The sequence below is a fragment of the Moritella sp. genome, assembly GCF_013215705.1.
GTDB lineage: Bacteria > Pseudomonadota > Gammaproteobacteria > Enterobacterales > Moritellaceae > Moritella.
The window spans coordinates 115,344-173,014 of the sequence record NZ_JABSQR010000010.1 but is presented as its reverse complement, the minus strand read 5'-3'; the positions used below and the strand labels follow the sequence as shown (position 1 = coordinate 173,014).

The 57,671-nt window shown below is 42.0% G+C and carries 52 protein-coding genes and 2 pseudogenes (2 of these 54 cut by a window edge); 19 read left to right on the top strand and 35 right to left on the bottom strand.

The features are described from left to right. Positions 1–171 carry the 3' portion of a nuclease-related domain-containing protein gene (locus HRT96_RS08655; protein ID WP_293154998.1) on the top strand. It extends 834 nt beyond the left edge of the window, so the window shows 171 of its 1,005 coding nt (coding positions 835–1,005); the start codon falls outside the window, past its left edge; it ends in the stop codon at positions 169–171. 37 nt (positions 172–208) lie between these two features. On the opposite strand, the gene HRT96_RS08650 is transcribed toward HRT96_RS08655, so the two are convergent. Beyond that, on the bottom strand, positions 209–1,933 hold the full coding sequence (locus HRT96_RS08650) for a class I SAM-dependent methyltransferase (RefSeq protein ID WP_293154995.1): 1,725 nt from the start codon (positions 1,931–1,933) through the stop codon (positions 209–211). Between the two features lie 94 nt (positions 1,934–2,027). Then, positions 2,028–2,198, bottom strand: a complete 171-nt coding sequence (locus HRT96_RS08645; protein ID WP_293155067.1) for a YwbE family protein — start codon at positions 2,196–2,198, stop codon at positions 2,028–2,030. A gap of 95 nt (positions 2,199–2,293) precedes the next feature. Here HRT96_RS08645 and HRT96_RS08640 point away from each other — a divergent pair, with 95 nt between their 5' ends. Further along, complete coding sequence (locus HRT96_RS08640; RefSeq protein ID WP_293154992.1) at positions 2,294–2,968, top strand: L,D-transpeptidase; 675 nt, start codon at positions 2,294–2,296, stop codon at positions 2,966–2,968. Beyond that, entirely contained in the window at positions 2,965–3,870 is a 906-nt protein-coding gene (locus HRT96_RS08635) for a hypothetical protein (RefSeq protein WP_293154989.1), read from the top strand. Before HRT96_RS08640 ends, HRT96_RS08635 begins: the two co-directional genes overlap by 4 nt. 13 nt (positions 3,871–3,883) lie before the next feature. On the opposite strand, the gene HRT96_RS08630 is transcribed toward HRT96_RS08635, so the two are convergent. Together HRT96_RS08630 and HRT96_RS08625 are read right to left on the bottom strand one after the other, a co-directional pair. Beyond that, positions 3,884–4,078, bottom strand: a complete 195-nt coding sequence (locus tag HRT96_RS08630; RefSeq protein WP_067044314.1) for a YwbE family protein — start codon at positions 4,076–4,078, stop codon at positions 3,884–3,886. Between the two features lie 68 nt (positions 4,079–4,146). Next, on the bottom strand, positions 4,147–4,947 hold the full coding sequence (locus tag HRT96_RS08625) for a nuclease-related domain-containing protein (protein ID WP_293154984.1): 801 nt from the start codon (positions 4,945–4,947) through the stop codon (positions 4,147–4,149). A gap of 146 nt (positions 4,948–5,093) precedes the next feature. Between HRT96_RS08625 and HRT96_RS08620 the strand changes: the two are divergent. From HRT96_RS08620 to HRT96_RS08590, 7 genes and pseudogenes are all read left to right on the top strand, one after another. Beyond that, positions 5,094–8,281: pseudogene (locus HRT96_RS08620) on the top strand (DUF3427 domain-containing protein). A gap of 167 nt (positions 8,282–8,448) precedes the next feature. Continuing rightward, positions 8,449–9,411, top strand: a complete 963-nt coding sequence (locus HRT96_RS08615; RefSeq protein WP_293154981.1) for a hypothetical protein — start codon at positions 8,449–8,451, stop codon at positions 9,409–9,411. 2 nt (positions 9,412–9,413) lie between these two features. Beyond that, positions 9,414–9,806, top strand: coding sequence for a hypothetical protein (locus HRT96_RS08610; RefSeq protein WP_293154978.1), 393 nt, complete (start codon positions 9,414–9,416; stop codon positions 9,804–9,806). 53 nt (positions 9,807–9,859) lie between these two features. Then, on the top strand, positions 9,860–10,180 hold the full coding sequence (locus HRT96_RS08605) for a hypothetical protein (protein WP_293154975.1): 321 nt from the start codon (positions 9,860–9,862) through the stop codon (positions 10,178–10,180). A gap of 508 nt (positions 10,181–10,688) precedes the next feature. Then, entirely contained in the window at positions 10,689–11,198 is a 510-nt protein-coding gene (locus HRT96_RS08600; protein WP_293154972.1) for a hypothetical protein, read from the top strand. A 17-nt stretch (positions 11,199–11,215) separates the two neighbouring features. Beyond that, on the top strand, positions 11,216–12,949 hold the full coding sequence (locus HRT96_RS08595) for an LruC domain-containing protein (RefSeq protein ID WP_293154968.1): 1,734 nt from the start codon (positions 11,216–11,218) through the stop codon (positions 12,947–12,949). Between the two features lie 162 nt (positions 12,950–13,111). After that, the gene (locus HRT96_RS08590) at positions 13,112–14,623 is read left to right on the top strand and encodes a methyl-accepting chemotaxis protein (RefSeq protein WP_293154965.1); all 1,512 of its coding nucleotides are present in this window, start codon (positions 13,112–13,114) and stop codon (positions 14,621–14,623) included. Positions 14,624–14,737: 114 nt separating this feature from the next. Here the strand turns inward: HRT96_RS08590 and HRT96_RS08585 are convergent, their stop codons facing one another. Continuing rightward, positions 14,738–17,209, bottom strand: coding sequence for a cache domain-containing protein (locus HRT96_RS08585; protein WP_293154962.1), 2,472 nt, complete (start codon positions 17,207–17,209; stop codon positions 14,738–14,740). Between the two features lie 222 nt (positions 17,210–17,431). Here HRT96_RS08585 and HRT96_RS08580 point away from each other — a divergent pair, with 222 nt between their 5' ends. Continuing rightward, positions 17,432–17,956, top strand: coding sequence for a methylated-DNA--[protein]-cysteine S-methyltransferase (locus HRT96_RS08580; protein ID WP_366051660.1), 525 nt, complete (start codon positions 17,432–17,434; stop codon positions 17,954–17,956). 126 nt (positions 17,957–18,082) lie between these two features. On the opposite strand, the gene HRT96_RS08575 is transcribed toward HRT96_RS08580, so the two are convergent. Next, entirely contained in the window at positions 18,083–18,229 is a 147-nt protein-coding gene (locus tag HRT96_RS08575; protein WP_293154959.1) for a sigma factor-like helix-turn-helix DNA-binding protein, read from the bottom strand. Between the two features lie 558 nt (positions 18,230–18,787). Here HRT96_RS08575 and HRT96_RS08570 point away from each other — a divergent pair. Continuing rightward, positions 18,788–20,242, top strand: coding sequence for an HD domain-containing phosphohydrolase (locus HRT96_RS08570; RefSeq protein ID WP_293154956.1), 1,455 nt, complete (start codon positions 18,788–18,790; stop codon positions 20,240–20,242). An 8-nt stretch (positions 20,243–20,250) separates the two neighbouring features. Next, positions 20,251–21,303 (top strand): aldo/keto reductase, encoded by a 1,053-nt coding sequence (locus HRT96_RS08565; RefSeq protein WP_293154953.1) that lies wholly within the window; start codon positions 20,251–20,253, stop codon positions 21,301–21,303. Between the two features lie 59 nt (positions 21,304–21,362). Here the strand turns inward: HRT96_RS08565 and HRT96_RS08560 are convergent, their stop codons facing one another. The 7 genes and pseudogenes from HRT96_RS08560 to HRT96_RS08530 form a co-directional block, all read right to left on the bottom strand. Beyond that, complete coding sequence (locus HRT96_RS08560; RefSeq protein ID WP_293154950.1) at positions 21,363–21,836, bottom strand: hypothetical protein; 474 nt, start codon at positions 21,834–21,836, stop codon at positions 21,363–21,365. Beyond that, positions 21,814–22,194 carry a hypothetical protein gene (locus HRT96_RS08555; RefSeq protein WP_293154947.1) on the bottom strand — a complete coding sequence of 127 codons (381 nt, stop codon included), beginning with the start codon at positions 22,192–22,194 and terminating at the stop codon, positions 21,814–21,816. Before HRT96_RS08555 ends, HRT96_RS08560 begins: the two co-directional genes overlap by 23 nt. 36 nt (positions 22,195–22,230) lie before the next feature. Next, positions 22,231–23,514 carry a HAMP domain-containing sensor histidine kinase gene (locus HRT96_RS08550; protein WP_293154943.1) on the bottom strand — a complete coding sequence of 428 codons (1,284 nt, stop codon included), beginning with the start codon at positions 23,512–23,514 and terminating at the stop codon, positions 22,231–22,233. A 6-nt stretch (positions 23,515–23,520) separates the two neighbouring features. After that, positions 23,521–24,195 (bottom strand): response regulator transcription factor, encoded by a 675-nt coding sequence (locus HRT96_RS08545; RefSeq protein WP_293154940.1) that lies wholly within the window; start codon positions 24,193–24,195, stop codon positions 23,521–23,523. A 189-nt stretch (positions 24,196–24,384) separates the two neighbouring features. Continuing rightward, a pseudogene (locus HRT96_RS08540) lies at positions 24,385–27,525 on the bottom strand (efflux RND transporter permease subunit). A gap of 56 nt (positions 27,526–27,581) precedes the next feature. After that, positions 27,582–28,874, bottom strand: coding sequence for an efflux RND transporter periplasmic adaptor subunit (locus tag HRT96_RS08535; protein ID WP_293154937.1), 1,293 nt, complete (start codon positions 28,872–28,874; stop codon positions 27,582–27,584). Then, positions 28,871–30,265, bottom strand: a complete 1,395-nt coding sequence (locus tag HRT96_RS08530; protein ID WP_293154934.1) for a TolC family protein — start codon at positions 30,263–30,265, stop codon at positions 28,871–28,873. Before HRT96_RS08530 ends, HRT96_RS08535 begins: the two co-directional genes overlap by 4 nt. Before the next feature lie 190 nt (positions 30,266–30,455). On the opposite strand from HRT96_RS08530, the gene HRT96_RS08525 reads away from it, so the two are divergent. The 3 genes from HRT96_RS08525 to btsR all read left to right on the top strand — a co-directional run bounded on the left by HRT96_RS08525 (position 30,456) and on the right by btsR (position 33,705). Further along, positions 30,456–30,911 (top strand): GAF domain-containing protein, encoded by a 456-nt coding sequence (locus HRT96_RS08525; protein ID WP_293154931.1) that lies wholly within the window; start codon positions 30,456–30,458, stop codon positions 30,909–30,911. 385 nt (positions 30,912–31,296) lie between these two features. Next, entirely contained in the window at positions 31,297–32,988 is a 1,692-nt protein-coding gene (locus tag HRT96_RS08520; RefSeq protein ID WP_293155061.1) for a sensor histidine kinase, read from the top strand. Positions 32,989–32,991: 3 nt separating this feature from the next. After that, positions 32,992–33,705 (top strand): two-component system response regulator BtsR, encoded by a 714-nt coding sequence (btsR, locus tag HRT96_RS08515; protein WP_293154929.1) that lies wholly within the window; start codon positions 32,992–32,994, stop codon positions 33,703–33,705. Positions 33,706–34,161: 456 nt separating this feature from the next. Here the strand turns inward: btsR and HRT96_RS08510 are convergent, their stop codons facing one another. Beyond that, positions 34,162–34,494, bottom strand: coding sequence for a PBPRA1643 family SWIM/SEC-C metal-binding motif protein (locus HRT96_RS08510; protein WP_293154926.1), 333 nt, complete (start codon positions 34,492–34,494; stop codon positions 34,162–34,164). A gap of 278 nt (positions 34,495–34,772) precedes the next feature. Here HRT96_RS08510 and HRT96_RS08505 point away from each other — a divergent pair, with 278 nt between their 5' ends. Then, positions 34,773–36,689, top strand: coding sequence for a methyl-accepting chemotaxis protein (locus tag HRT96_RS08505; protein ID WP_293154923.1), 1,917 nt, complete (start codon positions 34,773–34,775; stop codon positions 36,687–36,689). A gap of 82 nt (positions 36,690–36,771) precedes the next feature. Here the strand turns inward: HRT96_RS08505 and HRT96_RS08500 are convergent, their stop codons facing one another. The 3 genes from HRT96_RS08500 to HRT96_RS08490 all read right to left on the bottom strand — a co-directional run bounded on the left by HRT96_RS08500 (position 36,772) and on the right by HRT96_RS08490 (position 38,626). After that, entirely contained in the window at positions 36,772–37,170 is a 399-nt protein-coding gene (locus HRT96_RS08500) for a hypothetical protein (RefSeq protein WP_293154920.1), read from the bottom strand. 143 nt (positions 37,171–37,313) lie between these two features. Then, entirely contained in the window at positions 37,314–37,841 is a 528-nt protein-coding gene (locus HRT96_RS08495; RefSeq protein ID WP_293154917.1) for a DUF1439 domain-containing protein, read from the bottom strand. A 50-nt stretch (positions 37,842–37,891) separates the two neighbouring features. Continuing rightward, positions 37,892–38,626, bottom strand: coding sequence for a DNA-3-methyladenine glycosylase I (locus HRT96_RS08490; RefSeq protein WP_293154914.1), 735 nt, complete (start codon positions 38,624–38,626; stop codon positions 37,892–37,894). Positions 38,627–38,942: 316 nt separating this feature from the next. Here HRT96_RS08490 and HRT96_RS08485 point away from each other — a divergent pair, with 316 nt between their 5' ends. Beyond that, positions 38,943–39,146 carry a hypothetical protein gene (locus tag HRT96_RS08485; RefSeq protein ID WP_293154912.1) on the top strand — a complete coding sequence of 68 codons (204 nt, stop codon included), beginning with the start codon at positions 38,943–38,945 and terminating at the stop codon, positions 39,144–39,146. 240 nt (positions 39,147–39,386) lie between these two features. On the opposite strand, the gene HRT96_RS08480 is transcribed toward HRT96_RS08485, so the two are convergent. Genes HRT96_RS08480 through HRT96_RS08460 form a run of 5 tightly spaced genes read right to left on the bottom strand, consistent with a single transcriptional unit; the run spans position 39,387 to position 44,058 of the window. Next, positions 39,387–40,001 (bottom strand): ATP-binding cassette domain-containing protein, encoded by a 615-nt coding sequence (locus HRT96_RS08480; protein WP_293154910.1) that lies wholly within the window; start codon positions 39,999–40,001, stop codon positions 39,387–39,389. Next, the gene (locus HRT96_RS08475) at positions 39,985–40,740 is read right to left on the bottom strand and encodes an ATP-binding cassette domain-containing protein (protein WP_293154907.1); all 756 of its coding nucleotides are present in this window, start codon (positions 40,738–40,740) and stop codon (positions 39,985–39,987) included. Before HRT96_RS08475 ends, HRT96_RS08480 begins: the two co-directional genes overlap by 17 nt. Next, entirely contained in the window at positions 40,734–41,528 is a 795-nt protein-coding gene (locus HRT96_RS08470) for an ABC transporter permease (protein WP_293154904.1), read from the bottom strand. Before HRT96_RS08470 ends, HRT96_RS08475 begins: the two co-directional genes overlap by 7 nt. Then, on the bottom strand, positions 41,528–42,499 hold the full coding sequence (locus HRT96_RS08465; RefSeq protein ID WP_293154902.1) for an ABC transporter permease: 972 nt from the start codon (positions 42,497–42,499) through the stop codon (positions 41,528–41,530). Before HRT96_RS08465 ends, HRT96_RS08470 begins: the two co-directional genes overlap by 1 nt. Then, complete coding sequence (locus tag HRT96_RS08460; protein WP_293154899.1) at positions 42,490–44,058, bottom strand: ABC transporter substrate-binding protein; 1,569 nt, start codon at positions 44,056–44,058, stop codon at positions 42,490–42,492. Before HRT96_RS08460 ends, HRT96_RS08465 begins: the two co-directional genes overlap by 10 nt. 114 nt (positions 44,059–44,172) lie before the next feature. Between HRT96_RS08460 and nikR the strand changes: the two genes are divergently transcribed. Then, positions 44,173–44,583: a nickel-responsive transcriptional regulator NikR gene (nikR, locus tag HRT96_RS08455; RefSeq protein WP_293154896.1), complete on the top strand. Its 411-nt coding sequence runs from the start codon at positions 44,173–44,175 to the stop codon at positions 44,581–44,583. A gap of 355 nt (positions 44,584–44,938) precedes the next feature. On the opposite strand, the gene HRT96_RS08450 is transcribed toward nikR, so the two are convergent. The 13 genes in view from HRT96_RS08450 to HRT96_RS08390 are tightly spaced (at most 56 nt apart) and all read right to left on the bottom strand, a layout consistent with a single transcriptional unit that may run on beyond the window. Beyond that, a complete protein-coding gene (locus HRT96_RS08450; RefSeq protein ID WP_293154893.1) occupies positions 44,939–46,165 on the bottom strand; it encodes a beta-ketoacyl-ACP synthase in 1,227 nt (408 codons plus the stop codon). Further along, on the bottom strand, positions 46,165–46,890 hold the full coding sequence (fabG, locus tag HRT96_RS08445; RefSeq protein WP_293154890.1) for a 3-oxoacyl-ACP reductase FabG: 726 nt from the start codon (positions 46,888–46,890) through the stop codon (positions 46,165–46,167). The genes HRT96_RS08450 and fabG overlap by 1 nt, the downstream gene beginning before the upstream one ends. Then, positions 46,883–47,299: a hotdog family protein gene (locus tag HRT96_RS08440; RefSeq protein ID WP_366051671.1), complete on the bottom strand. Its 417-nt coding sequence runs from the start codon at positions 47,297–47,299 to the stop codon at positions 46,883–46,885. Before HRT96_RS08440 ends, fabG begins: the two co-directional genes overlap by 8 nt. Positions 47,300–47,355: 56 nt before the next feature. Beyond that, on the bottom strand, positions 47,356–48,573 hold the full coding sequence (locus tag HRT96_RS08435; protein ID WP_293154885.1) for a beta-ketoacyl-ACP synthase: 1,218 nt from the start codon (positions 48,571–48,573) through the stop codon (positions 47,356–47,358). After that, positions 48,570–49,208, bottom strand: a complete 639-nt coding sequence (locus tag HRT96_RS08430) for a DUF3261 domain-containing protein (protein ID WP_293154883.1) — start codon at positions 49,206–49,208, stop codon at positions 48,570–48,572. The genes HRT96_RS08435 and HRT96_RS08430 overlap by 4 nt, the downstream gene beginning before the upstream one ends. Continuing rightward, the gene (locus HRT96_RS08425) at positions 49,205–51,688 is read right to left on the bottom strand and encodes a hypothetical protein (protein WP_293154880.1); all 2,484 of its coding nucleotides are present in this window, start codon (positions 51,686–51,688) and stop codon (positions 49,205–49,207) included. The genes HRT96_RS08430 and HRT96_RS08425 overlap by 4 nt, the downstream gene beginning before the upstream one ends. Continuing rightward, positions 51,675–52,328, bottom strand: coding sequence for an outer membrane lipoprotein carrier protein LolA (locus HRT96_RS08420; RefSeq protein ID WP_293154877.1), 654 nt, complete (start codon positions 52,326–52,328; stop codon positions 51,675–51,677). Before HRT96_RS08420 ends, HRT96_RS08425 begins: the two co-directional genes overlap by 14 nt. Continuing rightward, on the bottom strand, positions 52,321–52,749 hold the full coding sequence (locus tag HRT96_RS08415) for a thioesterase family protein (RefSeq protein WP_293154874.1): 429 nt from the start codon (positions 52,747–52,749) through the stop codon (positions 52,321–52,323). Before HRT96_RS08415 ends, HRT96_RS08420 begins: the two co-directional genes overlap by 8 nt. Positions 52,750–52,789: 40 nt before the next feature. Continuing rightward, positions 52,790–54,337 (bottom strand): histidine ammonia-lyase, encoded by a 1,548-nt coding sequence (locus tag HRT96_RS08410; protein WP_293154871.1) that lies wholly within the window; start codon positions 54,335–54,337, stop codon positions 52,790–52,792. A gap of 13 nt (positions 54,338–54,350) precedes the next feature. Beyond that, entirely contained in the window at positions 54,351–55,295 is a 945-nt protein-coding gene (locus HRT96_RS08405) for an acyltransferase (RefSeq protein ID WP_293154868.1), read from the bottom strand. 6 nt (positions 55,296–55,301) lie between these two features. Beyond that, on the bottom strand, positions 55,302–56,039 hold the full coding sequence (locus HRT96_RS08400; protein ID WP_293154865.1) for a glycosyltransferase family 2 protein: 738 nt from the start codon (positions 56,037–56,039) through the stop codon (positions 55,302–55,304). Continuing rightward, positions 56,036–56,476 (bottom strand): hypothetical protein, encoded by a 441-nt coding sequence (locus tag HRT96_RS08395; protein ID WP_293154862.1) that lies wholly within the window; start codon positions 56,474–56,476, stop codon positions 56,036–56,038. Before HRT96_RS08395 ends, HRT96_RS08400 begins: the two co-directional genes overlap by 4 nt. Continuing rightward, positions 56,469–57,671, bottom strand: the 3' portion of a protein-coding gene (locus tag HRT96_RS08390) for an AMP-binding protein (protein WP_293154859.1). The gene runs 249 nt beyond the window's last position; only the last 1,203 of its 1,452 coding nucleotides appear in the window; its start codon lies off the right edge, out of view — the gene reads right to left on this strand; the stop codon is at positions 56,469–56,471. Before HRT96_RS08390 ends, HRT96_RS08395 begins: the two co-directional genes overlap by 8 nt.

Genomic DNA, 57,671 nt, shown 5'->3' with positions numbered 1-57,671 from the left:
TACATTAAATGTGGTGCTTGTGGCGGTAATACGCCCATGAAGCAAGCATGCCCGTCTTGCAAGAGTAAAAATACCAAAGTAAGTAAAAAACTCCAGTTATACACCTTGAATTGCCAAGACTGTCAGGTACAAATCCCCCTAACAATAATGGCCACCGTGGTTCAGGCTTAAACATAGAGGCTATACACACCTGTAGCCTTTAACGTTACTACCCCCACTCCCTCAATTGCTGCATTTCTTTTAATCGCCCACGCTGTAGCTCCAACGCTTCAAAAAGATCATCAATAGACGTGTTGTTGGTAGTCAGTCCCGGCAGAGCAATATTAGCTTCGGCAAAGAAGCGAGTCGACTGCGTATTATCATCTGTCCAGGCTTGTTGCCACCAGTCTGTAATACGTAATTTAGCGTCTTTCAACTTTTTGGCTGTGGGGAGACTATCACTCTTCTGACCATTTACTTTGCTATCACTCGGCAGTAGATTCCACAGATCGTTATTCGGCCAGCGTGCAAATGGCATACAGTGATCTATTGCGAACTCTTGTTTTAAAATCTTACCGGACCAGACACATTGCTGACTTTGTATCTGCTGTAACTGCTCGAAACGTTTACGACTCTCAATAGTCGAACGTTTGGCTTCTAACCAATCCAGTGAATTAATGATGGCTAACTGCTGTTCAGGACTTTGATTACCCTGATAGCTCTTCATCGTTTTCATCCATTCACTAACAAGCACAGGTTCAATCCAACAAGCAAAACGATTAAACGCTTGCCATACTGTTTCTGGCAACGAAAATTCACCCCATTGCGATAATGACTCCATATCTAAAAATAAGCTGTCTGTTGCACGTACAGGTTTGCTTTCCACTTCAAATACAGTTTTATCACTGTTAGGCAAGGTTATATATTTGCAGGGCATATTTTTGATATTACTTACAGCCGCCGTTAATGTACGGTGCAATGCTTTAGCATCATCGCCAATAAATAGATGGCCAATACGGTAGTCGGTTGCAGAACGATGGGTTAACTTATGCCAACCATCGTCTTTCATAAAACCCATATTCGGTTTTTTATTTGGGGTTTGGTATAAACCATGATCGTCGATAAGCACTTTGTATTGATGACACCAATATAAAGCCACCAGCCCAACCGGCAATATGACTCGGTTTCCCTGCGGAGTATGTTCTCGGCGAATAACCGCACCAAGATGACCATCGGCAATACGTAACAATACGCGCATTAATGCCAGTTTGTGCGTTGCAGCCTTACCGTCATGTAAAGCAACATGACGAATGAAAGGAAATGCCCCCGAGCCATCATCAGGAAGCTGTAATACCACGGTTTGCCAATGAACAGTATCACGGCCAAGTTTGTCGCTATCATGCTCTGTTTTAAGCACGACAGATAAACCGACTGACTTCGCTAATAATTCTAGCTCTTCGGTACTGACATCATGCATTTTACGTTCGTCACCACTTGGGCCATGACGAAGAGATATAACTAATTTAGCACCAGGCTTGAGTAGATTGGCTAGTTTTCGAATTGCACGCGGTCGCTCGCTTTTTGGGATATGCATCCACACAGCACTAAGCAGGATAAGATCAAAACTGATTTCTTGACGACAGACAACATCCAGTGCAGGTAATGAATCTTCCACCCATTTTACATTCAACCCCAGTGTTTGTTGCTGGCCTATTTCGGCCAATAATTTAGCCGGCTCGACAGCAACAATACTAATGTCGTTTACTTGTCCTTGCTCAGCAAAATATCGACTATCACGCCCTGCCCCAGCACCTAAATCAAGAATACGCGCGTTGGGTTTGTTTAAAATTGACGGTAAGAATTCAGACCATGCGGCATGCACTTCTTCGAAGGTTTTTGATAGGTATTGCTCGGCAAGTTGTTGAGCATGATCGTCATAAAAGTTGGTGTGCATAGCTAATCTTAACCTCAGATTTGAATGCGTGGAAACTGAGGTAGATTAGCATAATCGGCATTCTAAATATATATAGGTAGATCAGTACGTTTGATTAGTCGTTAATCACTTTAACACGTCCTACATCGCCACTTTCTAAACGCACTTTAATACCGTGGGGATAATTCGGTGAATTAGTAAGAATGTCTTTCACGATCCCGTCGGTCAAGTTACCACTGCGTTGATCTTGTTTCAGTACAATCGATACCGCTAACGCCACCTCTATTTATTCATCATAAAATCATACTTTTACATTCTGATTATTCGGTATTATAAATCCACACTTTCTATTATATAAAAATAACTTGTGGGTATTTAAAAATGGAATTGCACTTTTTCCCTGGTCAAAATTTAATCGTAGTGAAGAATAAGCTTAAATCGATAACTCATAGATTTGAAGCTATGGGAGGTCCCCCATCCATGGGTCAAGACCCTGTGATGCCAGAACGTCCAACAACAGCTGGAAGTTATTTAATTGATATGGCACACGCATATAGAACTCCTACATGGGCTTTATCAGCTATTGCATGGGGAACCAGATTACGGGACCAACCATCAGCAGATCCTGCTAAATCAGATGTTTGGTATCAGTTAAGAAGTGGACAATGGGGCTCAATACTTAAAGATAAAGACATTGATAGAAAGAGCATAATTGAATTTAATGAAGCTCTATATGGAGAAGATGTCACCCCCAAAGTACCTAAAACATGGATTTTTAATGATTTCGGCCCTATTGCTATTCGTTATTTTAAGGATCTGAATAAGAACGGTATATTAGATGGAAACGAAGTCCTTTCTGGAGAGATGCTTCATACCACACCAGATAATGAAGCTCAGCATAAACGAGGTAGATCTGTTCGATTACATCCCTCACATGGCTGTATTCACTTAAAACCAGCAGACCGAGATACTTTATTTGCAATAGGAGCTTTCAGACGAGGAAGTCCATTTATTGTGCATAAATATACTGACAGATTTACAGGAGCTATCTTATGAAATATTTACTAATTTTAACGACATTGATGCTATTTGGGTGTAGCAAAAATTCATCCCCACAGTTGCCTCTTGTAAGCTCTGTGTTTACCTTACCTCAAGCTGCTTCAGCACAATATCTAGCATGGCATACCTCAGGTGATCTACTCTGGTTAGATCAAGACCTTCAGTTAATTAAGCACAAGAAATTAGATTTATATTCACTACAGCGCGTTGAAAAATTAAATGATGGCTTACTATTATTGGTCGAAGCTAATAAAAATAACGAGATCGTAGATGAGTTTATTAAGCTTTCTTTTTCGGGTGAACAACTCACACATTGGACAGCATTACCTGACTCTGTTAACTCAATAACAACAGAAGGAAATAAGGTATCATTTCTTGGTTTTATGGGCGATAAATACCAATTAAGTGAAGATAGCATAGACGCAACTGGCAACAATTATGGCAAACAGGCATCTATAATTACGCTTAATTCTAATGAACAAATAATCTGTCACGGTAGTGACTCAACTCATGCACCCAAGTGTTCAAAAAGCGGAACCCAGAGCTGGACTAAAGAAGGCCTATGGGGAGCATCACCTAAACTATGTGCCAATTATTTAGTAGAAGATAGTTTTCACAAAGCAGGAAGCAATGTTGATAATTGGCAGGTCGCAATTCGAGATACAAAGACAGGTAACATCATAGGAGAAATCGATCTCCCAGAACTAACGAATACCCAATGCATTGATGATCAGCTAATCACCATAGGTCAAACTATCAATGTCTATCAGTTGCCACAACTACAGCCCATTTCAGTAACAACTTGCGCAGGTGAAAAAGCACAAGATGCTACTGTATCTGCAACTGATATTATATGTATCAACACAGCTGGCAAGTTAATCTCACAACGCTTACAGTAACGAATAAACTAGATTAGTCGTTAATCACTTTAACACGTCCAACATCACCACTTTCCAGCCGAACTTTAATACCGTGCGGGTGGTTCGGTGAGTTAGTTAAAATGTCTTTCACGATCCCGTCGGTCAAGTTACCACTGCGTTGATCTTGTTTCAGTACAATTGATACTGATAAGCCTTTTTTGATATCAGATCTGTTCGTTCCGCTCATGTTTATTTTCCTATTAAATCAGTGTTGAATCATATTGGCTGTGAGTTTGCCTTATGGTTGGGTTTCGGTCAATGACCAATATACCGGCATTGAGGATAACTACTACAGCCTACAAAATCGTCACCAGTTTTACGGTTTTTTCTTGGTATTAATGTACTTTTACAACGGGGACAAAGTGACTTTATAGTCGGAACTTTGATACTTTTATTGTGCAACGGTTTATCTTTAACTATCTCTTTCACATGTTTTATGTGTGCAACATGAGTCTTAATACTAGGTTGTAACTTTTTAGTCGCTAGCTTATACGCAAGTTCAATACGTTGCAGCTCAGTAAAATATACCTGATCATGATTTTTAATAAACTTGATTGCTTGATTAATGTATCCGACATTAGCGGGCATTGTCGTTTTAAACTCTGCTCGCGCAGTGAAAATTACAACAGAGTGTACCGCCTCTTTCGGGAGAGACAGTAGCTCTCGTAATGTTTCGGTATGTTTGTAATTCTGTCGTAATGGATTTTGAAAAGATGTTTTATGCTTGTATATCTGCTGAGTCCATTTAGCCTGTCGTTCTGAACCAAAGATCCACCCTTGCATATTTTTTGTTTCGATAACAAACAGTCCAAAGGGAGAAAGCAAAATATGATCTATCTGGGTTGTACCATCTCCTGTAGGTAAAGTTACATTTTTAAATAACTTGTATTGCTGATTATCAAGTGCACTTACTAATTTCTTATTCACATACCACTCTCCAATCAATCCTTTAATCGTAGGAGAGCGCAGTAAACTCGTCAACAATACAAGAGGAATAACAAACCAGAATTGGGATAATGCATTAATAAATAAATTAACGAAAAAATAAAAGTCCATGTATCCACCGTATAAAAAGATTAGTTCAATTGATTAAGATAAAATTGCTAACAACCACAATATCATAAGCTATATGTTTTCTATTGTTAGTATCTGATATTATAGCGAAATATATGTCAGACACGATTTTCACACATGGGCTTATCATGAATCAAACCGGTATCTACGAGCAACTCATTACCCAGTTAATAGAGCAAAGTCTCAATCGAAATTCATTCTACGTGGGCGAACGTCAACTTGAGGCAGGAGAAGCCACCACTTGGTTATCACGCTTCCTCACGCGATTGATCGAAACAGTGATGGAGTCTGTACCACAAAGTAATGTTCGCATCTCTAAACAGATTGAATTAGCCAATACCATTATTCATTGGTTAAGCGACCATATTAAAGATCCAGAACTGATCTCTGATAACCTCCTTGATAGTCAAGGCAGGATCCTGACTGCTCTATTTGATAAAGCTAATCCTATTTCCGCTGATTTACCTAAATATGTTGAATCAATAATGCCATTAACTGGACTTAGCCAAAGTGAGCTCTTCAGCGGTAGCAATGCAGAACCTTCTATTGATAATGAATTACAGCGTGAAATTAAATCTTCTGACAAAATTTATTGGCTAGTTTCTTTTATCAAATGGAGTGGTATTCGTATATTTAAAAAAGAACTTGAAGAATTTGCTCGTAGTGGCAAGCAACTAAAGGTAATCACAACGTCTTATATGGGTGCCACAGATGCGAAAGCAATTGAGTTTTTAGCAGCACTGCCAAATACCGAAGTAAAACTCAGTTATAATATAAACCGTGAACGGTTACACGCTAAGTCTTATTTATTCCTACGCGATACAGGATTCCATACTGGTTATATCGGTTCGTCCAACTTATCGCATTCAGCGTTAACCAGTGGTTTAGAATGGAACCTTAAAATAACGTCTCAAGAAATACCCCATATTATTGATAAATCGGTAAGTACCTTTGAAACCTACTGGGAATCGCCCGACTTTGAATCATTTGACGGTAAAGCAGAAAGCCGAGAAAAGCTAACGAAAGCATTACAAGAAGCTAAAGGTAACTTTAACTCTAGTAGCACACAATATTATTTCGATATTAAGCCCTACTCCCACCAGCAAGCTATTTTAGCTAAATTACAAGCTGAGCGAGAATTACACCAACGCTATCGAAATTTGGTTGTTGCAGCGACAGGGACAGGTAAAACCATTATTTCAGCCTTTGATTTTGCGCGTTTCTATCAAGCTAATCCCAGTGCCAAATTTATGTTCATTGCGCACCGAGAAGAGATCTTAAAACAAGCACAAGGTGCATATCGTGGCGTACTTAAAAACAGTACTTTTGGTGAGCTCTGGGTTGGTAAAAACAAACCCAGTAAATACCAACACTTGTTTGTCTCGATTCAAAGCCTAAATAATCAAATCGACACACTGCAACTCAGTCAAGATTACTTCGATTATATTGTCATTGATGAAGTTCATCACATCACTGCCGCTAGCTATAGACGCGTATTAACGCATTTTACCCCTCAGATTTTACTCGGCCTAACAGCAACACCTGAACGCCATGATGGCGAAGATATCTTAACCGATTTTTGCAATGTCATCGCGGCGGAAATTCGCTTACCAGAAGCAATAAATCAACGCCACCTTTCCCCATTTCAGTACTTTGCTATCGATGATGACACTGACTTAACCTCGATTCCGTGGTCACGAGGCCGTTACGATGTAGCAGAGTTAACGCATTTATATACGTATAACGACCACCGAGTAATGCGGATCTTGCAAAGTCTGACCGAGATAGTTACGGATATTAATCAAATGCGGGCATTGGCATTTTGCGTCAGTAAAGAACATGCCGCATTTATGGCGCAAAAATTCACCCTGAAAGGTATTGCTTGCGACATATTAACCAGTGACAACAGCGCTGAACGAGAAATACAACAACAACGTCTTAAATCAAAACAAATTAATGTGTTATTTGTCGTCGATATGTTTAATGAAGGCGTCGACATCCCCGAATTAGATACCTTATTATTCTTACGCCCAACAGAAAGTCTAACTATTTTCTTGCAACAACTAGGACGAGGTTTACGACTTACTGAAGGTAAAGAATGTTGCACCATACTCGATTTTGTTGGGAATTCACGCCCTGAATATGATTTTTCACAGAAATTTAGAGCATTAGTAGGTAAAACAAATCAGTCTATCGATAAGGAAATTAAGCAAGGATTCCCACATTTACCTATCGGTTGCCGTATTGAGTTACAAGAAAAACTCAAGTAATGATTTTGAAAAATATTAACAAGGCAACGCTCAATAAAAGCAGACTAATAAACTTAATTAATAATTATCCACATATAACTGGTCTGCCATTAACTCTGACTAATTTTTTATATATTAATCCAAATTTCACCGTCGAAGATATCTATAAAATCAAACTAGGCAAATGTGGTGGTTGGTCTCGATTAGTCGCACAATGTCAATCCACAGTAGTACCCGATTTAACTGATGACTTAGCCAGTGCTTATTATCGTGCGGTCAATAATCGACTACTAATATGTACTTCAATCTCTTACTTACGTTTTTTACTTAAATTATGCCAGAACAATTTTACCATTAGCAAAGATGAGATAAATAATAAGCAAACACAATTGTTTGCCCTTATGTGTCACTATGATTTTTGGGATCAAGCGGGTCCCAAATTAGGCTTTAAATCAATATCACAAAGTCTACAAGCATTACGACATCCCCATTTACAAAATGAACTAAGCGAGGTTATTTCGCTATTGATTGAGCGCTTAGATATCACTGAATTTACGATGCCGAACATGCACAATTTAAACATTCAATCGTCTCCAATTAAGATGCATGTACGTTATCCAAAAGAACATATTCTCGTTGCATTTGGCGATAGCCGTTTTAATAAAAAATCATCGAGTCGTGAGGGTGTATTAAATATTGCAGATATGAATACCGAGCTATTGTTCGTGACCTTGAACAAATGTGAAACGCAGTTTTCTCCGACTACCATGTATCATGATTATGCGATCAGCCCAAGTTTGTTCCATTGGCAAACACAAAACAGCGCTAAGCCTACATCAGGTAAAGGGCTTAGTTATATTCAACAAAAACAAACCAATAAAACCGTCTTACTGTTTGTAAGAGAACAAGCCAAAGATGAAAATGGCCGAACTATGGGATTTGTTAACTTTGGTCCGGTGGACTTTGTAAAATACGAAGGCAGCCAGCCAATGAGTATTACTTGGAAGTTAGCTCATGAAATGCCAGCTTATTTATGGCATGAGACTGCGAAATTGGCTATTGGGTAAGAACTGCAAATTGACTTATAAAATAATAGTGTCAATGAATAATATACACTCTAGACTGATTTTATTCTTATATCGTAGCCCTTCACTTCCATATTAACTCCCATCTAAGCTACACTAATCCCAGCTAATCAAAGGACTTGATTAGACAAGATAAAAAAGGAATTGAAATGAGTACGATCTTATTGTGCAACAAGCCAATTAAAGCCGATGCGTTGGCTAGTCAGTGTGGCATCGACAGCAGCATGATTTTTGGCGCGCAATGCCGCCAACCATCAATGCTTACAGCTTATACCCCTTACCTTATTGGTTCAGATCCATCTAATGCCGCAAAAAGCATGGTTAACCAACTGACCAATACCGCAAAGAATCGAGAACTCACTAATATTGCGCTTTCCTTCGGGGGTGATAATACCCTTGCTATCGCAGACATATCAGCAAAACTACAGGCGTTAGGTGTCGGTACTATGGGGGCATCCACCAGCTTTTACGGTAACAGAGTTGGCGGTTTTACCGATGCAGTGAAAAACTATCAAGCAGCCTTGATGGAATATCGCCATGTTATCGAAACTAAGGTAACCAGTTCTACAATCAAAACAGCGGCGAAGCAGAAAGCAATGGCCGCTTTTCAAAAGATGCAGCAAGGCTTTCACCATGAATTAAAAGCGGTAACAGGTGCGAATAAATCTGCTCGCGGCACTCGCGCGACAAACATCGCCAGAAGTAGCCGTAACGTGGCAAAATTAAACATTACTTCACAGATTCAAACCAGTAACTTAGTTAAGTTTAGTCAACATGCGAAGCTCCTTGGTGGTGGCCTTGCTGTAATCGACTTTACTAGCCGTGTTGGTAATATTCACAATAGTTACAAAGCAGGCCAAAACTGGGAACGCGAGATGTTTATTGAATCAAGTAGTTTTGCTTTAAGTGCGAGTACAGGGATTGCAGCAGTAAACGCGGGCACTGCTGCACTGGGCTTTTTAATGGTTGCGACACCTATCGGTTGGGTGGGTCTGATAATCGGAGGTATAGCAGTTGTAGGCGTTTCGGCAGGTGCATCTATGTGGGTAAATGACTTTGCTAAAGAAGATGCTGGCGATTGGTACGATAATATAATGGACTGGATTAATTAATCATGAGTATACTTTCGACACTTTTTGCATTGAATGCAGCGGCCCTTTTTGTGGCTTTAATTCTATACGTCATCTTTGGTCAAGTCACCGTTCGAAAACTCAGAAAAAACCCTGCCACCAAAGACAAGCTTGGCATTGAGTTGGCCAGTGGTTGGAGTATTCTCAATGTTGCACAGGCAATTGCACTGCCTCGGTTTATCACTGACAAACTAAAACAGAGCCCGATATCATCTATGTATGCTCATACCGATGAATTGTTAGAACATACCACCCTATTTGACCGAGTTCTGGCACGAGTGTTTTATTGGTTATTTACGGGGGCCGGGTTAGCTTTTGTGCTAATGGCCTTATTAGATACGTTAGGGTTATTTGATTATATAGAGTCGTTAACGTAATCCAAACAATCACATTACTTGTTGGGATCATGATATTACTGGTTCTGGTGTCAATGTTTATGTATCTCATTTTTAGTCAGGTAACAATGCGTAAACTAAGAAAACATCCAGAGACAAAAGATGTACTTGGCGTTGAATTTGTCAGTGGCTGGGATAGTTTTAACGTTGCTCAGGCTCTCGCCCTGCCACAATTCATAATAAATAAATTAAAACAAAACCCTATATCATCACTATATGCCAATACCGATATACTCAATACACATACGAGTAAAATAGATAAAGCATTTGCCTATACTTTCTACTGGTTCTTTATGGGATCAAACTTATTTGGCATTTGCGTATTGTTACTCAATGCATTTGGCGTTTTCGATTAGCTACAGTGAGGGCTACGACGGTAGGTACGATTCAATTATGGATTTACTGGGGGTAAAATGAGTATATTCTCACAGCTATTAGCTATTGTTTTTCTTTTTATATTTCTGGCTTGCATATTGTATGTCGCTTTTGGCCAAGTAACAGTTCGCAAATTAAGAAAATAACCCTGCCATACAAATGGGGTGCAGCTAGAGCCTTATTAGAATAATGAGTTAACCTCGCTTTCATTTCAAAATATGTCGACAGCTAAAACAGTTAACATAGTTTAAACAACTTTAACAAGTGACCTACACACTATATTATGCGCCACATATTGCATTGCAAAATGCAAATACCCGCCCCCCATAATCCTGTAAAAATCATAATCCATTGTTAATTAAAAAATATCAATATGGCACTTCATTTGCAATACCCCTTACAAGATTCGAGGTAATCGTAATATTAGTTTGTTGCTTATAAATTCTTGGATTTTAATTTACGAAACTTAATAACATTAAGGTGTAAGCTATGAAGAAAACTCCTCTGATATTTTTTATAACATCCATATTACTTTCCGGTTGTGGCGCTGGTGACTCAAGTCCAAGAGGCAACCCGAGTCCAGGAGGTGACGCAAGTAACTCGGGAAACGACAGTAGTACAACTACACCCACGGTTTTTTTAGACACAATAGTACCAGCAGATTTCAATTGGGAGATGCAACATTCTGAATTAATTTACTTTAAACACGTCAGTAACATTAGCCAAGTTGATAACTTACCTATTTCTATCCCTGGCGAACATTATATCGAAATCTACAGCATCGATGAAAACAACGTGACGAGTAGCACCCCATTCTTAAAAGCCCTGACCAACAGACACGGCGAAGCAGAAGTATTGCTAACGCTTTTAAATTCATGGAAAGGCATCACAGTGAAAACTCATTTAAAAGATTCTGTTTGTATCAATACACTAAACAAAGAACAAATAACAACAACACAATCGCTTGGTTGTGACGTTATTATTGGTTCAGACTTTTAATAAGGATAGATATCGATATGCATACATTTAAACTAAATAAACTCTGTTGTCTTGGTCTATTTGCATTATCAAGCTCAGTATTATCAACATCTGTATTAGCAGCCGCGACAGCAGAAGGCACTGTTGATCATGGTGATGGTACATTTACCTATACACAAAAAATTGATGTATCCAGTACAGCACCACATTATACCCCTCCAGCATCTGGTGGTTTTAATATTTACAGTGGCTATGACGAGGATTACGGTTGGCAACATAGTTTCCTTGACATTACAACCAACCCCTTAATTCAGATTCAAAGTGCAACATTATTGATACGTGGCTACGATATTGATTCTGAATCATTTTGGGGAACCGCGGGTGAATATGATGGTATCAGTGTTGATGGCGTTGACTTAAACCCTGGTCTATTACAAGGTGCAAATAATACTTGGTCTGAAACCACATTCGATGTTCCCATCTCATCGATCTCGGATGATGGTTTAGTCAATACCTTCCTTGATATTAATATGAATTACGGCCCAGGCGTTAGTGGTTGGATGACAACGCTTGATTACAGTTTACTAACAATTACTTATATGGAGATCAATAATAGTCCACCATACAAACCTGAATTATCAATGTCACCATCGAGTTGCGACGCTACAACGGATAGTGATCTGGTTGTTTCTGTAACAGGTCCAACACCGGCGGATCCTGATGGCGATACCGTAAGCTACTTATATCGTTGGTTTGTGGATATCGGCCAAGGTAGTGTAGTTGATGATGAGGTCGCAGGTAAGACAGATCATCAAGGTGACACTGTATTATCAAGTCAGACTGTAGACGGCGAAACATGGCGTGCTCAAGTGACGGCTGTTGATTCAAACGGTCTAATGAGTGACCCTGAATTCTCGACATGGACCTCGATTAGTACCGATTGTGACGGCGATGGTGTCGATGATGTCTATGATGATTACCCTACCGATCCAGAACGTGCCTTTAATAACTATGACCCTGAAGGAACGTTAGCGTATGAGGATCTATGGCCTGATAAAGGTGATTATGACTTCAATGATTTTGTGCTTTATCATACATTCAACAAAATCACGAATGGTGCTGGTAATATAAAAGAAATCGAGATGGTAGGCTCAGCAGTTGCTCGTGGTGCGAGTTATCCTAATGCATTCGCGATCAGTTTACCTGGTACTGAAGCGGCTAATATTGAAAGTTCGACAGTTACCATTGATGGTAGCGCAAGCGCTCTAGTCCCTGAAACTGGCCATACTGGCGAAGCTGTGATGGTACTGATCGGCAATGTGTTCGATGTATTACCGGCTGGTGGGTTCCCTTACTACAATACCCAAGATGGCGATGAGAGACCGTTCATATCACTCGCGTTCAATGCTGTATTTGAGACTCCAGTTACTGTCGCAGCACTTGGCGATGCACCATATAACGCATTCATCTATCGTGTTGGTGAACGTGGTAAAGAAATTCATCTTATGGATAAAATGCCGTCAGATTTAGCGGATCTCTCGTTACTTGGTACAGCAGATGATGCCTCCGATGCTGGGTCGAGTACTTACTATCAAACAGCAACAGGTCACCCTTGGGCACTTCTTCTCCCTTCAACATGGAGCCATCCATTTGAGTATGTAGATATATTAATTGCTTATCCACAACTACAAGTATGGGCAGAAAGTGGCGGTGTAACGAACCCAACTTGGTATAACTTCCCAGACAATACCTTCTGTTGGAAATGTTTATAACTTATAATTAATGAATACACGCCAAGCCTAGGTTAACTCTTAGGCTTTTTTGTTTTTTTATCACGCATAACCACATAAAAAGTAAGTATCAGATGACTAACTGTAAGTTCAGTGTTACTTTGGATTTTTTAACTAATTGTTTACATATTAATAGGTATTTTGATGGCTAATAACTCCTCGCAATTAATTTCGTTAGTAAACCGCAACGGTGAATTTACTTATGTTAACAGTCAGTATTGTGACGCATTAGGTTATTCACAAGCGGCATTATTAGGGAAAAATAGCCGAGATCTTGACTCCTCAACCATGCCTGCGGCCGTGATTAAAGAAGTAACAGAAACCTTAGCACAAGGGTTTTCTTGGCAGGGTGTTATTTGTAAAACGACACAAAATGGCGATAGTTTCTGGCTTGATACCTTTATTACTCCGCAATTTGAAAACGGTACAATAGTCGGACATCAAGAAGTCAGTACACCTGCAACACCGCACATGGTCAGCCGTGCCAATGCCGTGTATAAAAAGCTACAAGGTAACAACCTGTTATTTGAATTTACCCGTAGCCAACGCTTTGCCTTTTTAATACTACTTAGCCTCGTTTCACAAGGCTTCATCTATAGTTACCTTGGCCTTGCTGCTTCAGTAATTGCCTTTATTGCTGCCGTTACCCCGATACTGGTTTTCTGGCAGGATATCATTCCTATGGCGCAAAAAGCCCAACATATGCAATCCACGTTTGACAGTGTTAGTCGCCAGGTATATTTCGGTAAAGGGACCGCCAGCGTATTTGACTTTAATATGGGATTACTAAAAACCAAAATTAAAGCTATTTTAGAACGTACTCTCGATTCAACGAAGCCAGTAAAAAACGTAATTCAAACCGTATTGGTTGGAGCCGAAAAAATTAAAACCAACTTAATTCATCAGCAGAAAGAGCTAACCGAAGTCAGCTCGGCGATGTCACAGATGCTAACCTCTACAGATGAAATTGTACGTAACAGCGTAGAAACATCCGATGAAATTAACGCGACATTTAATCTGTGTGAAATAGCTCAAAAAGGTATTAACACCACCACTATTGAAATTAGACAACTTGCCGATGAAGTAGAACAAGCATCAACCGCCGCGGATAAACTCAATACCGAAGCACAAAATGTGGGAAGCCTGATGACCGACATTCAATCGATTGCCGATCAAACAAATCTATTGGCATTGAACGCCGCCATTGAAGCCGCGCGCGCTGGTGAACAGGGTCGTGGTTTTGCGGTTGTCGCCGATGAGGTACGCACCTTATCATCACGTACACAGGATACCGCAGAACACATTCATACAAGCTTATCGACCATGCTAGAAACAATTAATGATTGGCTGATTATGATGAAGAAAAACAAAGTAAATGCCGACCTTTGTGTAGAAAAAGCCGAGCAGTCAGACCAGGCAATTGCCATCATTCATGAAAAAATGCAGCAGTTATCAAGCCTATCAATGCAGATTGCAACTGCCGCAGAAGAGCAAAGTACGGTATCAAACGAGATCAACAACCACGTTATCGATATTAAGCAAGGTGCAGAGCTTAACTGGCAACATACCGAAACTGTGGTCACGCAAATGGATGAATTGAAAACTGACATCGATAACATTAGTAATCTTGCCAAGACCTTTATTCCTGCCGGTTAACACCAATAACTCGTCATCAATGTTTGCAGCTCAACCGCAATGGGTTTGAGCTGCGTACTCGATTGACTGGTTTTATTAAATTACTTAGCGGTAGCCGCTGGTATTGTTCAGCGGTTATAGCGCTATTTGACTAATGCTAATACGTTCTAAAAGCGCATTCAGGCGCAGCGGCTTACCAAAGAAGTACCCCTGTAATAAATCACAATTATAATGCGTTAGCTTCTCATATTGCGCTTGGGTTTCGACCCCTTCAGCAACCACTGTCATGTTAAATGAGTTGCCGATAGCAATGATGGTTTTTACCAAGGAGTCACTCTGGTCACTGTCTAAGAATTTATCGATAAATGACCGATCAATTTTAATCTCGCTAAAAGGCAAATCACTCAAATAACTGAGAGAAGAAAAACCGGTACCAAAATCATCAAGAGATAAACCAAAACCACTCTGTTTTAATTCATGAAACAGCGGCGACAGACTCAATATGCTGTCAATTGCGGCGCTTTCCGTTAGCTCAAAAGTCACTCTTGAATTGTCTATACCGGTCGCTTTAACGACACGTTTTATATTAGTAAAGAAATCAGGTTCAATAATCTGTATCGGCGAGATATTAATAGATAGCTCTAAAGCCCCATGACCATTAGGCGATATGGACAAGATCTCATCACAGGCGATCTTAATGACCGATAAACCCAGTGCATGGATAGCGCCACATTTTTCGGCGATAGTAATGAATTCCACGGGATTAACCTGGCCAAAAACAGGACTGTTCCAGCGACAGAGTGCTTCCACACTGATCACCTGTTTATTCTTTGCATTCACCTGAGGTTGGTAGTGGATCTCAAATTCATCCCGCTCCAACGCCTTATAAAGCTCTTCTTTCATGGCACGCTGGCGTTTAAGCTGAGCATCAAACTCAGCTTCAAATAAACAAATTCTACCTTTACCCTGCCCCTTCGCTTTATACAGGGCAACATCCGCTTTACCTATCAAGACCTCTAGGGTTTGACCATCATCAGGAAATACCGATACACCAACGCTACAGTTTGATTTTATTTCTCGTTCGCCACATCGCATTTTCGTGTTAAATATAGCATTAATTTTTGTAACCTTAGTCGCGATCTCCGCTTGCGTATTTACCCCAGAAAAGCAGAACAAAAACTCATCACCGCCAAAACGACAGACCATATCGCCAGTACTTAATATTTTTTCAAAACGCCTACTCACGGCACAAATCAGTTCATCACCGACTGTGTGCCCATATAGATCATTCACATATTTAAAATTGTCGATATCGACAAAGGCGATAGCCATATACTTTTCATTGTCATCGGTCAGTATCTGCTGGGCAAATTTATCCAGCGATGCACGATTGGGAAGCCCGGTAAGTGGATCATGCAACGCCATATGGCGCATCGTATTGTTCGCATTTTTGAGTTTAATAAAATTGCTTTCTATTTTCATTTCAAATTGGGCGAAGCGTCGCGCCAATAACTTTCTCAGATAATGGGTCAACAAACCCACTACGAGAATAAGTACGAAACTAAAACCGATTAATGCACGCAGCTTCTTGCGGTTCTGTTTCACAATAATTTGTTCTTTTTGTTGCAAATATTCTTCCATCGCGGTGACATATACTCCAGAACCCATCATCCATTCCCAGTCTGGGTACCACTTAACGTAGCTAAGTTTATCCGGGCCCTGCACATTATCAGGCTGGTACACGCTGGAGTATTTTACGTATCCACCATTATCTTTTGCCGTATCAAACATTTCCATAATTTGCGCTTCGGTCTGATAACGACCATAATCCTGAGCAATTAACTCATTACTTTGATGCGCCAATATCACGCCTTGGCCGTCAAGCACAAACATATAACCATTGTTCCCAAATCGAATCGTCGATATCCAATGCAATAAGTCTTTCTTTACCGTAGCCTCAAAGTCCTCGACATATTCGCCGCTGCCGATGATCCAGTCGTAAGGTTCAAAGTGTTTCAAAAAACCAATTTTTTCCCGTTCATCAACATTGTTATTAGGTTTATAAAACCACCACTTCGCAAAGCCCTCATGCTTATTTTTCATCAGCGCAATAAATTCCCTGATAACATAATTACCGCGACTGTCTTGCATATCCCGCAGATAAGTTTTCTCTTTGTCCGGGTGATTAGGCAACATGATATTATTGCCCTCCAGATCATAGATAAAATAATAACCTCGACCGTTATTAAAACGGATGTTTTTTAGTGCAGTGACGATCAACGCATGCACATCCTCAGCCGATTTATCTGTATTATCACTGTAAATAGCGTTGACAATATCGTGTGCCTGATACACTTTTTCTTTAATATCGGCCTTTAATACGTTTTCCATGCGGTCACGTTCGTAACTGACCTGCTGGTAAATAGTATCAACTCGGTTTTTAATTTGCTGTTTTTGACGCTCATTGAACTCGGCACGCAAATCGCTGATATTTTCTTTGAGTTCGGTTCTATTATGGAGTAGCAGCTGCGCAATGATAATCAGCGTAAATACCGTACTTAACATAATCGGTATTAGCTGAATAAGTCTCAACAAATTTTTGTTCAAATTATTGTCCATAAAAAATCAACTTATTACGATATGTTATATAGGCAAGAGGAAATACTGCATTCGGAATATAAACAAAAATAACATACTGTATAAAACGGTTCAATAACCTATCGATGGTAGCTCTGATTTCCGAGAGTTCACTACAAAGTTATTTAAGTATAATTAATCAGACCTAGATAACAACAAATGTTGTAAATTTCAATTAAAATGTAGGTATCTATGATCCTACCATTTAAGTTGTCAGCCTTTATGTATTACGATAAATTCATCGCCTCCTACACCTCTGCCACTGGTGAACAAGAATCTCATCTTATTTTAGTCGGTAATGAAGAAGGTATCACCCAACTAATGATTGATAACGGCAGTAAAGAGATCAATATTCTTGCCGAATGGATGCATTCCAGTACATTTTTCAATGATGCCAAGCAGCAACTACGTGAATACTTTAATAATAAGCGACAAACATTTGATCTGAAACTGAACCCGATAGGCACAGTATTTCAGCGCCATGCTTGGCAACAATTAATCAAAATACCGTATGGGGAAACGCGTCGTTATAAAGACATTGCAGCAGGTCTAGGCAATCCTAACGCGTCAAGGGCGGTTGGCATGGCCAATAACAAAAATCCAATCCCGATTATAATTCCTTGTCATCGCGTGATTGGTGCCAATAACAAGCTAGTTGGTTATGCATACGGATTAGAGTTAAAGCAACAATTGCTGTCGCTTGAACAACGCTGTTAACACGGCCGAATAAAACCGTTAGCTATCTCAAATATAATGCCGCTTGCTATTACCACACGTCAGATATAGACAAGCGGATCATGAATTAGACTCTACGCTGTTCCGTTAGATCTTATTCTGCTCACGTTAAACGTTACGATATATAGTCGTGCGAATGATAATACGTACTTTTTCACGCGACATGGATAACCGTTCGCCAATACGTAACAAACTTAATTCACTGAAATAATAAGACAATACATCCATCACGTCATCAACATCCGTGTCTAACACTTTGGCAATGACAACTAGGTCATTATCGCTGCCAACATCTAACCCGAGTCACCATTAGCAACAGCCTCTGCAATTTCGTACCTTCTTTCGTCAATAACTTACTCTTTTATTGACCTGTTGCAGGTAAGCATCCAGCGCGTTTGATCCGTAAGATATGTCCATTTATCTGTCCTCTAAAGCGCTAACAGCTTAACCTCAGTTAAATATTCAAATTCAATACTGTAATGATGAGTACTAGACAAACATCAGAACACTCACAAGTACCACAACTAGGTATTGATTAGATTGAGAACAAATAAAGCGACACAGTTTCACGTTTGGGTGCAGAAAATCAAAAAATGGACATCAATAATATCAGGTCGTAGTTGTGAAGGTTGCAAAAAAGACCATTTCACACATACAAAAAACACGTAAGGTAGTGATTTTTAAGACTATTGTATATTTCACAACATTACCGCTAACTTTTTTAAAAAAGAACAGCACAATAGTCCACAAGAAGCATAGTATCTCGATATAAAGTCCGTATACTGGCTGTAATTTAAGCCTAGGAATGCACCTATGACGATGTTAACACTAACAAAACAACGCGCTGCGCTACACTATTTCTTCGCTGCTGTAATTTTCAGTATTTATGGTGGCCGCGTATGTCCATTTATTGAGTCCATTTCAATCTGGCAGACCAGCGCTTATTCTGTTGTCGTCTTTATCATCATGTTTGCAGTGCGAAATAAGGTGATCCAAGATCGCGCGGGTTTTACAAATGTACTGCGCGAACTGAGTATATTTATCCTAGGTGCAGTCGCGCTTGCCAGTTGGTATATCGCTTACTATGACTTTCCAATCGAAAGTAGTTTAAAAATTATTTTTGGTATTGGTTGTTTAGGGGCGCTCATTAGTCTCGATTTAGCCCTACAAGCACAAGTAAAACATTACCCACACACCGAATACCAACAGTTGCCAGAGCAGATGACACACATGCGTCATTCTATTGCCAGCCAACTCGCCACATTAGTGGTGTTTATCGTGATTATGCTCACCACGGTTCTCACGATGATCATGGTAAAAGATGTACGCTGGTTAACCGAAAATATCGGTAAAATCGAAGAACAGGCTGCGCTGGTTAGTATCGTCAAAGAGTTTGTGTTTGTTGCTGTGGTACTGATTATTTATACCTGCACTATCATGTACCACTGGTTGCAGCTATTCCGGCTATTATTAGATAACCAGCAACGGGTATTGATTGCGGCGGCAAACGGCGATCTGACTGCCCGAGTCCCGGTTTCACACCAAGGTGAGTTGGGCATTATTGCTTATTACACCAATGAGATGCTCAATAAGCTAGCTGAAAGTACAGACGAGGTCATACAAACTCGTGATGTCGCGATTGTGGGTTTGTCTGCGTTAGCAGAAGCCCGTGATAACGAAACCGGCGGCCATATTTTACGCACCCGAGAATACGTGCGCGCATTAGCCATTCAACTGCAGAACCACGTTAAATACCGCGATTATTTAACCAATGAGACCGTTGAGTTATTCTATAAATCTGCACCTTTGCACGACATAGGTAAAGTCGGGATCCCCGATGCCATTTTACTTAAACCGGGTAAATTGACGGATGACGAATTTGAAATAATGAAAACCCACGCCATGATAGGGGCAGAATCGTTGGCAGTGGCAGAAAAACAAATGGGTTCCAACAGCTTCCTGGCTATCGCCCGAGAAATAGCCTTAAGCCACCATGAAAAATGGGACGGTAGTGGTTATCCTTATCAATTAAGTGGTGATGATATTCCGCTATCCGGTCGCTTGATGGCGCTGGCCGATGTTTATGATGCGCTCATATCAAAACGCGTTTATAAACCAGCATTTAGCCACGATAAGGCCAAAGAGATCATACTCGCAGGCAATGGCAGTCATTTCGACCCCGCGGTGGTAGAAGCATTTATTAATTGTGAACAAATGTTTGTTAGTATTGCCTTAACGTATAATGATGAAAAAGAACAAGTAGCATAAGGATGACAATGCAATTTTCAATACTCGGTAGTAGCGGGTTGTCTGTATCACGGGTCTGCTTAGGCAGCATGACGTGGGGATTTCAGAACAACCAACAAGACGCCAATCAACAAATTGACTACGCGCTGTCACAGGGCGTGAACTTTATCGATACGGCAGAGATGTATGCCGTACCGCCATCAGCTGATACCTACGGTAAAACCGAAACCATTATCGGCAATTGGCTAGCGGCAAACCCCCAGCGCCGTAAAGACATAATATTAGCGACTAAAATTGCAGGCCCGGGGTTACCTTGGGTGCGCAATGGCGATCCCATTACCGGAGATGCTATCGTACAAGCTGTCGACGCCTCGTTAAAGCGGTTGCAGACCAGTTATATCGATTTGTTTCAATTGCACTGGCCGAACCGCCCTAACCCGCATTTTTGTCAACATCAACCGAATAAGTTACGCTTTAGTGATATCAATGCGGCTGATCATACCGCGCAAATGCTCGATATATTACAAGGGTTAAAACGTTGTGTAGACGCAGGCAAGATCCGCTTTTGTGGCTTGTCTGATGATACGACTTGGGGAATCAATACCTACCTTAAACTCAGCGCACAATATGACCTGCCACGCATGGTATCGATTCAAAATGAATTCAGTTTGTTGCACGCCAAAGACTGGCCGTATTTAATCGAAAACTGTGTGCATGAAGATATTGCCTACTTACCTTGGTCGCCCCTGGCAACAGGCATGTTATCAGGAAAGTACCTAAACGATGCGCGACCAGAAGGCAGCCGCTGGACTTTCTCGCCACCCAATAAATTATATAGAAATACTGAACATGCCCATCTTGCTACCGCAGAGTATGTTGACATTGCCCACCAGCATGGCATCACACCTGCGCAATTAGCCCTAGCCTGGTGCAATCAAGTTGATGGCGTCACGTCGACGATTATTGGCGCAACAACACTGCCGCAACTCGAAGAAAACATTAACGCCTTTTCAACGCTGCTAACACCACAAGCATTAGCGGATATAGAATCTGTGTTTAAGCGTTATCCAGCACCGTTTTAATAAAAAAGGCTATTTAGTTCACTAAATAGCCTTTAATCTAATAAGTCCGATATTCAATATTAATCAACTAACCCAAAGAATTGTGAAACTTTATAAGGCGATTTAAAATATTGATTTTCAAATACATCATAGTGAGGTAATTGATTAACTTCATCTTTCAATTCTACATATAATTTAGAAATTGATACTGCACCTTGTAAACCGACCTCTATATTAAATAAAGTAGCTCTTTCTCGTGTCACTAAATATCCAGCTTCTTCGGGCTGTAAACATTGATGAAATGCCGTAAATGAATAATAAGGTAATAATTTCGAGAGATGCTGTTTAGGAATACTCTTTAATTGGTTTAATAATTTTTTAGAAATCTTATTTTCTACTTCTAAGCCCGCACATAAATCTATTTTACTTTCATATGCTTTGTAGGCGAGTCTATAATCATTTTCAGCGACTTTATCCGGTGTAGCAATCGCATTAGCAGAAATCAACAATAGCGCCGTCAGGTATATTTTTTTACTTTTTAAGAATGCAGCCATTATACATAGCCCTCCAAAATAATAACTGTTTAGTATTCACATCACTTCGTATAGCTTGAGTCGTAATGATATCTTCAACTATCCTCTGAGTAATACGATTTGTAGCAGATATTGCTTTAGTCATCATGTCAAAATCCGTACTATGGACACTGTATAATGTCTCAACAGCGCCATTACCCAAAAACGTATTAATCCAATGACCACCACTTATAGCAAACTGTAATTTCAGCTTTAAATCATCATGACCAAAAATTTCAGTCAATGCTAATGAGCTCTCCTCATCCATCTCTAAATGATGAATGCTTGGGCAATATGCCATATTAATCTCTGTAAATTGATAAAGAATAAATTCTAGCATTGCTGAAATTTACAAAATGCTGATTAAAGTACTAAATTAATCAAAATTAACAGTCACTCTATGCCCAGAAGATTCAATTTCACGCTTATGTTGCCAGTTAAAACGCGCAGTGAGTTTGTCGGTCAATTTAACCCCCAAGCCAAACCCCAAATCATTGATGTTACTGCTCCCCAGCACCGCTGTATCAACATCGTCATTCACATTACGTATAACCACTTGCCCTTGCTGCTGGCTGATAGTCACCACACCAGAATCTGTATGCTGAAATGCATTACGTACCAAATTAGCTAGCACAATACGACACGCAGTGGCCGCTAGTTCAACTTGCAACTCACTGGTCTCAAGCTCAACGGTAACTGATTTACCACGTAACAAATAACTTAAATCCTCGACGGTTTGCTTAAGCAATTCATCTAATCGAACCCGCTCAAGGGTTAATGATAAAGACTCATCTCGGCTTAACCACAATAAGGTTTCAGTCAAATGAGTCATGGTGAAACCAGCCCGTTCAATACGCTCAATAACTTGCTGTTGCTTGGCTGTCATCGGTGATTTGCTATTTATTTTATTCAGCAATTCAACATTGGTACGGATAACAGCAATAGGCGTACGTAACTCATGGCTGGCATTCCGTAAAAACTCATGTTCACGATCAAGACTCTCTTGCACAGAATTAAGACTGTTATGGACAATCCTCGCTAAGGTGTTTAATTCTTTATATTTAAACTCGGGCGGTGGTTGCTGCAAACTCTCTGCATTTAATGATTTAGCCCAATCTCGCAGTGCTTCGACTGGCGACGCCACACGACGCATCACCATGATCAACAGCAAGGCAAAAACCACAATACCACTTAAACCAAAAACAGGGATCCAGACAAATTGCGAACCCGGCCCATCAGATAATCGCGCATGTAAATCACCTTTAAAGGACTTATAGATATACAGTAATTTATCTTCTTTCGTCTTCATCACCATGACAAAGTGCACTTCATTAGGCGGTGAGAATATATCTTCTTTAATAATATGCTTGTTAAATTCAAACATCTCTGTCGGCGGCACTGAAAAGCTTTCACTGGCTTCTGCGGGTAGATCTTGCCAGCGACTCGCAACATGAAAACCAAGTAACATCACTGGTTTTCCGTCTTGAACCTCTAAACCTTCGGTATCAGCAACTTCAACCATGGTGCCACGTAATACCGAGTCCATGCCCTCAACAAAATAATTAACCGTGAGCGCAGAAAAGGTGATCGCCATACTAACGCCGAGAAACAGCATAGCACCAAGAAAATATAATCGTAAACTGGGTCTTAACTTCATCATATAGCCCTATGCAGATGGGTTGCATAACGCAAAGCCAACACCCGGTACAGTATGTAATAATGCGGGCACATCACCCGCATCTAACTGCTTACGTAAATTAAAAATATGCACCTTTAAACTATTACTATCAGGCTGATCATCTCCCCACACTGCTTGCATCAACTTTTCTCGAGAGACTGGATTCGGTGTTGCGCGCATTAATGTTTCTAAGATCTTCCACGCGGTTGGTGATAGCTTTAATAACTGCTGAGCACGGTATGCCTGTTTCTGCTGTAGATCTAATTCAAGATCCGCCAAGGTTAGACGCTTAACCTGACCACTACGGCGACGAGCCAATACCTGCATGCGCACAATCAGCTCTTGCATCGCAAACGGTTTCACTAAGTAATCATCCGCTCCAGAATCAAAACCCACCAGCTTATCATCCAAGCTATCACGAGCCGTCAGCATCAATACCGGAGTATCAATACCCTGCTCACGCATATGCTTACAGACTGTTAACCCGTCCATTTTTGGCAAATTTAAATCGAGAATGATCGCTTGGTAATCATTCTTGATGATCATATTTAAACCCGCTAACCCATTCGCAGCATGATCGCACTGAATGTCTTCTAACTCTAAATAATCAACCACAGCGGTCGCTAAATCTAAATCATCTTCCACTAATAACAGGTTTAACATTTTGACTTACCTTTTCACGTTCAATTTAACTAATACGCCCTGCTTTACATCGCAAGTATGACCACAAATATATACTCATGAGAGTCCGTCAACGTAGATAACTGTTGTTGGCAGGGATGCCAACGCAAGCCTCCATGGATGGATCCACGGCGAGTTGTAGACGTTAACGCACTCACCGTTTTAGTCGACTTAAGTTACGTCACCTTTCCCCATCATATTAACGAAAAACTGTTTAATTTCATATTGAATGAACAGCAACGCCGGTATCAATATCAAAGTAATCAGCGTCGCAAACAAAATACCATAGCCCAACGACGCAGCAGCAGGGATCAAAAACTGCGATTGCGTCGACGTTTCACCCAGTAAAGGTGCCAATCCCGCAAACGTAGTCACCGACGTCAGTAACACCGCCCGTAAGCGCCCGCTACACGCTTTAACAATAGCATCATGTAATGACAGTTTCGCCTCTTTCATCAGTTCATTAAAACGCGAAACCAATAACAAGCTATCATTCACCACCACACCACTTAACGCCAAAATACCATTTAACGATAAAATACTAATCGTCAGATCATTTAACCAATGCCCCAAGATCGCCCCAACAATACCAAACGGGATCGCAAACATAATCAGCACAGGCTGCACATAGGATTTAAGCGGAATAGCCAGCAACACATAAATCGCCAATAATGCCCCCACAAATACCGAAATCATCGAACTTGTCGTCTCACCTTGTTCTTCGGCTTCACCCGCAAAGTGGATATTTAACACAGGGAATTGACGCGCTAACGCTGGCACTAAATCACGTTGTAAATTCGCCACCAGCTCATTTGATGCCAATATCGATTTATCCACCGACGCTGTTAAATACACGGTCCGTAAACCATCAATACGAGTGATTTCATCTTCTTGATATTCACGGCTAATACTCGCCACACTGCTCAACGGCACAACCGACCCGTTAGGTGTGCGCACACGCGCTTGCATAATATCAGCGACCGTTTGACGTTGCGCTTCAGGATAGCGTACGCGCACTTTCACTTCGTCTTTATCACGTTGGAAACGCTGTACGATCTCACCACCAAATGCTTGTAACACCTGTTGCGACAACGTCGCCGTATCCATGCCTAAACTACGGCCTTGCTCTGTTAATACAAAGCGTATCTGCGGCTGACCAGGGTTAAGGTTATCATCAATACCGCTGATACCCTGAATTGACGCTAACGCAGTTTTGAACTGTTCGCCAGCGGCTTTAACGGTGGCATCGTCCCACGATTTCAACTCCACTTTAAAGTTATCAACCATGTGCATACTCGACATGAATTTAAGTTTTTTAACCCCTTCTGGTGAACCTGATAGTGCCTGCCATTCTGCGGTGAACTCATTCGATGGATAAACAGAGTCTGCATCCAGCTCAATCGTTAATTTACCCGAGCTGTCATCTTCGGCAATAACCTGCAAACTCATGATCTCGGTATTATCTGCCGTCGCCAGCACATCGTATTTAGCCAACAGATTCTTATCTGCCTGTAATGCAGTCTACTCTAACCACAGTAAGTTAGTATTGGTTTGGCCAAAGCTAGCATCATTTTGCATCACCATATCCGCACTGACTACTTCGCCTGGAATATCAGGGAAGAATGTCACGCGAACACTGCCCGTTAATGGCAAACCAATCACCAGAATAAACAACGCAATGAAGGCTAAGATAACCGCATAACGAAATTTTAATGACCATTCAATAAGGTTACGGTAAATACGTACATTGAACCATTGTAACCCGGCATCCGCCGCATTTTGGATCCGCACCCACAGTCCTTTGATGCCAGCTGTCGATTGACGCGCAGTATTTAAGTGCGCTAAATGTGACGGTAGGATTAATTTAGATTCCACCATCGACAGTAATAAACAAATCGTCACTACCCCCGCAAACTGCGCATAGATCTTACCCAGATTACCGTCGACATTGGCAATCGCCACAAACGCAGCAACGGTCGTCAATACACCAAACAAGGTCGGGATAGCGACTTTCATCGTACCTTTGACTGTGTTTGCAACAGTATCGCCCTCTTCCTTACGGGTAGTATAAATACTTTCACCAATCACCACCGCATCATCAACGACAATACCCAGCGCCATGATAAAACCAAAGGTCGTCATTTCGTTAATCGTCAGACCAACAAAAGCATCTTGCATAAAAAATAAGGTGCCGAACAACACAAACGGTAAACCCGCCGCCACCCAAAATGCCACACGAAAGTTCAAAAACAGGGCTAACACAATAAATACCAGTGCAATACCGGTTAACGCATTTTTGCTTAAGAGAGATAAACGGTCTGTAATGGTGTCGCTTTGATCGTACCAAGTCACCAATTCAACATCAGCAGGTAATAACCCGCGTGCATGCCAATCATCAACCACTTCCTGCGCTTGTTTTACAATCTGAGTGATATCACCATAATCGTCCATGACTATCTCGATGGCCATGCCGTTTTGTTGATCATAACGCGATAAACTGTAACTATCATCGGCAAACGTGTCGGTAACAGTCGCTACATCAGCTAACATAACCACACTACCGTTACTGCCGGTAATCACCGGGATATGAGCAAACTCACGTTGCTGATAAGCCTGTGAAGACGCTTTTAAACGCATCATTTTTTCACCATTACGTAAACTGGTAGTCAGTGGCGTTGCGGACTCGGCATTGATCACCGCAGCAATATCAGCAATGGTTAGCCCATACGCCTGTAACTTAGCTTCGTCGACTTCGACAGAGATCATCGGCTCAACTTTGGCTTTAATCTCTAGATCGCGAATACCTGATTTCGCTAACAGATCTGATTTTAATTTTTCAGCTAAAGTCTGTAACGTCCCGCGATCCGCATCGCCGTATAACTGCACCCATAAAGCATGATCCTGACGTCGCGCTTTATCAATCACCGGGTTTTCGGCATCACTGGGAAAGTTATTGATCGCATCAACATTGGTTTTCACATCGGTGAGCAAGGTATCGAGTGAATAACCACTGGTTTTTTCAATACTGACTGAGCTGCCACTGGCATTAGACGTCGAGGTTATACGCTTAATACCAGCAACCGTTTCCAGTGCATCTTCAATCTTGATTGCGATGCCCTCTTCCGCTTGTTTAGCATCACCACTGTCGTAATTAACCGATACACGAATAGTATCCGGTTCAATACTCGGAAATGCTTCTTTGCGTAAGTTGCCTAACGCCATTACCCCAAGCAGGATGACACTAATCAGCAATAAATTGGCGGCAACTGAATTGCTCGCAAACCAGCTGATGAGACCTTGTAATGGGTTCATAGGGGATAACTCGCGAGGTGGTGACGAACCCGTTGTTAAATCACGATGTTGTTCACTCATAATTTCACACTCACGTTATTTATCGTCATACTTGCACTATTTCTCACATTATTATTTGCACTATTACGCTCACTATTCATCTTACTCGCACTGACATCAGCCAATTGCATATCACTTGGGTTGGCTAACTTCGCGATCACCTGCATGCCTTGCACATAACTGTGCAATGGACGAATGATAATATTGGCACTGTCTATTCCCGTCATTGGTTTGATGTAACTTAATTCACCTTGCGCAAACTGCTGCTGAGCAGTGAACGTCGCCAAGTTACCACCAGCACCGATATACCAAACTTCGCCATTTTGCGATATTGCCGAAGCGGGTAATTGCCATAAATTGTCCAGCGCTTTACCTTGTACTGTTGCCGTCACAAACGTACCGGGAAATAACGGTATTTGTTGTGCTAACGGCAGTTCAACAACAACCACTAACGCACGTTGGCGGCTGCTATTATCAAGATGCTGCTCGACACGTTCAACGTAACCTAACCACTGGCTATCACCCGTGGTATTGGTCAAGGTAACTGGCCATTTCCCCTCTACCGCACCACTGAGATTCGGTAAACTGGTCCATTGATGCGCTGATAACGGGATCTCAATCTCCATACGGTCGGTGCTGTATAAGGTGGCAATGGTATTACCCACTTGCAGATAACTGCCCAATTGCACATCCCGGCTTACCACTAACGCTGAAAACGGGGCGGTGATGGCAGTTTTGTCTAAATCACGTTGCGCTTTAGTTAACTGGCTTTGAGCATTTTTAAACGTTGCTTGCGCGGCAATCAGCTGTGGTTCACGCAATACCAGCGGGGAATCGGGGCCACCACTAATACCGGAATTCTGCCATTCCAGACGGGCTTGTAGGCCTTGGCGCTGCTCTTCTAACAAGGCTAATTTAGCGTCTGCGACTGCGACTTGGGCACTGCTAAAGGTTTGCAGATAATCAGTATCATCAATTTTAATTATCACTTCACCTTGCTTTAACAGCTTACCCGTTGCAAAATTTTGCCCTAACGATTCGACCTGCCCACTGACTTCGCTGGTGAGGGTGAGTTGATAGCGCGATCTTGCCTCGCCATAACCAATCACTTCAGCTTGGTAACTGCCTTTCGTCACTGCCATTACCGCGACCTCTGGGTATTGCACCACAGCTTTAACAACAGAACCGTGCATAGCACTATTCTCAGAGCTGTTCGCAGCAGCCATTTTCGCGCCGTTGTAACTCAGAACAGCAAAAATACTGGCGGCGGCCGCGAATGTGACCGCGATAGTAATAACATGCTTGTTCATGATGCTTCTCCAGCATTGTCGGTGGTGATGCCAAGCCCTAAAGCCAGTCCTAAATCAATACGATTAACCAGTCGGTTGTAGGTTGCTTGCGTCAGTTGCGATTGCAGATCGAACGTTTGTTGCTGCACGGTGAGTAAATCTAATATATCTACCAGCCCTTGACGGTATTTAGTTTGATAGTTGCTCTCGCTGCGCTGCGCACTGTTCAACGCGTCATTGAGGTGCTGCTGCTGACGTTTTAACGACTGCTCTTGGCCGAGGCTATTTTCGACCTCATTCACTGCCGTTAATAACGTTTCTTGATAAGCCCAGTACATTTGCTCGGTAGTCAGTTCCGCTATTTCAATTTGGCTGCGTAACTTACCACCTTGGAAAATAGGTGCAGTCAATTGGCCCAATAAACTCCATGCGGGACTGATTAATAGCGCTTCGCTGGGTGAATTGGCGATATCGGTTAATGAGGCGGAGAGACTGATTGACGGTAACAAGGCTTTATAAGCCACATCCGTGCGGTATTGTGCGGCACTAATCTTCGCATAAGCGGCTTGTAAGTCTGGGCGGCGACCTAAATCTTGTGCCGGTAAACCCGCTAATGGTTGTAATACGTTGGGGAAGTCATGAGCCACTGCAATCGCTGTTGTTTGCCCTAATAATAACCCTAGGTTACGTTGGTTCTGAGCCAATGTTTCTTGCTGCTCGGCTAACGTTGCACGAGTCTGCGCACTGCTGGTTCGCGCATTATCCAGTTCTTCAAGCGCCCCAAGACCGCTGCGATAGCGACTTAACACAAAGTTCTCATTATTATCTAATACCGCTAAGCGTGACGTTTCAATAGTGATAAGTTGTTGCTGTAAATTGATTTGTAACCAACTGCGCATGATGTTTGCGGCTAGTGCATCGCGCGCACCTTGGTAAGTAGCCTCCGAACTGGCTATATCCATGTCGGCAGCAGCGACTTCATCACTGATTTTCTGCCAGAGATCAAGCTCCCAGCTAACGCTAACATCGGTTTTATAACTCGCATCACCCTCATCACTCTCGGCATTAAATCCGGCATTCACTTGCGGAATTCGGCCACTTGTGGTCACACCACGTTGTGCATAAGCCATTTGCAGCGCAATCGCGGTTTGTTGTAAACTTGGGTTTTGCAATATGGCTTGTTCGACTAAACTAGTTAGTTCAGGCATCGCAATCAATGCAGTTAATTGCGTAACGTCAACCGCATCTTGCTGTTGGTATTGCCACTGTGTTGTTGCTGTTCGTGCTGCATCTGCATGTTGTTGGTAATCAACCGCAGTATTGCTACAACCAACAACTGCTGCTAATGTAAGTGTTAACACTGAGTATCGTAGTGCTATCACTGAATATCGTAATGGACTTGAAATAGCCATTTTATTCTCCTCAGTTTTACTGAGGTAAGTATAAAAAATGGCGGGTTAAGGCAGGGTTAAGATGTTATTATATGTCTATTTATTGACATTAATTTATCACGTTTTTAAAAGTGCGATCTAATCTACTAAAATCTCACACTTAAAACGTATAATTAGCGATAACTCCAAATAAGGATATAAGGAATTAAATATGCCATTTATTAACATCAAACAGTCATTTTCTGAGTGGCAAGAGCGCCTTAATATGCTCGCGGATCATTCAGGCTTACACTCCATCCTGATTATGGAGTCAAAACCCGATACGATGGAAGTTGTCGTGGCGAATGAACAGCCTATTTACCATGTCGGTGATTGTGGCCCCAAAAGTAGACAGCCAGGTTGTCACGAACTGTATTGCGAACGTGTGGTTGATACGGCGCAGCCAGTGTTTATTCCAGATGCCAGTATTGATGATGAATGGAAAGGTAACGAAGATTACGTAAAGTTTAACTTAGGTGTTTACCTGGGTTTTCCGTTAGTCAGTCAAGGCGTAGTTGTCGGTACGATCTGCGCGTTAAACGATAAGACCTTTGATTTTAATGAAGGCTCACCATCGGTATGCAGTGAGTTAGTACAATTAAAGACAGATATCGAATTAGCATTCTAATCATGTAAGTGTGCAGCATATTGATGTGCTGCTCACCATACCCACCAGACTTCCTTCCCGAATAAAGTACATCAAGCTATGCTAACCATATAGTTATTGTCCCCTATAAAAAATCCAGATATATTATTGAAAAGGTTAGAATTACTCTTTTTGTTATATATAAAAGCATACAAAACTGTGTCTGATTTAAGCGAACCGTTATTTTTCAGTCAAATTAGCACTGAAAACAATCTAAACGCTTATATTTAATAGGTTTTTTTGGTTAGTGTGTGTATGCTGATTAATTCATAAATAAACAGCGCATTTAGCCCATTAATGTTAGACAAGTAACGTTATACAAATGGCGTTACTATTTGTTATACATAAATAAAATTGAGATGTCATGATGGATTTGCTCCCCTCTCTATTACAACAAATGAGTGTCTACCTTGTTTTGGCTTATCTGCTCAGCAAAACACCCATTTTCATGCCGTTATTAAATATCTCCTCACGTTGGGAGCATAAGCTTAGCTGTTATTTAATATTCTCAATGTTTTGTATTATGGGCAGTTATTTTGGTCTGCAATATGGTGATGCGATAGCCAATACGCGCGCAATCGGCGCGGTGATGGGCGGTCTATTTGGTGGTCCTGTTGTCGGGTTAGCAGTCGGTATGACTGGTGGCATACATCGCTACTTTATGGGTGGGTTTACCGACTTTGCCTGCGCAATTTCGACATCGCTTGAAGGGTTAATTGGTGGTTTGCTGCATGTCTACTTGCTTCGCAAGAACAAAATGCATTACTTATTTAAACCACACGTTATTTTTCTCATCACGCTATTTTCCGAACTGACTCAAATGGCGATAGTGTTGGTTATTGCCAAACCCTATGCGCAAGCGTATGCACTGGTGAGCGAAGTCGCACTGCCTATGATCACGGCAAATACCTTAGGTGCGGTATTATTTATGAGTATCATCGAAGATAAAAAATCTATTTTTGAAAAATACTCAACCGCCTTTTCACAACGCGCGCTGAGAATTGCAGATCGTAGTGTCGGTATTCTCAGTCAAGGGCTAAATACGGAAAGTGCGCAGACCATTGCGCGCATTATTTATGAAGAAACGAATGTCGGCGCCATCGCCATCACGGATACCAACAATATTTTGGCCTTTATTGGCATCGGCGAACAACATCATCATATCAATATCCCTATTTCTAACTATATTCAGCAAGCTATCGATGAGAACCGCATCATAGATTTAAACAGTACAACCAATACTTATCAATGCTCAATTGATGACAAATGTCGACTCGGCTCAGCGTTTATCTTACCGTTACGTAATGGTGATAATAAAGTTGTAGGTACAATTAAGTTATACGAACCACGCCGAAAACTCCTGTCTAACATCAATATATCAATGGCAGAAGGTATCGCCCAACTCCTTTCTAGTCAGATATTACTGGGCCATTACCAACAGCAGCAAACCTTGTTAACACAAGCTGAACTCAAATTATTACACGCGCAAGTTAACCCGCACTTTCTGTTTAATGCATTAACTACTATCAGTGCCGTTACGCGCCGCGAGCCCGAGAAAGCGCGGATGTTGATCCAACATCTTTCACAATTTTTCCGCAACAATCTAAAGCAGAACATTGAATCGGTTAGCTTGCGCGAAGAGTTGTCTCATGTGAATGCTTATCTGACCATAGAACAAGCACGACTCACTAGTCGTCTTAGCGTTAGCGTTAATATTGCCCCTGAATTGATGGATATCAAACTACCTAGTTTTACCCTGCAACCCCTCATTGAAAATGCGATTAAGCACGGTATTTCAACCATGCTGAGTGCGGGTAAATTAGAAATATACAGTCAAAACACGCCCGAGGGTCCACGTATTTTTGTCACCGATAATGCCGGTACATTTGTCACTAGCAAAGAAGAAAACACGGGTTTAGGACTTAAAATAGTAGATAAGAGACTGATTAATCACTTTAATGAGCACTCAAGTTTACAGATTTCGACGACCAAAAATAAGCTGACCCAAGTATCTTTTTTGCTGCCAACCAGCACGATAACAACGGATAAGGAACACTAACTCATGCTTAATGCCATCGTCATTGACGACGAACAATATGCGCGTGAAGAGTTAATCGAATTATTACATGAAACCAAGCAAGTTCAGGTAATTCAACAAGCAGAAAATGCAATCGAAGGTTTACAATTAATCAATAAATTTAAACCTGACATTATATTTTTAGATATTCAGATGCCACAAATAACCGGCATCGAAATGCTGTCGATGTTGAATACAGATACCATGCCGAAAGTGGTATTTTCAACGGCTTATGATCAGTATGCGGTACAGGCGTTCGAAGAAAATGCTTTTGACTATCTGCTTAAACCTATTGATCCAGCCCGCTTACAAAAAACCGTTGAGCGCTTGGTCAAATCCACACAACAGCCAAATTATGAAGCCATAACACTCGAATACTTAGAGCGTGTGCCTTGTATTGGTCATAATCGTATTTTGATTATCGCCACACAAGATATTGAGTTTGCACACAGTGGATTGACTGGTGTATATATAAATACCGGCCAGCAAGAAGCGACAAGTCAGTTAACATTGAAAGTATTAGAAGAAAAAACGCCGCTGATCCGCTGCCATCGTCAGTATCTGGTGAATCTAAAAGCCATTAAAGAAATCCAGTTATTGGATAATGGTTTAGCCGAGATCATGACTAACAGTGGCCAAACGCTACCCGTTAGCCGCCGTTATTTAAAACTTTTAAAACAAAGCTTAGGCATTATCTAAACTGACACAAAAAAATAGCCTTACCACGAGAGTGAATAAGGCTATTTTTATGCTAAAGACTGAATATAAAGAAACATTACTTAAGTGTAGAAGCACTTCTTTTCATCCCTGCCAGGCTGATTTATATCCAATCTTCTTTGCATCCTTGTCAGCAACCTGCTGTTCGAGTTTAATCGATAGCCGCAAGCCACCAAAAAAAATACAACAAACTCATATAGATCTCCTTATTTATATGCACGTGATTTTAGTAACATAAAATCAGATTAATAGTATTGATTAAGTCAGCGGCGATATGGCAAGTTAAGCGGTTTACGTTACCGGTAACATTTGGCAACAATTAATACCAGCGGTTACTACGTAGATTAAGTGCGATAGATAAAAAAAAGCCCTTAATCAAATAATTAAGGGCTTAATAATAAACAGTTTAAATACTAAAATATTTATGGTTAAAATCAATTAAGCACAACATTTTTTGTACTTTTTACCACTACCACATGAGCAAGGATCGTTACGATTCGGTGTTTTTTCGAATACCGTTGTTTTTGGCTTATTTAACATACCGTCTAAATCACGGATGTTTTCTTCTTTGTCTGCATTCACTTCAATGTTCGCAACTAATTTTGTATCCGCTAAAATAGCCTCAACTTCAGTTTGACGCTCTGCCGTTTGCACAACCAAGTTTAAAGGTAACTCGTCAGTCCCAAGCTTAATATCGCGTTTAGTATTATAGCCAGCTTTAACGAAATTTTGTCTCGCGTCGATACGACCTTTGAAAAACATTTTAGACATCTGTAGTTCCTAATTTTGGGATATTCTTAATTCAACCCGCTCTTATACTATAAAAATGACAATTTTAAAACACTACACCACTTAATTAATTAAAACTGCGCACAAACTCAGTATATATAACTAAAGGTTTCGTTAATTTAGCCGCTAACCAACTTAGTTAACGTATCATGTTGAAAAATAATTATAATAATCATTATTATTAAGGTGCTAGTTATTATTTAGATCCAGCAGCACTTTTTCATTTTAATTACCTTATCGATAGGCTAGGACACACCCGAATGAATTTCAGTCAATTTAGTATCAAACAAAAACTGATCATCACCATGATTAGTGCCGTCATTACCGCGACCTTACTCGTCGGGTTCGTGAGTCAAAACTTAGCCAGAGAAGTTATCGAAACACGCTTAACCACATCTGAACTGCCTGCCAAGTTAATGCAGATCCGCAATCAGGTTGATAAAGAGATATCAACCTTACAGCAGGCCGCCCAGCAACTTGCGAGCAACCGGTTTATGCTTGAATTATTGAAAACTGAACGTACCACTGAGCAAGAAGCTCAGCTTGTGCAAGTGCTTAACGATGTAAAAAGCCAATATCAGCTTATTGATGCTTCCTTTGCTAACCGTATAAGCGGTGACTACTGGAATCAAAACGGTTTTTTACGTCAGTTGAACCATCAACAAGATAGCTGGTTTTTCGACTTTACCAACAGTAATCAACAACAGTCGGTGAGTGTATTTAGAGAAAGTAACGGTGAGATGAAACTCTTTATTAACTACCAGCAACGTAATGGGCAAGGCATGTCTGGCCTGTCAAAATCCCTCGATGATATGGTCGACTTTATCAATCAATTTAAGCTAGAGCAGAGTGGTTTTGTTTATCTGGTGGACGCGGCTGGCATGATCCGTTTACATAATGACAATACGCTTATGGGAAATACCAGCTTAAGCCAGCTATATGATAATCAACTGGCCACAGTCCTACTTAAAAAAACGGCATTCAATCTGACGGAAACGACCGTTTCGGATCATGCAACATTAATTGCCAGTAGTTATATTCCATCTATGGATTGGTATGTGGTTGCTGAATTACCAACCGAGGAAGCATTTGCCAGCTTATCGCAAGCCAATAACAAGATCATGCTATGGACATTGGCTATTGCCCTGATCTTTACGTTTATCGCAATTTGGTTAGGTAACAACATTACTCGCCCAATTGAACGTATCGCGACCGTGTTTTCGGAACTTGGTAATGGTGACGGCGACCTACGTCAGCGTATTGAAATACAAGGCCAAGATGAAATTGCGCAACTATCATTAGGTTTTAACAGTTTTATTACTAAGATCCACAATGCCATGCAAGAAGTATCACGCACTGGTGAAGCACTCCAAGAGGCCGCTGCAGAGGTTGCCAGCCAAGCACAAATCACCTTAGATAATAGCCATGAACAACGCGACCGCACCTTCTTGGTGGTCACTGCGATCAATGAAATGGGCGCCACCGTGAATGAAATCGCCAATAACGCATCCGCAGCTGCTGTTGAAGCCCAAAATGCTCAAGCTGAAACCAAAGATGGTCAGCAGGTTGTCACGCAAGCCAGTAATGTTATCAACCAACTTGCTGGTGATGTAGGTGAGGTGACCCAAGTCATCGATTCATTGGCTAATAATACCCAAGCTATTGGCAGTATTTTAGACGTGATTAGCAGCATTTCAGCGCAAACCAACCTACTTGCTTTAAACGCAGCAATTGAAGCCGCACGTGCGGGTGAACAAGGGCGTGGTTTCGCCGTAGTTGCCGATGAGGTGCGTAATTTGGCCAGTCGTACTGCGCAATCGACAAACGAAATTCAAACCATGATTGATAACTTACAAGATGAAGCGAGCAGAGCCGTCATGGCGATGCAGAAAAGCAGTGAGTTAACCACACAGGGGACTATTGCGACAACAGATACCTCGGCAGCCTTGGTCTCTATTGGCGAGCGTATTTTCCTGATCTCAGACATGAACACTCAAGTTGCAACTGCAACGGAAGAACAATCTACAGTGGTTAATGAGATAAACCAGAATATTGTCGAGATTAATGAGATAACACAATGTACTGCGGATACTGCTGAAGGTTTAGCTAAATCAAGTCACGAGCTGCGTGATTTATCAGTCCGTCTTGGTGACATGGTTGGGGTGTTTAAATTATAACAACGACCAGGTTGTCTGAACTCAATAAGCCCGGTAATACGGGCTTATTATTCAGATAACAAACGGCAACGATGGCATACTTCTAGTGTAAGGTCATCACCACCACCAATACACTGGCGAAAAGACTACTTAAAATAAGTTTACTCTCGACTTTCAGCTTGATGTCGCTGGGCCATTTAGTCTGAAACAAGTTCCGCTCAGGGCATTGATGTGCGGTTAACAGGTGCTCGTTCAGGGTATTATCATTTAACTGCTTAGCGCTATTCAGGTTGTCTGACTGACTTTGTTTTTCTAAACAAGCGTGGCGGATTTTAACATCACAATCGTCACACTTGTTCTTTATATTATCCATGCCTAAATGCATTAACAGTTGGCCAATATTTTCTATCTTGTCACCCTTACAGTTAACCTGTTGAATATTGCCATCGTTCAGTTCAGAAAGATGGCGATTACGATCCTGTGTGGACTGTTGAATTGTCAATATAAAATATCCTTACTTTAGAAATCAGATTCTCGATAACAGCTGGTACTTTGCTAATCAGTAAACCTAAAATACCTCTATAGGGATAATACTTAAATGTGACCTAGATCTCAATATTATTATGTGATTATAATCAATAAATATTAAATTATTTTTAGTGTCGCGAACAATGTTTTGTTACGCACCTCAATAGACTCTAATACCGCTTTAACCATGCTTTGGGTTAAATCATCTTTAAGCTTGTAGATTGGCATCTGGTTAAGCACCGGGTTTACCACCTGCTCTGCCATTCGGATCACCTGAGGGGTAAATAAATCAGGCATACCGTCAATGCTAACCTCATGGACCTGCATATTGGTGACATAAAATGCGGCGTCTTCAGCTCGATAACTCAGTGATCCCGTCAAACGAGCATAACCACGGCTTTCTAATCCACCAGTTAACAATTTAACCTTTAATTGCAGCTCAATTTCATTTTTGTCTTGCGCTAACTTCAGCACCGGATCTGTTAGTTCGACCGTCAAAAATGAGGTTTTTTTCACTAACGGCATCACTTTTGAAACTTTATCTTGCAGCTCTGCTTCCGTAAACTTAACCGTTAATGCCTGCACTGGTAATGGTAATGCTAACGCACACATAAACAGCCACACCGTTAACATTGACTTACTCATACACTTACTCATCTTTATAATTCTCTTTCTCGTTGACTCTATAGCCGTTGTTACGCTTCAATAGTACCATCTGTTACGCTACGAAGCTCATTTACAGCACTGAATCCAACCCGGTTATCACCCACAGAATAAGCAATAATTTGACTCAATTCTTGTAAACTATAACCTGATTCCTTCTGCCACTTATTAAAGGCATTTTGGATCGTAGTTAAACTACGTTTTGTCATTAAACCACCATCGATAAGCTGATGACCACGGAAATAAGCTTCAACATCCGAGCTTAAAATAAACGTATCTTTACCTAATCGGCGTAGTGCATAGGGACCGGTATTACCACCTAAACGACTGCCATGTTTCTTCATGTATTGCCACAAGCCGACAACATCATCAGCCGGCCACTGTGCTAACCATTTCGCCACCGATCCATATTCATCACAGATCTCTTTTAACCACTGCGCATTATCACGCACTGTTTTTACCTTGGTATAATTGCGAATAATTTTAGTATCTGCCGCTTTACGCTCTAACATATCATCGGGCATTAAGATCAGTTTATCGATATCAAAGCCCCAGAATACCTCTTCAAATCCGGCCCACTTGATTTCAATAATCCGCCATACAAACCCTGATTTAAAGATTGCACGGGTAAACTCAGCCAACACATCTCTGTCAGGCACAGTTGCAAGCTCATCGCTTGTCAGTGGTTGCGATAATAAATACGCTAACGCCTGCTCTCCACCCTTTCGTTCCGAAGCTCGGCTGTATATCTTGTCGAATGATTCCATTACTATTTATCGCCTGTATTGATATATGCCTTTAGTTTATCGCAATTTTAATCCAACTCGCAATGCTGAACAGAAAGAAGCGTTTGCAATACCACAACACTACCTCGTAATGACTAACTTAACTTGCATGATTCATCACTTTATTGTTCAATACACTTAGTGATAAACGTCGATAATAGAAACATTTTCGACATATTGGTTCTTATAATCAGCACATTATTCTAGATAATTCTCCACGCTTCGTTTACCCACTATCACATGACAATTTCCAAATAGCACTTAGTTGGTCTGTTACCAGCCCGACTCAGGTCTGGTATTGTTAAATCAAGTAGATATACATACCTTATCTGCAAAATACGTTGCTCAACATGTCGCGGTCGTATTACAAGAGATGCCTGCTGAATTTGGCTTCACCGTTAAAGAAGTCATCGCGATGGCGATTCCCCCCACCAAGGGTTGTTTTCAAATGCCACAACATACCAACACCGTATTGATGACGCATTACTTGAAGTCAATTTAACGTAAGTGTTTAGTGAACCGAAGTTCAAGTAAACATATGGCAGGAAGATACTTGGGCCGTCAGGAATCGAGTTATACCATAATTTATGACAATGTAGATGACTACTGGAATAGCGATTAGATTGAAGAAGCTTAACTCCTCAAATGTTTTTCCTGTCATGTACTGGGTGAACATTATGATTATAGCTAAGGAAAAAAGACTAAATATGCTATCGAGAGATAGGGTGTGTGCCTAGCTGTGTCAATTGAAATGGATCACACTGTCGCAAACTGCATTGAGTAGATCATCATTATGAGAAATGACTAATAGGCCTAATTGTCGTTGATCTACTTCATCGCACAGTGCGCGCCAAATATCCTGTTGGGTTAATGGGTCTAGTTGCGCAGTGACCTCATCACAAAGCAGGTACTTTGTTGTAGGGGCTAAGGCTCTGACCAAATTGAGTCGTTGTAACTCGCCCCCGGAAAGTTCACTCGGAAAGCGCTTCAACCAGCTCGGATCAATTTTATAACGCGCCAGTTGCCTTGCATCAATAGGATGGCTTTCGGTTAATGATCGCTCTAATGACCAGCGTGGATTAAATGCAAATTCCGGCTGTTGGCAGATCCACTGAACACTGTTTGGGCTATTTTTAGCTGTTGCGGGTTCTGTTGTTGCTATTTTAAGCTCACATTGCGATTGCGTAATCGTGCCTGAATGCAAAGGATGCATACCTGCAAGTATCATTGCAAGCGTCGACTTCCCACAACCGCTAGGGCCTGTCAAACCGAGTATCTCACCACTATGTAATGTTAGCTCAGGTAACTTAATTAATTTTTTTTCTCTTTTGGCTACGCCACTAACTAGCTTTAGCATTACAGTTCCTTGTCCAGTTTGCTGGGCTGGCATCCCACAGTGCTTGGGTATAAGCATTTGCTATGCCCTGTCTAATGGCTGCGGGGGTGGTATTGTCGACGATATGACCATCCTTAAGGACAAGTATTCGATGCGCGACTTGCACAATGCCAGGTAAATCATGGCTGATAATAATGACGCCTTTTGCTGGATGGATGTTGTCTGATTGACACAGCGCAGCAAGTTCACTAAAAACCTTGTTTGAGCGGCTTAATTCAAGCCCGCAAGTCGGTTCATCGGCAATAATAAAATCGGTATTTTGTATTAACGCCATTGCTGTGAGCACGCGTTTTGCCATGCCGCCCGAAAGTTGGTCAGGGTAAAGCGTTAATATATCGGGTTCCAAACTTGCCTGTTGTAAAGTAATAGCTAGCTGCGCAGGTGTATTCTTAGACGAGTTTGCCTGCTGTAATATTTGCGAACCCACACATGTACTTGGATTCAGAGTTGTCGCCGCTTGCGCCACAATGGCAATACTGTTTATTTCAATACTGTTTTTATCAGCAATTTTAAATTTAACAGTGCCTTGTTGCCGAAAACCCTGCGGTAATGCACCCAACAATGCATTTGCAAGAATACTTTTACCACTGCCACTGGCTCCAATTATAGCCAAACATTCACCCCGTTTAACGGTAAAGTTGGCGTTATTTAATAGTCGGTGGTGACGGTTTTCAATGGTGAGTTGCTCAACGATTAACATGATGATTGCCCCTTTCTTAGTGAGCGTGCGAAGCAAGTCGCATTTTCTGCCAGTAATAATAAAGCCATGATCAATACTAACCCTGGGAAGAGCGCCAACCACCAATTACCAATAATCAAATAGTGACTGGCTTCTGATAGTAATACACCCATTGAAGGTTGGTTTGGATCTAAACCAAAACCAAGAAATGTTAATGCCGCTGCGTGTAAGATGGCGTGGGGGATTAACAATAACAGACCCGTTAACCATTGTGGTAATAGATGTGGAACCATGTGCTGAACCAATACTTGCCAATAAGGCTTGCCAAAGTTTTTAGCTAACAAAACATAAGGTCGACGTATTAACTGTGTAACCTCGGCACGTAATAGCCGGGTTAATCGGGGCCAATGACTCAAGGTGATCGCAAAAATGACGCCTTGTGAGCTGCCATTTAATGCCAAGCTCAACAAAATGAGTAGTAATAAATGTGGCAATGACATCATGGTATCGACCAACAAATCGACAAACCAAGACAGTCGTTGATGCGTGCTGGCGATTATTGCGAGACTAAATGCAATGATTGAACTCATTAATGCGGCTATGCCACCCACTTGTAGGCTACTGATAAGTGCTTTCATTGTGCGAGAAAATTGATCTCGACCTAGCCAGTCAGTACCGAACCAATACGTTAATGAGGGCGGTTGTAGCTTGGCCATTAAATCAATATCACTACCTTGGTTCGGCCAAAAATAAGCGCCAGCAACCAGTAACAGGAAGCAGATCAGACTTGGGTAGGAGAGATGTTTCATTAAGTGATATCCTGACCAGGCAAAAGGGCGTGACGAAGTAAGTTAGCGATGCTATTGCCGGTAAAAATGAATATGGCTGAAATTAAGGTGATACCCATTAATAAAGCGGTATCGCCACTGAGGCCTGCGATCACGAGGGTATTTCCAAGTCCTGGATAATTAAATACGGTTTCAGCTAATATTGAGCCGCCAAATAACTCTGCAAAGCTCGCGAATTGCAGTACTAACGCAGGTGTTAAGCTGTTGCGCAATATGTGGTGGCGAATAATACCCCATGCCGATTTACCGTGCATGCGCGCATAATTGACATGCTCACTGGCCAACACATCAAGTACCTTTTCTTTGGTGTGCAGCACAATGGGCGCAAAACTTGTTGCTGCGAGTGCAATACAAGGCAATATCAAGTGCTCTAAACGGGTTAGCCAAGGTACATTACTTGGGTCCATGCCCAATGGGGCTGAACAACAAACTGGCAGCAGACTCAGTTTGACTGCAAATACATAAATAAGGATCAAGCCAAGCCAAAAAGAGGGCGTACTTGCCAGAAGCCAAGCGAAGCGGGTGATCAGCCGATCCCAAATGCTGTTTTCTGTTAAGGCCGCGACAAGGCCTAAAACATAACCCGTAAGTAATGATAAAGTCCAACTTGCTCCCATCAATAATAGGGATGACGGAAAACGCTCGATAATAACGTCAATCACTGGCTGATGAAATTTAATCGAAAATCCGAGATCACCCTGAAGTAAATGCTGACCCCAGATGATGAAGCGTTCAGAAATGCTCTGGTCTAAACCTAAATTCTGTGCGAGTAAGAGCCGCTGTTCATTCGACACCGACATCATCTGATCACCAATATAATAATTGAGCGGCTCGATCGGTGATATCGCCAATAAAATGAAGGCGAATAGCGTGACTAGTACTAGTTGAAGTAAGAGCCGCGCTGTAGCGCGGCCAATAATGGTTACTGGCATGTCCATGACCATTCAGTAATATTTGCAGTGAGTGGCCAACCATGTCCATGAGGTTCAGGTATTGGGTCACCCAGATCTAAGCATGAAGTGGCTGCGTATAAATGGTCTAAATTAACTAGCCAGGTCCAGGGTTGATCCGCCAATATCTGCTGTTGCGCCTGTTGCCAAAATGGCAGAGAGGCTTCCCAAGACGGGGCATTACTAGCGTTATCAAGGGCTTGATCAACTTTATCACTACTATAGAAACCAGTATTAAAGAAATCGACACCCGCAAAGTCACTGTGATAAACAAAGCGAACTTCTTTTGCTGAGTGGCTACCAAAGCCCATCAATACTGGATTCTCATGCATTTTTGTGGCAATAAAATCCCAGCCACCAGCAAGTAACTCAATATTAATGCCTAATGGTTTGACCATATCCGCGGCGACAATCGATAATTGTTCACGCACGCTGTCACCCGATTTGTATAATAGGGTCATACTTGCTTCATGCCCATCTTTGTCGATAATGCCATTCCCATTGGTATCCGCCCAGCCAGCGTCACTGAGTATTTTTTTCGCGGCAGCAAGGTCGGCGCTGTTTGATAAGTTTTGCTCTACCGGGCCCCAGGGCATGTCATCGGCAATGGAATGAGCAGGACGGCCATAACCGTTTAATACGCCATTGACCAATAAATCACGATCCATCGCCAGGTTGATCGCTTGTCTAATTGCTGGGTCTTGGCTAACGTAGTTGCCGTTTGCTTGTTGATTATCTGTTTTGTTTGGCTTGTTTACTGGCCAAGATATACCGCGGTTATCAACACTATCAATCTGCCATAGCGCCAAAGGCGGTGTGATCACCGATGAAAATCGCTGAGGAATTGCGGCAAGTTGTAATTGACCCGATTTAAGCAAGGCCAACTTACTGTCTTCATCCGTAAACACAATTAAGATATTTTCAAATTGTGGTTTTTGCGCATGATAAAATGGGTTTGCCGTAACTAATAGCTGCAGCCCCTTGTCCCAACGCTGAAAAATATAAGGCCCAGAGCCGATAGGATGCTGGCCGTAGTTTTCGTCATAACTGTTTTTTGGCACTATGCCAAGTGAGGCAAGTTCATCAATGAACGTGATGTCAGGTTGCTTTAGGATAAAGCGGAGATTGCTTGCATCCACTACTTCAATTTTAACTAGGTTGTTTAAATCATGCGTTGTTGCAGCACTTTTTGCCGTCAGATAAGTAAAGGCGATATCTGCTGAGGTAAGATCACTGCCATTACTGAATTTAATATTTTGCTTTAATTCAATGGTCCAAGTTAAGCGGTCGCTTGAAAGCGTCCAGTTTGCAGCAAGATCACCCGTGAGTTCTAAATTTTTATTACGACGAATAAGGGTCGATTGGAATAATGGATCACCATAACGGCCCCAGCCATAAATTGGATCAAACCCGGCGTCGGGCTCATTGCCCAGAGATATAATTAATTGTTCTGGTGTTGCGGCATTCGATTCCGAAAGTGCAGCTGTAAATGGCATCGTAATGGCGAGCGTTGCCATAATAACTGATGTATACTTCATCATCCCTACTCCCTTGTAGATAGTTCGAGTAATACTAATGTAAATTTCGTAATACTCAAGAGTGGAATAGCATGATTTTCAAAGATTTTTTAAATACGCGATTAAAGGTTAATTTATATGAGCGATGAGACAGTTCGATTTACAGTTTCTTTACCTAGGAAACTATTTGATAACATGGACAAGGAGGTGTGTGACAAGTCGTATCAATCGCGTTCTGAGTATATTCGCGACTTATTTCGGGAAAGACAGGTTGATCATCACTGGGATAACGCTCAAGATGAAGTCATCGGTGTTCTTACTCTGATCTTCGATCATCATCAGCGTGGTTTGACTGAAAAGCTGGTTGAAATCCAACACGATCACTCCGTATTCATTCTTTGCTCCACCCACGTGCATATTAGTCATAACGATTGTTTAGAAACTATTATCATTAGGGGGAACGCGAAAGAGGTGAACCAACTAGCCAACAGCATCGGTGCCCTGAAGGGCGTTAAGTTATCGCGCCTGACCAAGGCTGCCCAAGTGTAGGGCTATTTGTCTGTAATGCGCATTAACACGTGGTATTAACGCGGTAAGCTTGCTCAGGATGTCGTCTTTCTTGCATTAATAGACTGAGATGACGAGCTATTTCGTTTGGTATGTTCTCTTTTTCGTTTGAGTCTTGTGAATGATTACCTCCGCATTCGCACGGTTTCTATTCATATATTATTGTAACTTCAACAGAGATAGGCCTCGCGGGTACTGTTGAATCGATGACAACTGCAGGTGCAGGATTTTCGTAACTTCCTATATCCCATTTGCCATATTAAAAACGCGCCACTTAATGAAAAATAAGGCGCGTTTGTATTTGCTTTGAATTTTGAGTATTACGACTGACTGATCGTTACTTATTCCAGCGTTTAAAGAGCAACGAAGTATTGATCCCGCCAAAGGCAAAGTTATTGCTCATCACAACATCAGTGTGGATCTCACGGCCTTCACCGCGAATATAATCCAGATCGCCACATTCTGGTGCGATATTATCTAAGTTGAGTGTCGGTGCGAACCAGTTATCTTGCATCATGTTGATTGATGCCCATGCTTCAATTGCGCCACAAGCACCCAGGGTATGACCGAGATAACTCTTTAATGAACTGATTGGTTTTTTACCTAACGCTGCAGCAGTGGCGTTGGTTTCGGCAATATCACCGCGATCTGTTGCGGTACCGTGGGCACACACATAACCGATGTCAGCGATATCAATGTTGGCATCTTCCACCGCTTGTTCAATGGCAATTTGCATGGTAGCAGCCGTTGGCTGTGTGACATGTTTACCATCTGAATTACAACCAAAACCAATGATCTCAGCATAAATCTTGGCGCCACGCGCAAGAGCATGCTCCAATTCTTCTAAGATTAAGGTGCATGCACCTTCACCAATCACTAGCCCGTCACGATCCCTATCAAATGGGCGTGGTGTGAGCGCTGGTGTGTCATTTTTAACACTGGTGGCATACAAGGTATCAAATACCGCTGCTTCGGTAATACAGAGTTCTTCAGCGCCACCGGCAACCATCAAGTCTTGACGACCAAATTTAATCGCTTCATACGCATAACCAATGCCTTGAGAACCCGAGGTACAGGCCGAACTGGTGGTAATAACACGCCCCGTCAAACCGAAGAATACGCCGACATTTACTGGCGCTGTGTGGGACATGGTTTGAATATAACTGGTCGCTGTTACGCCAGACATATTACCTGTGTCCATCATCCGGCTAAAATTAATCAGTGGCTCAGTCGAACCCACAGATGAACCATACGAGATCCCCGTACGACCATCGGTTAATGCGGGGTGATCTAATAACTGCGCTTGTTCTAATGCCAACTCCGTTGCCCGTGTCGACATTAATGCAACTCGGCCCATAGAACGCACTTGTTTACGCTTATAGTGTGCCGGTTTTTCGAAATGTAGCACTGGCGCCGCTAAGCGGGTATTAAGTCCATCAAGATAATCCCATTCTGGCATCACTTTAACGACATTTTTACCTTGTTCTAATCCAGCTTTAAACGTAGGCCAATCATCACCAAGTGCAGTGATCGCAGACATACCAGTAACAACAACTCTTCTCATTAGATCAGTCCACCGTTTACAGAGATAACTTGACGGGTAATGTAAGCCGCGCAATCAGACATTAAGAATGACACGGTACCCGCCACTTCTTCTGGTTTGCCCATTCGTCTTAATGGGATCATCTTTTTGATTTCATCGAGCGGTAAATCATTGGTCATGTCCGATTCAATCAAACCTGGTGCCACACTGTTTACGGTGATCTTACGTTTTGCTAGCTCCAGTGATAACGCTTTTGATGCCGCGATAATACCGCCTTTGGCAGCGCTGTAGTTCACTTGACCACGATTACCCATGATCCCAGAAACAGAGGCCATAGTAACGATACGACCGCCTTGTTTAGCGCGTACCATTGGCATTACCGTTGGGTGGATTACATTATAAAAACCGTCTAAACCAGTACGGATCACGTCATCCCAGTCTTCGCCTTCCATGGATGGGAACGCCATATCACGGGTAATACCGGCATTGCAGACTACGCCATAATACGCGCCATGTTCAGCGATATCCGCTTCGATACTGGCTTTTGCCGCGGCTCGGTCGCACACGTCAAATTGTAATAAGCTGCTGCGTTGACCGAGTTCAGCAATTTGAGCACAAGTATCCTGCGCAGCTGCAACGCCAGAACGACAATGCACGGAAATATCAAAACCGTCTTTGGCTAATTGCAGTGCGATCGCTTTGCCCAGTCCACGACTTGAGCCTGTTACTAGAATACGTTTACTCATGATTATCCTTTAAAAATTGTGCTGGATCCTGCGGTTGGAATACATTGATTTTAGCTTTTGCTAGCACCGCATCGTCTTCATCTTTTATAACGCAATCAAAAACACACAGTCCTGATTCGTCTTGAATTAGTTTTTTAGCTTCGATTAGCAAGGTCTGCGCGATTTTAAATACCCCCACTTCGGCGTTATATTTACGCGAACCTAACAGAAAGCCAATTTTAACCTCGCCCGCCTCATCCAGTGCATGAGCACCACCATAAGCCGCAATAGCCTGCGCCATATATTCGCAGCCAACATAACTTGGTACGCCCTGTTTAGCGCTATCAAAGAAAGGGTTCGAGGGCGTAATAGTCACTCGGCAACTGACGTTTTCGTCGTCATAACTCACCAATTCATCGAGCAAGATCATCGGGGCGCTATGCGGTAATACGTCCGCTATCGGATATTTATCTACTGGAGATTGGTTCACGACTGTTTTCCTATCACTAAACTGATATTATTACCGCCAAAAGCAAATGAATTACTCATGCAGGTTTGTAACTTATGCTTAGCCCTACGATCGGCATTGGCCTTTGTATCCACTAGGTTTATCGTCGCAAGGCTGTTATCTACCTCACCATCACTGACATTGGTCGGCACTTTATGCGTTGGGTTATATTCATCATGCAGTAATAACCAGCAGATACCCGCTTCTAATGCACCTGCGGCACCTAATGTGTGCCCAGTCATGCCTTTTGTTGAACCACACAATACCTCACTGCCACAAGCGTTAAACATGGCTTTAGCTTCCATGTCATCATTCTTTGGCGTGCCTGTACCATGCAGGTTGACATAATCTATTTGTGAGCCTTGCAACTGCGCTTCGGCCAATGCCGCTTGCATCGCCCGTAGTGCGCCCTCACCTTCTGGATGCGGTGCCGATAAATGGTGGGCATCAGAGGTTTCAGCCGCCCCTAATAATTGAATCCCGCCCTGCTCTTTGGTGACGACAAATAACGCCGCCGCTTCACCAATATTAATACCATCACGGTCTGCCGCAAACGGGTTAGTCTGTGTGGCCGCTGTGGATGCTAATGCCTTGAAACCATTAACGGTAAGTTTTGCTAAGCTATCAACACCACCCGCAATCACCACATCCGCTAAATCAGCGTCCAGTAATGCTTGCGCACTCACCAACGCTTTACCACTGGATGAACAGGCTGTCGAAATACTATAAACAGGTCCTTTGGCTTGACATAAATCCGCAATAAACTGCGCCGTGGTGCCCATTTCCTGCATTTTGTAATGGTAGTTATCTGGGTATTCGCCTGTCGCGAGTTTTTGCTTTAGAGCGTGTTCGCCGTATTCAATGCCTGAAGTACTGGTCCCTATCACTACCGCGATACGTTGCTGACCAAATTCAGCAATTAACGGCGCTAGCGTATCGGCAATTTGTAAATAAGCTAACTGACTAAGCTTATCATTACGGGTAAAAAACTTACCGTTAGCATCCGCCTCTAAGCCAGAGACTGTTTTATCAAAAGTTGCATCAGGTACACGCCCAACATATTGAGGCTCTGCGTTTGGCAACTCGCTATCAAGCACCAATCCGCCTCGGTAACCTTTTAGTAGTGCAGCAGCGACAGAGGCTTTCGAATCACCTAAAGCACACACCACACCAAAATCTTTTAGACAGATACTCACAGTGACACCTTACTTAATTCTGTTATTGTTATTTGATAATCACGCAGTAAATGCTGAAGGATATAGCGATTATCGAATTTTTCGACGGTCAAAACAACCTGACCATTTAGGGTTAACGTGCGGGTCCAGTCCGTTGCAGTTTGACCTGTATTATTGCTAAATTTTTCTTTGAACGAACCATTGGTCGCTGACTGTAATTGCGCCAACGGCCAGTTCACCCATTGCAGATCTGCGATCACATAACTGATATCCAATCCCGGTACGGGCACATATTGATGAATCACAGCCTCGTCAGTCACGCTCCACAATACATCAAACAACGGAATACCCGAGGGGGTCATCGCGACTAACTTGATCTCAGTCTCAGTAAACTCAACTTGAGCTAATAAACTTTGGGTTTTACCGTCAAACTGCGCTTCAATTAATTGCGTTTTCGTCTGCATCTGTAATGCTGCTGGCGGCGCAGTCAGCTGCAAGGTGACACCTGGTGCCATAGTAACTAAATGGCTTTTTGGCATGCTAATACAGCCCGTTAATAATAAGGCCGTTAATAACACAGCGCTTAATCGCGGTATATTTAATCCCAGTGTACGTAATCCCAATACATTTAATCTCGGCAAACAGGTCCACTTCATTTTGCTACCTCAATACTGTTATTACTCACATCGTCACCTCTATTTTCGGTCTCAACGTGTGTGATACTCAGAGCCGTGACTTGTTTCGCGCTTAGTGGCGCTAATAGAAAGACTAACAAAATGCCAAACATAACAGTTAAGCCGAAACTTTCTACCGCAGGTGTCACACTTAACGCAAGTACACCAAATACCAGCGCAGATGAAATAGCCGATAAAGTTATCGCTAAAACGGTATTACGCTGCAACCCGTGTTCTTGATAAAAAATCACATAATCAATGGCTAAGGCGAGAATAAGTAATACCGCTAACAAATTGAAAATATTAAGATGACCCAAGGTTAATTGCGTTAATAACAAGGCACCGCTAGCACTGACTACAATACTTAATAGCCCTAACAAACCTTGCGCTAAACCAAAGCGTAAACACAATACCATCGTCACCACTAATATTGCCCCTACAAACAGTAACGATAACGCTTGGCGGTAATGGCTTAATGCCGCAGACACTTCCGCCGGTTTATTATCAATGCTCATGTCTGGTTGCGCTGCAATCCATTGCTGTAATTCACTATTTAATGCAACACCGGAAGTTTCAACCCACAAGGCGTACTTCTCATTGTCATCACTAATTTGGTATTGATAAATATACACTGCAGATAAAGCCTGCAATGGACCCGAATTAAACGCAGCTAACGTTAACGGTTTAAAATCATCTACCGTATCGGTTAATCCTAAGATCGCTAATCCCTGCTGGAAAACCTGTTGTTGCTCAGCGCCTTTAAGCAGATCGTTATTTGCTTGTTGCTTGGCTACCGACGGTAATAAACTGGCAATACTTTTTACCGTTAAGTCTGGTTGCTGCTGCTGTTCTGATTGTAAACGCGTTAGCAGCATTTCTTGACGTTGTAATAAGGTTTCACTGTCATCCGCACTGATCACAATACGCTGACTGTGTTGATAACCCATCAACTTCGCCATCTGGATCTCGTTATCAATCAAAAATGCGGGGCTGGAATTAAGTAACCGAATATCATCATTAAAATTAATGTCATCGATGACGATCGCGCTGACTAACCCTAAACTCAATATCACAAACACAATACGGCGTTGCTGATGCAACCTTGTTAACCAGATATTTAGCTTATCTGTTAATATCCAAACACTTGGGGTTACGCTGATGTTGCCACTTAGATTGAAATAAGGCAGTAATAGCAGCACAGTTAACAGTGCGCCGAACAAGCCAAAGATCATGAATACAGCAACTTGACTCAATAAGGATAACGGCGACATGATAAGTGCCGCATAACCCAGCGCCGTGGTGATAAACCCTAAACACAAGGCGGTACGAATCGATTTAATACCGCCAGCCGTATTTAAGCTAACAAAGGCATGAAAACAGTAATCAATCACGATACCAATTAAGGTCACAGCAAAGACTAAAGTGAGTAAATGCAATTGATTGAATAAAGTAACGACTGCCGTTAATCCATAAACCACCGAGATGGTTAATACCAGCAGCGCCAAATTAACCGGTTTTGCACTGCGAAATACCATCAAAATCATCAATAACACGGCGAGTAATGAGATAACGCCAAAGGTCGACATTTCATATTCGGCTTGCTGACTGGATTCTGCGGTGTGGAATAACACCCCACTGTACAGCACATCCACATCAAACTTGCTTTCTAATCGTTGGAACTCTGCTTGCAACTGCTGCGAAAAGACTTGAGTTTGTTTCACCGAGAAGCCATCAACATCAACCTTAATTGGCATGATGTAATGCTTTAATCCATTTTTATTGACGACAATAATGCCCTGTTCAGTTTCAAACGATTGTAACTGGGTTAAACCTGTCGCTAAGAAATCAGCCAAATTAAGTCGTGGGGCAATAGCTAAACTACCGCTAACGAACGGGTCGCTGACTTGGGTTAACTTGCCTAACACAAAGTTATTAATGGCTTGCGGTGCATTTAATATAGCTTGAGGAGTGCTTAACAAAGCTTGATAGTCATCAGTCATGACACTATCACGATAAGGTTGGTAAAACTCAATCACCTCGCTAATGTCAGGGACTGCCATTGCTTCATTTTCAATACCATCAAATGACGTAATTTCGGTCGCTAACTGGCGATATGCCGGGATCGCCTGTTCACCAGATATAGCCACCAGCACCCGTTGATTAGCTTGTTGGAATAATGCAGCCTTGGCTTGCTGTATATTGTGTTTCTGGCTTGCTTGCGCTTGGCTATCGGTCGGTAATAACGACAGAATGTTAGTCTCTATCTGCCATTGTCCCCAACCAAGTTGATAACCCGCTAATAGCAATACCGCAACCAATTGCAGTAAGTAACATTTAAGCCCAACTTTTTTGTTCGCGCTATTGTTACTGTTACTGTTACTGTTATTGATACGATCACTGTTACTATTATTGTTAGCACAGTGACGAATATTACTGTTGTTACTAAAATTAGAGTTGCTCACGAATAGCCTTTGGCAGTTCATCAACCGCAGTCAAACTAAGTTCAATCTCGGTACGGTTACCCGAGGTTTCAAATAATACTAAATGCTCGACAGCATCCTTCCCGCATAACTCAATCACCCGCATCACTTTGGCTATCGTCGCGTCTTTTGGCGTTAACTCAATACAGGTTTGGTTTGCAGATGCAGTGTTTGTTAATGGTACTTTTGTTAATGAAGTGACCGCTAAGCTAAATTGACTTTCGAGCGCAGCAAGATCCCCAGACAAGGCACTCATGAGTACGGTGGCAATGGGCGTGGCATTATTGATCTGCTTTTGCTGCTGACGATGATCAATAGAAAACAACCCATCGTCTTTGAGTATCATGGTCGACGCAATCGGTTTACTGGTATGCCAGACAAAACCCAAGGCTTGATCTAAATACAGTTCACCCGTTGACGTTATCGGGTTTTTCAGTATCGTGAAATACTTGTTTTGCACAAACGTGCCACTGGCTATTGTCAACGGTTTAAACTGCGATAATAGTGACAGTGGTGTCGCTGAATCTGAGCTTAAGGCCTCAATTTCATCTGCATTTAAGTCAGCTGCAAATACGTTGCCAGCCAATGACATTAATAGCAGCAGTCGTAACCAACTACCCATTTAGTTCACCGTTTAACTTATCAGTAAAAACAGCAGGTGTCACAAATTGCAATTCTTGTGTTTCTAAATCAACCGCTAACTGGATAGTCGATGCTTTAGTTAACTTCTTACCCGTTTCTAAGCAGGTGATTACATACTCCATTTTCAAGCGCGATTCAGCTTCAACTAAGTGTGCATCCACTTTTATCTTCTGTGCATAACGTGCCGAAGCAATATACTTCACGCGCATATCAACAATTGGCCACACGTAACCTGATTTACTCATATCTTCATAATCGTAATTCATTTTACGTAATAGCGCGCTGCGAGCGACTTCAAAGTAACGCGCATAGTTACCGTGCCAAACAACATTCATCGGATCACAATCATGAAACGGTACGTCAATTATAACGGATTCTGATAACAGACTATTTTTGCTCATTTATTTATTACCTTGCTGGTATCTTGCTTCTGATAAGCGATTATTGATAAAGCGCCCAACGCTGGGTTTGAATCGCATCAATTGTAAAGCGTAATAGACTTTCCATTGGTCGGTCTTCTACTAGCGGTTCAAAGAAGCTGCAAATGTCGTTATACATTGCTTGCACAGCGGCAGGTAAACTGGCTAAATCTAACTCTTTACGTTCAATACGAATGCGTAGACCTTGTACTGTCGCCAATAATGTCGTCGCTAATACTTGCTCTGTCAATTGTAAAACACGCATTGCATCGCGCGAGGCAATCGTACCCATGCTTACTTTATCTTGGTTATGACATTCAGTAGAGCGTGAGAACACACTGGCCGGCATGGTTTGTTTCAATGCTTCCGCGGTGTACGCTGATGCGCCAATCTGCATGGCTTTAAAACCGTGGTTAATATAACGACGTTCTTCACTGCTCATGGATAAGTTTGATGGCAAGCCATTACTATATTTAGTATCAACCAAAGACGCTAACTGACGGTCAGCAAGATCGGCTAGGTTAGCAACCGCAGTTTTCATGCTATCCATCGCCATCGCGATATGACCACCGTAAAAATGACCACCGTGTAATACGTGCTCACCTTGACCATCAATGATCGGGTTATCATTCGCCGAGTTCAGCTCGTTCTCAATCATTTGACGGAACCAAGGCAGTGAATCTTGTAATACCCCGATAACGTGCGGCGCACAACGAATAGAGTAACGATCTTGTAAACGGTCAGCATTACGCGGATGCTCAGCGTGGTTTAAATCATTACGGATCCAGGTCGCCACTTGTTGCTGACCTGGATGTGGTTTTACCGAGAATAAGATCTCGTCGAAATGATGGCTATTACCTTGAATAGACAGACTCGCCATGGCAGTAATACGCGCCGCCAGTTTAGTCAGATAGTTAGCACGATCAAACGCTAAACAAGCAACAGCCGTCATTACTGCCGTGCCGTTCATGATCGCCAACCCTTCTTTAGGGCGCAATACTAACGGTGTTAAACCCACCTCGCGCATGACTTCACCACTGTTACGGATCTGGTCTTTGTAATACACATCACGCTCGCCAATTAATGCGCCAGCAACATAAGATAACGGGGTTAAATCGCCACTTGCGCCAACCGAGCCTTCTTGTGGGATCGCTGGAATAATGTCGTGTTCTAAGTATGCAGCCAATAAATGTAGCATTTCCCAGCTGACGCCAGAATAACCTTGGGCTAACGAAGTAAGACGCGTCGCTAACACAGCACGGCCTTCGGCAACACTGAATAACTGCCCTAAACCACAACCATGAAAACGGGTAAGGTGTAATGGCAATTCATGTACCAGGTGAAGGGGTACTTTTACGGTGACAGAATCGCCATAACCTGTGGTTACGCCATAAATAACCCCATCTTCTTTTAATAAGCTGTCTAAGAAGGCTAACGCTGAATCGATCTTATTGGTTAATTCAGGTGCATTACTGATACTGACATGCTTTTCTTGTTTCGAAATTGCAACGATATCTTCAATCGTTAAACGTGATTCGCCAAACTTAATTGTTGCTTTAGTGGTAGCCACTGACTTCTCCAAACTATTTCTTACGTTCTACTTTATGGTCTTCTTGCCAAAAATCAAAAAAGTTAAACCATTGATACGGGTATTGCAGACAAAAGTGTTCTAACCTTTGCGCATATTGATTAATTAACTCGCCGATATCGGCTTGTCTGGTTTTACGTGCAAACTTCAACTTATCTGATACATGCTCGAAAATAAGGCGATATTTGTTACCGTCTTTCAAACAAAACAGATAATACACAGGACATTCCAGCAACGAAGCGAGAATAAATGGCCCTTGTGAAAACGGCGCTTGCTGACCTAAAAAATCGGCATAAACCACGCGTCCAGGAGACGTTGTACTAGTGCGGTCACCGACAATAACGACCTTCTCACCCGCTTCTACGCGTTGTTTTAATAAAATGGCTAAATCAACACCCACATCTGACACTTGAATGAAGTTAACATTCACATTGGGGTTAATCTTTTGCATTATCTTATTAAATTCAATCGCATGATGCGTAAAGACCAATACATTAATACGGGTTTTATACTTACCCACACTGAGCGTGCGACATACTTCCAAATTACCCAAGTGCGAGCCAATAAATACTGCGCCCTTATTATCTTCGAGTAATTTTTTAAATTTTTCGTCATAACTGTACTGCACTTGATCGATAGTGATCTTGCCTGTCCAAGCATCGATCTTATCAAATGCGCCTTGGGCAAAAGTATAGAAATGTTTAATACCTTCTCGATGACCCGGCTGTTTCGAACTGCCTTTACGCTTGGCAACTTTGCCAAGGTAATTTAACGAGGCTTTTTTACTTTCCCCACCGGTGAAATACAAATACACAATCACAGGATAAAGAATAATAGATAAACCGGTACGGCCTAGAATTCGGTAGCAAAACAGTAATGTTTTCATACCAAGGTAGGTACCGCGTTCTTGCATTTTTGACCAGTGTACTGTGGTAGTCATATCGTACTATTTCCCCAGTTTACGCAATAATAACTGCGGTAAACGTGTTAACATGCCAAACACTAAACGGGTGTGCATCCAGGAAATAGCCACGTTGTCTTCCCATAAACGGAAATGCGATACGCCATTTTCAGGGTAGTTAACCTTGGTTGGTAAGAACGTCGTTTCTACACCATCCCAATATAAACGCACCATGATCTCGGTATCAAACGCCATGTAGTGGCCAAGAGAGCCATGTTTCGCTAACAAGCCTAATGTCTCAGCCAGTGGGTACACCCGAAAACCACACATGGTATCTTTGATATCAAATGATAGCGTTTCAATCCATACCCAAACATGAGTTAAATAACGGGCATAATAGCGATGTTTCGGTACCGATTCATTATAAATTGGTCTGCCACTGATAAGCTGATTTGGCTGCGCCTGTGATAATTCAACCAATTTACTGATATCAGTAATATCATGCTGACCATCAGCATCCACTTGGACCACGTGGGTAAAACCCATTTTATCAGCCTGTTTAAAACCTGTTTGCACTGCAGCACCTTTGCCCTGATTATAGGGATGACTGACTAGCGTCACATAACTGTACCTATCAGCCAACGCCTGCATAAATCCGCTACTATCAGCATCACTGCCATCGTTCACCATGATCACTGGTAAATTGAATGCCGCTAAAGACCTTAATAACTGATCAATCACGACGGTGTGGTTATAATTAGGAATGACAATGCAATAACTCACACTTCACCTGCTTTATTGTCTTCTGAAATAGTTAGCGTTATGTCTTCTAAAACATGATGAACGGCTGTTTCAGCAAAAATAAGTCGACCAGAAGAATGAGATTTAATATCACCGTTTAGCGGTGTCGATTGATAACTGAATAACACTTTCTCGGTTGATTTTTTAGTGAGCGTGAGCACAATTTCTTGACCCGGTAAGATCATTTCCTGAAACTTCAGCACTTGAATATCCATCACATCCGTTGCGCTAATGTCTAAGTATTGTTGTGCGAACTTTGCCGCCCAATGCAATTGCACCACACCGGCTAAAATTGGTGCTTGATCGAAATGACCTTTAAAGTAATCTAGGTCTGTCGGGATATGCAAGGTTAATACAGCGCGGTCATCACTTAGCACTTTATTCAGGATCCTGGCATCCACTTTTACTAATTCAGTCAAACAATTTCTCCAATTCTTTAATCACTAATTTACCTTGAGAATTAAATGGCATTTGTGCTGGGTAGCGCCATTTCTTAGGTACACAGATACGTTCAAACTCACCGAGTAAATGCTGTTTAAAGCTATCATTCAATGATTTTTTACTTTGTTCGTTCAGTAATGCCTGCCCTTCTTCGGTCAATTCAATCACTGTTGCTAACACTTGCTTTTTGACGCCATCGAGTACGAGTACCCGCACCTCATTAACCAGCACATGTTGCCGTAAACAGCGTTCCATATGATCGAGGTTAAGGCGTTTTTCTTCGTGTTTAATCGTGCGATCGGCGCGGCCTAACATTGCAAAGTGCTGCTCATCAATACGCTGAACGCGATCTTCTGTCACGTAATTAGCGTCATTAATATAGGGCGATGTTAATACCAACTGTGCAGTTTCAGCCATCACACGATAGCTAATATCAGGGAAAACCTGCCACGCACTCGGGGTAGACTCTTGACACTGTCGCCAGGCGATACCACCGGTTTCGGTACTGCCAAATACTTCAATGGGTGCTTGCGATAATTGCTTACATAACGTTTTCGCGATTTCAAACGGTAACGGGCCGCCCGAACTAAACACAGCTTGTAATTGCGCTTTGTTCGGCATCAAGACATTGTCTAAACTCAGGCGTTTTAGGTGTGCAGGGCTTGAGATCAACAATGCCGTTCGGGTGCCATCAGCTAACTTTTCAGTTAACTCTTTATCTAACCCTTCGGTTAACTCTTTACTTAAATATTGACTAATATGTTCTGGGTATTCAAAGGTATCGTTAACAATGGCCAAGCCAGATTTTAACGGCAACAACAGTTTAAATAACAGCCCATAGATATGCTGATGAGAAACCGTGCTTAACAACAACTGTGAGTTTTCTAACCGCGCAGTAAAAGTTTTAATCAATACATCAACTTCGCAGTTAAGCTGACTAAACTGTTTCACAATCGGTTTATGCTGTCCGGTCGAACCCGAAGTGAAAAAGGTAATTTGACAGTCTAATGGTGTAAACAGCTCCGCTCTATTTTGTAATGGCTGGATCTGAGCAGCAAGCACATCATGTCTGGCACTACTACTCTCGTTGATTAAAGGCGTATCAATTAATGGCGTGTTGATCGCATCGAGACCGTCGACATTTATATCACCGAGCGTAGCCTGACATTGCGG

Bases quoted from the DNA above. Each gene is read 5' to 3' on its own strand.
- HRT96_RS08650 (WP_293154995.1), bottom strand. From the start codon at position 1,933: ATGCACACCAACTTTTATGACGATCATGCTCAACAACTTGCCGAGCAA.
- HRT96_RS08640 (WP_293154992.1), top strand. From the start codon at position 2,294: ATGGAATTGCACTTTTTCCCTGGTCAAAATTTAATCGTAGTGAAGAAT.
- HRT96_RS08635 (WP_293154989.1), top strand. From the start codon at position 2,965: ATGAAATATTTACTAATTTTAACGACATTGATGCTATTTGGGTGTAGC.
- HRT96_RS08630 (WP_067044314.1), bottom strand. From the start codon at position 4,078: ATGAGCGGAACGAACAGATCTGATATCAAAAAAGGCTTATCAGTATCA.
- HRT96_RS08625 (WP_293154984.1), bottom strand. From the start codon at position 4,947: ATGGACTTTTATTTTTTCGTTAATTTATTTATTAATGCATTATCCCAA.
- HRT96_RS08615 (WP_293154981.1), top strand. From the start codon at position 8,449: ATGAGTACGATCTTATTGTGCAACAAGCCAATTAAAGCCGATGCGTTG.
- HRT96_RS08610 (WP_293154978.1), top strand. From the start codon at position 9,414: ATGAGTATACTTTCGACACTTTTTGCATTGAATGCAGCGGCCCTTTTT.
- HRT96_RS08605 (WP_293154975.1), top strand. From the start codon at position 9,860: ATGTTTATGTATCTCATTTTTAGTCAGGTAACAATGCGTAAACTAAGA.
- HRT96_RS08600 (WP_293154972.1), top strand. From the start codon at position 10,689: ATGAAGAAAACTCCTCTGATATTTTTTATAACATCCATATTACTTTCC.
- HRT96_RS08595 (WP_293154968.1), top strand. From the start codon at position 11,216: ATGCATACATTTAAACTAAATAAACTCTGTTGTCTTGGTCTATTTGCA.
- HRT96_RS08590 (WP_293154965.1), top strand. From the start codon at position 13,112: ATGGCTAATAACTCCTCGCAATTAATTTCGTTAGTAAACCGCAACGGT.
- HRT96_RS08580 (WP_366051660.1), top strand. From the start codon at position 17,432: ATGATCCTACCATTTAAGTTGTCAGCCTTTATGTATTACGATAAATTC.
- HRT96_RS08570 (WP_293154956.1), top strand. From the start codon at position 18,788: ATGACGATGTTAACACTAACAAAACAACGCGCTGCGCTACACTATTTC.
- HRT96_RS08565 (WP_293154953.1), top strand. From the start codon at position 20,251: ATGCAATTTTCAATACTCGGTAGTAGCGGGTTGTCTGTATCACGGGTC.
- HRT96_RS08560 (WP_293154950.1), bottom strand. From the start codon at position 21,836: ATGGCTGCATTCTTAAAAAGTAAAAAAATATACCTGACGGCGCTATTG.
- HRT96_RS08555 (WP_293154947.1), bottom strand. From the start codon at position 22,194: ATGCTAGAATTTATTCTTTATCAATTTACAGAGATTAATATGGCATAT.
- HRT96_RS08550 (WP_293154943.1), bottom strand. From the start codon at position 23,514: ATGATGAAGTTAAGACCCAGTTTACGATTATATTTTCTTGGTGCTATG.
- HRT96_RS08545 (WP_293154940.1), bottom strand. From the start codon at position 24,195: ATGTTAAACCTGTTATTAGTGGAAGATGATTTAGATTTAGCGACCGCT.
- HRT96_RS08535 (WP_293154937.1), bottom strand. From the start codon at position 28,874: ATGAACAAGCATGTTATTACTATCGCGGTCACATTCGCGGCCGCCGCC.
- HRT96_RS08530 (WP_293154934.1), bottom strand. From the start codon at position 30,265: ATGGCTATTTCAAGTCCATTACGATATTCAGTGATAGCACTACGATAC.
- HRT96_RS08525 (WP_293154931.1), top strand. From the start codon at position 30,456: ATGCCATTTATTAACATCAAACAGTCATTTTCTGAGTGGCAAGAGCGC.
- HRT96_RS08520 (WP_293155061.1), top strand. From the start codon at position 31,297: ATGGATTTGCTCCCCTCTCTATTACAACAAATGAGTGTCTACCTTGTT.
- btsR (WP_293154929.1), top strand. From the start codon at position 32,992: ATGCTTAATGCCATCGTCATTGACGACGAACAATATGCGCGTGAAGAG.
- HRT96_RS08510 (WP_293154926.1), bottom strand. From the start codon at position 34,494: ATGTCTAAAATGTTTTTCAAAGGTCGTATCGACGCGAGACAAAATTTC.
- HRT96_RS08505 (WP_293154923.1), top strand. From the start codon at position 34,773: ATGAATTTCAGTCAATTTAGTATCAAACAAAAACTGATCATCACCATG.
- HRT96_RS08495 (WP_293154917.1), bottom strand. From the start codon at position 37,841: ATGAGTAAGTCAATGTTAACGGTGTGGCTGTTTATGTGTGCGTTAGCA.
- HRT96_RS08490 (WP_293154914.1), bottom strand. From the start codon at position 38,626: ATGGAATCATTCGACAAGATATACAGCCGAGCTTCGGAACGAAAGGGT.
- HRT96_RS08480 (WP_293154910.1), bottom strand. From the start codon at position 40,001: ATGCTAAAGCTAGTTAGTGGCGTAGCCAAAAGAGAAAAAAAATTAATT.
- HRT96_RS08475 (WP_293154907.1), bottom strand. From the start codon at position 40,740: ATGTTAATCGTTGAGCAACTCACCATTGAAAACCGTCACCACCGACTA.
- HRT96_RS08470 (WP_293154904.1), bottom strand. From the start codon at position 41,528: ATGAAACATCTCTCCTACCCAAGTCTGATCTGCTTCCTGTTACTGGTT.
- HRT96_RS08465 (WP_293154902.1), bottom strand. From the start codon at position 42,499: ATGCCAGTAACCATTATTGGCCGCGCTACAGCGCGGCTCTTACTTCAA.
- HRT96_RS08460 (WP_293154899.1), bottom strand. From the start codon at position 44,058: ATGATGAAGTATACATCAGTTATTATGGCAACGCTCGCCATTACGATG.
- nikR (WP_293154896.1), top strand. From the start codon at position 44,173: ATGAGCGATGAGACAGTTCGATTTACAGTTTCTTTACCTAGGAAACTA.
- HRT96_RS08450 (WP_293154893.1), bottom strand. From the start codon at position 46,165: ATGAGAAGAGTTGTTGTTACTGGTATGTCTGCGATCACTGCACTTGGT.
- fabG (WP_293154890.1), bottom strand. From the start codon at position 46,890: ATGAGTAAACGTATTCTAGTAACAGGCTCAAGTCGTGGACTGGGCAAA.
- HRT96_RS08440 (WP_366051671.1), bottom strand. From the start codon at position 47,299: ATGATCTTGCTCGATGAATTGGTGAGTTATGACGACGAAAACGTCAGT.
- HRT96_RS08430 (WP_293154883.1), bottom strand. From the start codon at position 49,208: ATGAAGTGGACCTGTTTGCCGAGATTAAATGTATTGGGATTACGTACA.
- HRT96_RS08420 (WP_293154877.1), bottom strand. From the start codon at position 52,328: ATGGGTAGTTGGTTACGACTGCTGCTATTAATGTCATTGGCTGGCAAC.
- HRT96_RS08415 (WP_293154874.1), bottom strand. From the start codon at position 52,749: ATGAGCAAAAATAGTCTGTTATCAGAATCCGTTATAATTGACGTACCG.
- HRT96_RS08405 (WP_293154868.1), bottom strand. From the start codon at position 55,295: ATGACTACCACAGTACACTGGTCAAAAATGCAAGAACGCGGTACCTAC.